The organism is Ramlibacter sp. AN1133, from assembly GCF_037890035.1.
Taxonomy (GTDB): Bacteria; Pseudomonadota; Gammaproteobacteria; order Burkholderiales; family Burkholderiaceae_C; genus Ramlibacter.
In genome coordinates, this window is sequence record NZ_JBBKTQ010000023.1 from 1 (window position 1) to 54,630 (window position 54,630).

Sequence of the window (54,630 nt, forward strand, 5' to 3'; positions counted from 1 at the left end):
GTCGTTGGCGTAACGAGCACGCGGTCAACTTGGCCTCACGCGCTTCGCGCTCACTGGGTTCCCGCCCGTGCGAGAACGACGGGGAGGAGCGGAGGTTCCCTGCACGGCCCAACGTCGCGGCAGGTGGTGCGCGGTGCGGGACCGCGTTGGGGCTGCCCGAAAAATCGGGCCCGCCGCCGCAGGAGGCTACACAGCGAAGCGATGTGAGCCTCCGTACGTATCTAGCTGGCGACTTCTGTTTGAACGGAGCGTTTGCCGCTCGCGGCAAACGCGCAGTGAGTTATGGCGCCGCGGCGGCGGGCCCGATTTTTCGGGGAAGTCCGGCGCGCGAAGCCGCCGGGCCAGCACCTTCGCGGGCACGCACCGCGCACCATCTGCCGCGACGCCCCCGGAACGAATTCAGAGCACGGGCGCCAAGGCCTTCCGAGCAGCCTGCGTACGCCCGCCGTAACCCCAATCCGTCGCAGGCACCTCCTGCACCACCACATAGCTCGCCTCCTCCAGCGGCCCCAGCTGCTGCTGCAACTCCTCCCACGCAGCCGCGACGAAGTCCTCCTTCTCCTCGACGCTGTTGGTGCCCTCGGTCACTCGGATCTCCAGCATCGCCGTCGCCTCGCGCGGGTTGCGGCCGCCGATGAACCACCGCCCCGGCCACAGCTCCTCGATGACCACCGCGGTGACTTCGCGGCGCTTGCCGAGGACTTCGGTGGACAGGTCGGTCAGGCGCCGCGCCAGCAGGCTCAGGCGCTCGGTCGATTGCGGCGGGGTGATCTTCAGTTGCAGCGTGGGCATGGTTCAGGCCTCCGGGAACAGGGTGTCGGTGCGCGGCGCGCGCACCAGCCGGCGCAGCAGCGCGGCCCAGGCGGCGCGGATGCCGGCGCCGAGGGCCTGCCAGAAGGCGGTGATCGCCTCCTGCCGCAGGCCCTGCGCGCGCAGCGCGGCGGCCTCGATGTCGCGGGCGAAGGCTTCGGTGCTGCGGTAGTCCATGCGGTGCTCCTGGGTGGCTGGTACGAGGAAGCCACTCTAGGAAGGCCGCGCCCCGGGCGAAACGGCGCCGGCCGCAAATCGGTTTTGCGCCGGCTGCAAGGCCTGGCGCGGACGGCTAGGATGCGCGCCATGCAGCAACTGCAGTTCGACGAGATGGCGCTCTACGCCCGCGTGGCCGAACTCGGGTCGCTTTCGGCGGTCGCGCGCGAGCGGGACGTGCCCGTCAGCCAGGTGTCGCGCACCCTCGCGCGGCTGGAAAAGGCCTGCGGCGCGCGCCTCATGCACCGCTCCACCCACGGCCTGTCGCTCACCGACGAGGGCCGCACCTTCCTGGCCTACAGCCGCCGCGCGCTCGACACGCTCGAGGAGATGGAAGGCGCCTTCGCCACCCACGCGGGCGAGCCGGGCGGCGTGGTGCGCGTGGCGGCCAGCTCGCTCGTCGCGCAGTACCGGCTCGTCCCCAGCTTCGCGGAGCTGGCCGCGCGGCACCCGCGCCTGCGGCTCGAACTCGAAGTGGGCGACCGGCTGGTCGACATGGTGCGCGAAGGGATCGACATCTCCATCCGCACCGTCAACGCCTTGCCGGACAACGTCGTCGCGCGGCAGATCGGCGCGCTGGGCCGCGCGCTCTATGCCGCGCCCTCGTATGCCCAGGCGCACGGCCTGCCGTCACGCCCGGAGGAACTCGCGGCGCACGCGCTCGTCACCAACAGCGCCGTGACGATGCTCAACGACTGGCCCTTCCGCGTCGACGACGAGGCCTGGAGCTACGCCGCGCGCGGCCAATGGCGCGCCAACGACTCCGGCATGGCGGCCCAGATGGTCCTGCAGGGCCTGGGCATCGGCCGGCTCAATACCTGGGTGGGCGATGCGCTCGTCGCGCAGGGCCTGCTGGTGGAGGTGCTCGCGGCGTTCATCGACCCGCAGCCGGTACCGGTCTATGCCGTGACGGCGCCGACGCGCCACCGCCTGCCGAAGATCAAGGCCTGCCTCGATTACTGGGAAGAGTGGTTCGCGCGCTGAGGCGTCACATCGGCTTGCGGGCGATCATCCCGATCACCGCCGAGCGCCCCTTGTGCCCGGTGCCTTCGGCGAGGTCGAGCTCGTACTCCTTGAGCTCCAGGATCTCGAGCCCGGAGAAGGCCTCGCGCAGCAGTTCCGGCGTGTACATGTGCGATTCGAACGGCGGCCCGCCCGTGCGGTACTCCAGCTGCTTCGGCGTGTACCCCTGCAGCACCACCCTGCCCCCGGGCTTGAGGCAATCCACCATGCCGCGGAAGATGCGCGCGCGCAGTTGCGGATCGGCGAACTGGATGAAGATGGCGATCACGCCGTCGTAGAGGCCGCGGGGCCACTGCAGCGTGGCGATGTCCGCCACCGCGAAGTTGACCTTCACGCCGGTGATGCGGGCGAAGTCGCGCGCCTTGCGCACGCCCACCTCGGAGATGTCGAAGGCATCGACCGTCAGGCCCTGCTGCGCCAGCCACACGCTGTTGCGGCCCTCGCCGTCGGCGACGGAGAGCACGCGCTCACCCGCCTCCCAGAGGAAGGCGTGGTCGTGCAGCCACGCATTGGGCTCGGTGCCGAACAGGTAGCCGGTTTCGGAGAAACGCCGGTTCCACGTGCCGGCGGGGTCCTCGAAGGCGGAGGGCGAGGCCGAATCACTCATGCTTTCATCTTAGGCAAGGCTTGCTGTCGCGGCGCTTGCAGGAAACCCGCGCTCCGCCGGACGGCAGAGCACAAGCAAGGCCGTGTTGCGCTCAGGCTGCGAGGGCCTGCAGGGGCCAGCGCGGCTTGACGTCGAAGGCATAGGAGGCCGTGGCCTCCTGCACGCCGGACTGCAGGCGCATGGCCGCGGCCAGGGCGATCATGGCCCCGTTGTCGGTGCACAGGGACAGCTCGGGATAGTGCACGCGCACCCCGCGCCTGGCGCAGGCAGCGTCGAGCTGTTCGCGCAGCCGCCGGTTCGCGCCGACGCCGCCGGCCACGACGATGCGCTGGCCGCCACTGCGGTCGAGCGCGGTCAGGGATTTTCTTACCAGGACCTCGACGATCGCTGCCTCGGTGGAGGCCGCGAGGTCCGCCTTGCGGGCCTCGAGGGCGTCGCCGAGCTTGTGCACCTGCGTGAGCACGGCCGTCTTCAGGCCGGCAAAGGAGAAGTCGAGGTCGCCGCTGTGCAGCAGCGGGCGCGGCAGCTTGAAGGCCGCCGGGTCCCCCTGCTGCGCGAGCCGCGACAGCGCCGGCCCGCCCGGATAGCCGAGGCCCATCAGCTTGGCCGACTTGTCGAAGGCTTCGCCGGCCGCATCGTCGATGGTTTCGCCGAGCATGGAGTAGCGGCCCACGCCGTCGACCTGCATCAGCTGCGTGTGGCCGCCCGAGACGAGCAGCGCGATGAAAGGGAAGGCGGGCGGGTCCGCACTGAGGAAGGGCGACAGCAGGTGGCCTTCGAGGTGGTGCACGCCGAGCACCGGCCGGCGCAGCGCCGCGCCCAGCGCGCAGGCCACACCCGCTCCCACCAGCAGCGCGCCCGCCAGCCCGGGGCCGCGCGTGTAGGCGACCACGTCGACGTCCGGCAGGCCCCGCTGCGCCCGGGCCAGCACCTCCTGCGCCAGCGGCAGCACGCGCCGGATGTGGTCGCGGCTGGCGAGTTCCGGCACCACGCCGCCATAGGCCTGGTGCATCTCGATCTGGCTGTGCAGCGCGTGCGCGAGCAGGCGCGGCACGCCGGGGCCGTCCGCCTGCACCAGCGCGACGCCGGTTTCGTCGCAGGAAGACTCGATACCCAGCACCAACATCCGCACGAGTCTACCCGCGGCATGGTTGTTGCTGTGATCCTGGGGATGAAATCCGCAACCAGCTTCCTCCTCGCCGCCCGCCAGAGCGAGATCGCCGAACTCGAGGAGCTCGCGCGCACCAGCGAGCTCGTGGGCGTGACCGGCCGCTTCATCCACGCCCTGCAGCGCGAGCGCGGCATCTGCAACATCTTCCTCAGCTCGCATGGCAGCCGCTTCGCTTCGCAGCGCCTGCGCCAGGTGGAGGAATGCAGCCAGGTCGAAAGCGAGGTGCGCGCGCAGCTCGAGGCGCTGGAGACGGATGCCCACCGCGTGCGCAACGGCTCGCGCCTGTTCAGCCGGGTCGCGGTGGTGCTGCACGCGCTGGACGGCCTGCCGGCGCTGCGCGCGCGCATCGCGCGGCAGGCGCTGTCGGCGCGCGATGCGACGGCGGCCTACGTGAAGCTCGTGACCGGCCTGCTCGGGGTGGTCTTCGAGGCCGCCGACAGCGCCAGCGATCCGAAGGTCTCGCGCGCGCTGGTCGCGATGTTCAACTTCATGCAGGGCAAGGAGCTGGCGGGGCAGGAGCGCGCGCTGGGCGCCGGCGTGTTTGCCGCCGGCTACATCGACGCCTCGGGCCAGCAGCAGTGGCGCCACCTGATCGAGTCGCAGCAGGCCTGCTTCCAGGTGTTCACCGACTTCGCGGACACCGAGGTGCTGCGCGCCGACCAGGCGAGCCGCGACCCGGCGGCGCTGGCCGAACTGGAGCGCCTGCGCCGCATCGGCTGCAGCACGCGGCGCGAACTCGATCCGAACCTGAGCCAGGCGTGGTACGAGTGGGCCACGCGGCGCATCGACACCATGCGCGCCGTGGAGGACGTGCTGGCGCGCCACCTGCGCGAGCTGTGCGAGGCGCGCATCGCGCAGGCCCGCTCCGAACTGCGCGACCAGCGCGCCATGCTCGATGCGCTGGCCACCGATCCCTCCGCCGAGAGCAGCGCCAGCTTCGGCCCGCACCTGGAACGCTCGATCTTCGGCATGGTGCAGGAGCAGGCGCGGCGGCTGCAGGAGATGAGCGACGAGCTCGATGCGGTGCGCACCTCCCTGAACGAGCGCAAGGTGGTGGAGCGCGCCAAGGGCTTGCTGATGGCGCACCGGCAGATGACCGAGGACGACGCGTACAAGGCCCTGCGCCAGATGGCCATGAACCAGAACCGCCGCATCGTCGACGTCGCCGAAGCGGTGCTGTCGCTCGCCGAAGTGCTGCCGGGCGGCTCCGGCTGAAGCACTGCTGCGGTGCACAAGAACAGTGCGCCGTGCCCTGTGTCGAGGCACTGGAAAAACCGAAATGCCGGACGCAGAGGACGCGAAGGGTACGCAGAGGACGCAAAGAAGACAAAGAAAGCTTGAAAGGTTTTCTTTTGCGTCCTCTGCGTACCCTTTGCGCCCTCTGCGTCCGGATGTCCTGACTTCCCTCCCACTTCTCACTTGGCACGCTTGCTGCATAGGTGACTCCGAACGGGCGCTAACGACGGCGCGCTGCACAAACCGAACACCTGGACAACGGCGTCCATCCCTGCGTGCGCGCAAGCCCGCAGTGCGATGGGCGCCGTTTCGTTTTTCTCTCGCAACTGGAGCTGACGATGCAAGACAACACCAACACGGTCTCCCGCCGGTCCCTCCTGCAGGGCGCGGCGGCCGCCACCCTCGGGAGCGCCTTCCCGCACATCGTGATGGCGCAAGGCACCGCGCTCGAGACCCGGGCCGCCAAGCTGGGCTTCATCGCCCTCACCGACGCCGCGCCCCTGTTCGTGGCCGTCGAGAAGGGCTTCTTCAAGAAGCACGGCATGACGGAGGTGGAAGTCGCCAAGCAGTCCTCCTGGGGCGCCACGCGCGACAACCTGGTGCTGGGTTCCAAGAGCGGCGGCATCGACGGCGCCCACATCCTCACGCCCATGCCCTACCTGATCACCACCGGCGCGGTGACGGCCAACAACGTGCAGGTGCCGATCCACATCCTGGCGCGGCTGAACCTCGGCGGCCAGGGCATCTCGGTGTCCAGCGAATACAAGGACCTGAAGGTCGGCGTCGACACCAAGGCGTTCAGGAAGGCGCTGCTGGACAAGCGCCTGAAGACCGGCAAGCCGGTGAACGCCGCGATGACCTTCCCCGGCGGCACGCACGACCTGTGGATCCGCTACTGGATGGCCGCGGGCGGCGTGGACCCCAACCGCGACATCAACACGATCGTGGTACCGCCGGCGCAGATGGTCGCCAACATGAAGGTCGGCTCCATGGACACCTTCTGCGTCTGCGAGCCCTGGAACCTGCAGCTCATTCACCAGAAGATCGGCTACACCGCGCTCACCACCAGCGAGATGTGGATGAACCACCCGGAGAAGGCGTTCGCGATGCGCGCCGACTACGTGCAGGCCAACCCGAACGCCACCAAGGCGCTGCTCAAGGCCGTGATGGAAGCGCAGATGTGGTGCGAGGACGCCAAGAACCGCGCCGAGGTGGCCGAGATCTGCTCGCGCCGCCGCTGGATCAGCGCGCCGGTGGAAGACATCGTCGATCGCATCAAGGGCAATTTCGACTACGGCACCGGCCGCGTCGAGGGCAACAGCAAGTTCCAGATGCGCTACTGGAACGACCACGCGAGCTACCCGTTCCAGTCGCACGACCTGTGGTTCCTCACCGAGAACCAGCGCTGGGGCTACCTGCCTCCCAACCTCGACACCAAGGCGCTGATCGCCAGGGTGAACCGCGAGGACCTGTGGCGCGCCGCCGCCAAGGAACTGGGCGTCGCGGCCAAGGACATCCCGGGCTCCACCTCGCGCGGCGTGGAGAAGTTCTTCGACGGCAAGGTGTTCGATCCGGCCAACCCGAAGAAGTACCTCGACTCGCTCGAGATCAAGACCGTCAAGAGCGCCTGAGGAGCCACGCATGCGAACCGCCGACACCGTCGAACCGATCCGCCTGCCGGCGCCCGTGGCGCCCGGGCTCCTGCGCACCTGGGCCGCCGATGCGGCCAGGGGCTTCATGGCCTACGTGCTGCCGCCGCTGGTGATCCTCGCGCTGCTGCTGATCGTCTGGCAGGCGCTGGGCTCGCGCCCGGGCGCCGCCCTGCCCGCCCCGAGCAAGGTGATCCAGGACACCTGGGAGCTGATCGTCCACCCCTGGTACGACCGCGGCGGCAACGACGTCGGCATCGCCTGGCAATTGCTCGCCAGCCTGAAGCGCGTGGCCTACGGCTACTCGCTGGCGGTGCTGGCCGGCGTGAGCCTGGGCGTGCTGGTGGGCCAATCGACCTGGGCGCTGCGCGGGCTCGACCCGCTGTTCCAGGTGCTGCGCACGGTGCCGCCCCTGGCCTGGCTGCCGATCTCGCTGGCGGGCTTCCGCGACGGGCACCCGTCGGCGATCTTCGTCATCTTCATCACGTCGATCTGGCCGATCATCATCAACACCTCGATCGGCATCCGCAACATTCCCGAGGACTACCGCAACGTCGCCAAGGTGATCCGGCTCAATGGCGTGGAGTACTTCGCCAAGATCATGCTGCCGGCGGCCGCGCCCTTCATCTTCTCGGGGCTGCGCATCGGCGTGGGCCTGTCGTGGCTGGCGATCATCGCCGCGGAGATGCTGATCGGCGGCGTGGGCATCGGCTTCTTCATCTGGGACGCGTGGAACTCCTCGCGCATCAGCGACATCATCCTGGCGCTCGTCTACGTCGGCCTGGTGGGCTTCACGCTGGACCGCATCGTCGCCTTCGTCGGCCGCAAGGTCACCCGCGGCACGGCCGCCTCCTGAGGACCCCCGCCATGAGCAATGCCTATCTCTCGCTGTCGCGCGTCGACATGACCTTCGCCGGCCCCAACGGCGGCAACCCGGTGCTCAAGGGCATCGACCTGGCCGTGCAGCGCGGCGAATACATCTCGCTGATCGGCCATTCCGGCTGCGGCAAGTCCACCGTGCTGAACATCGTGGCGGGCCTGCTGAAGGCCACCTCGGGCGGCGTGCTGCTGGACAACCGCGAGGTCAACGCGCCGGGGCCGGACCGCGCCGTGGTGTTCCAGAACCACTCGCTGCTGCCCTGGCTCACGGTCTACCAGAACGTGGAGATCGCGGTCGGCAAGATCTTCCGCGACACGCGCTCGGCGGCCGAACGCAAGGAGTGGATCCTGCACAACCTGGCGATGGTGAACATGTCGCACGCGCTGGACCGGCTGCCTTCGCAGATCTCCGGCGGCATGAAGCAGCGGGTGGGCATCGCCCGCGCGCTGGCGATGGAGCCCAAGGTATTGCTGCTGGACGAACCGTTCGGCGCGCTCGATGCGCTCACCCGGGCGCACCTGCAGGACGAGGTGATCCGCATCCAGTCGGAGCTGGGCAACACGGTCATGATGATCACGCACGACGTCGACGAGGCGGTGCTGATGTCCGATCGCGTGGTGATGATGACCAACGGCCCGTCGGCCACCATCGGCCAGGTCATGGACGTGCCGCTTCAGCGTCCGCGCAACCGCATCGCGCTGGCGGAGGACAAGGTCTACAACCACTGCCGGCAGGAGATCCTGTCCTTCCTGTACGAGAAGCAGCGCAAGGTGGAGCCCATCGCGGCACGCGCGGCGGGCGCCTTCTCGAAAAAGGAAAAGGCCGCCGCTTGATCCCCGCAGCGGGTCGTCAGGGATAGCAAAACCTGACAGCCGGACGCAGAGGACGCGAAGGGTACGCAGAGGACGCAAAAGAAAACCTTTTAAAGTTTTCTTTGTCTTTTTTGCGTCCTCTGCGTACCCTTTGCGTCCTCTGCGTCCGGAAGTCCGTCTTCCCGAACCTCACCCCATCAGCACCTGGATGCTGTGCTGGTACGCCTCCGTCAGCTGGTCGAACAACTCGAACAGTTCCTCGCTCGCCGCCGCCACCTTCATCCGCCCCGCGGGCTTGTCGGCCCCGGGCACGGCGGCGCGCAATTCCTTCCACGCCGTCTCCCCGTGTTCCAGCATCGACCGGATCAGCGGCGTCGACAGCGGGGCCTGTGCCAGCGTGGCCAGCCCCTGCTCGATGTCCGCGGCGGTCTGCGCCATCGCCGGCTCCAGCGCCGCCTTGTCGCTCGCCAGCGCCTGCAGCAGCGCGAGCTTCGCCATCCGCTGCGAGCGCCAGCGCAGGCCGCCCGCCAGGTTGATCACCTGCACCGTCGTGGCCACGCCGGACGACTCCAGCGCCGCCACCAGCGCGTTCGCCTGGGCCAGCACGGTCTCGGCCTGTTCGTCCAGCCGCGGCAGTTCGGCGGCGCGCGGCGTCGCTTCGAGCGATGCGCGCAGGGCGCGCCAGCCTTCCCGCGCGGCGGCGATCAGGTCGCCATAGGTAGCTGCCGACAGGTCGGACTGGAGCGCAGCCAGGTTGTCCTCCACGCGCTGGATGGACTCGCGCATCAGCGCGCCCGCGGCGGCGCCCTCCGTGCGGCTGCAGGCGAGCGCGTACAGCTTCACCAGCCGCTGCGACAGCATGCGCTGCTGCCCCGCCCGGTTGATCGCCTGCGCGACGCGGGACGACTCGATCACCTGGCGCGACACCTGCCCGACCCGCTGGTTGCCCTGCATGGACGCGGTGCGCAGCAACTGGAAGGCCTCTTCCTCGCTCACGTGCTGCGCCCGCATCAGGATGCCCTTGGCCTTGTCGATCCACTTGCGCTCGTCGAGCTTCTCGGACAGCTCCGCGACCTGCGTGCGCAGGCGGCGTTCGTGCGCCTCGCGCGCAAGCGCCAGGTGCACCAGGGCGCGCAGGCGCGCCGGGGCGTAGCCCTGCACCACCCAGGCGTGCACGCCCGCTTCCAGTGCGCGCTGCATCCATTCGACGCCGCCGTCCTGCGTGAAGCACAGCACGGGCGTCGCCTGCTGGGCCTGCAGCGTCGCGACAGCCTGCAGCAGTTCCGAAGTGGGGCGCGTCATCCAGCACACCAGCACGTCGGGCGCGGCGCGCAGCGTTTCGCGCACCAGGTGGGCGCAATCGCCCTCGCCGCGCACCTGGAAACCGGCCGCGGTGAAGTCGGCTGAGAGCGTGGGCGCACCAGGATCGGGCGTGGTCAGGAGGAGGACGGAAGTCACTGCAGGGTCTCGGGAGTCGCTGCAAGCATAGTGCAAGCGCGGCCGGCATCGGCTGGCACGGTCCCTGCAATGAACACGATATCGGGTGCGACGCTGCACCCGGGCCGTGCACCGTACCGCCGGCCGCGCGCACAACGTGGTGTGCTGACCTGTACCCGGAACACAGATCCCAGGAGTCACCACGCATGAAGAAGATGAAGCTCGTGATGATCGGCAACGGCATGGCCGGCGTGCGCACGATCGAGGAACTGCTCAAGATCGCCCCCGAGCTGTACGACATCGCTGTCTTCGGCGCCGAGCCGCACCCCAACTACAACCGCATCCTGCTGTCGCCCGTGCTGGCGGGCGAGCAGACGCTGGACGAGATCGTCCTGAACTCCTGGGAGTGGTACGGGCAGAACCGCATCCGCCTGCACGCCGGCAAGAAGGTGGTGCAGATCGACCGCGTCAAGCGCATCGTGCGCGCCGAGGACGGCACCGAGGAGGAATACGACCGGCTGCTGCTGTGCACCGGCTCCAATCCCTTCATCCTGCCCGTGCCGGGCAAGGACCTCGAAGGCGTGATCGCCTACCGCGACATCGCCGACACCAACGCCATGATCGAGGCGGCGCGCAAGTACAGGAAGGCGGTCGTCATCGGCGGCGGCCTGCTGGGCCTGGAAGCGGCCAACGGCCTGATGAAGCGCGGCATGGACGTGAGCGTGGTCCACGTGATGCCCTGGCTGATGGAGCGCCAGCTCGATGACGTCGCCGGCAAGCTGCTGCAGAAGTCGCTGGAGGGACGCGGCCTGAAGTTCCTGATCGGCGCCCACACCCAGGAACTGGTGGGCGGCGAGGACGGCCGCGTGACCGCCATCAGGTTCAAGGACGGCTCGCAGGCCGACGCCGACCTGGTCGTGATGGCGGTGGGGATCCGCCCCAACACCGAGCTGGCCGAGAAGGCCGGCATCCACTGCAACCGCGGCATCGTCGTGCACGACACGATGCAGACCGTGACGGATGCGCGCGTGTACTCGGTGGGCGAATGCGCGGCGCACCGCGGCATCGCCTACGGCCTGGTGGCGCCCCTGTTCGAGCAGGCCAAGGTCGCGGCCAACCACCTGGCGCAGTTCGGCATCGGCCGCTACACCGGCTCGCTCACCTCCACCAAGCTGAAGGTCACGGGCATCGACCTGTTCTCCGCCGGCGACTTCATGGGCGGCGAGGGCACCGAGGAGATCGTGATGAGCGATCCCACCGGCGGCGTCTACAAGAAGCTGGTGATCCGGGACGACAAGCTGGTGGGCGCCTGCCTCTACGGCGACACGGTGGACGGCAGCTACTACTTCAAGCTGCTGCGCGAGGGCCGCAAGATCGCCGACATCCGCGACAAGCTGATGTTCGGCGAATCGAACCTCGGCGACGCCGGCCACCAGGGCCAGAACAAGGCCGCCTGCATGTCCGACGGCGACGAGGTCTGCGGCTGCAACGGCGTGACCAAGGGCACGATCTGCAAGTCCATCAAGGAAAAGGGCCTGTTCACGCTGGACGAGGTGCGCAAGCACACCAAGGCCAGCGCCTCCTGCGGCTCCTGCACCGGCCTGGTCGAACAGATCATCATGTTCACCGCCGGCGGCGACTACTCCGCGGCGCCCAAGAAGAAGGCGATGTGCGGCTGCACCGACCACAGCCACCAGGAAGTGCGTGACGCCATCCGCAACAACAGGCTGGTGACGATCGCCGACACGATGAAGTTCATGGAGTGGCGCACGCCGAACGGCTGCTCCTCCTGCCGCCCGGCGCTGAACTACTACCTGATCTCCACCTGGCCCAAGGAGGCGAAGGACGATCCGCAGTCGCGCTACATCAACGAGCGCAGCCACGCGAACATCCAGAAGGACGGCACCTACTCGGTGATTCCGCGCATGTGGGGCGGCGAGACCACCGCTTCCGAGCTGCGCCGCATCGCGGACGTGGTGGACAAGTACCAGATCCCGACGGTGAAGGTCACCGGCGGCCAGCGCATCGACCTGCTGGGCGTGAAGAAGGAGGACCTGCGCAATGTCTGGCAAGACCTCGGCATGCCTTCGGGCCATGCGTACGCGAAGGCGCTGCGCACGGTCAAGACCTGCGTCGGCAGCGAGTGGTGCCGCTTCGGCACCCAGGACTCCACCCAGATGGGCAAGGACCTGGAGCGGGCGCTGTGGCGCATGTACGCGCCGCACAAGGTGAAGCTCGCCGTCTCCGGCTGCCCGCGCAACTGCGCCGAATCGGGGATCAAGGACGTGGGCGTGATCGGCGTGGACTCCGGCTGGGAGATCTACGTGGGCGGCAACGGCGGCATCAAGACCGAGGCCGGCCAGTTCTTCTGCAAGGTCAGGACGAAGGAGGAAGTGCTGGAGTACAGCGGGGCCTTCCTGCAACTCTATCGCGAGGAAGGCTGGTACCTGGAACGCACGGTGCACTACATCGCCCGCGTCGGCCTGGAGTACGTGAAGAAGAAGATCCTGGAGGACCACGCGGGCCGCAAGGCGCTGTGGGAGCGGCTGCAGTTCGCCCTGGACGGCGAGCCCGATCCCTGGTTCGAACACGAGAAGGCGGCGGTCGACACCCGCCAATTCGGCAAGCTGCAAACCGAGGAAGAGGGGCAGGCGGCATGAAGAGCAACGACTGGACGGTGATCTGCCGCGTCGACGAGATCCCGGTGCTGGGCGCCCGGCGCGTGGCGCGCGCGCGCGGCATGGACGTGGCCGTGTTCCGCAACGCCGAGGACCAGGTGTTCGCCCTGCTCGATCGCTGCCCGCACAAGGGCGGCCCGCTGTCGCAGGGCATCGTGTTCGGCACCAGCGTGGCCTGCCCGCTGCACAACTGGACGATCGGCCTGGACGACGGCAAGGCCCGCGGTCCGGACGAAGGCTGCACGCAGCGCTTCTCGTGCCGCGTGCAGGAAGGCCAGGTGATGCTGGACCCGGTGGAGCTCGCCACGCTCGCCCTGGACGAACAGCCGCCGGTGGCGGGCCCCTGCGCCAGGCATGGCTGAAACCCGGTCGACGTGCCCGTACTGCGGCGTAGGCTGCGGCGTGATCATCCAGTCCGAGGGGGACCGGATCACCGGCGTGCGCGGCGACCCGGACCATCCGGCCAACTTCGGCCGCCTGTGCACCAAGGGCTCGACGCTGCACCTGACGGCCGCGCCCGAAGTGACGCGCCAGGCCCGCCTGCTGCAGCCGATGCGGCGCGAGAGCCGCGGCGGCCCGGCGCACCCCGTGCCCTGGGGCGAGGCGCTGGACTTCGCCGCCGAGAGCTTCCACCAGATCGTCTTGGAGCACGGGCCCGACGCCGTGGGCTTCTACATCTCGGGCCAGCTCCTCACCGAGGACTACTACGTCTTCAACAAGCTGGCCAAGGGCCTGATCGGCACCAATAACGTCGACACCAACTCGCGCCTTTGCATGAGCAGCGCCGTGGCCGGCTACAAGATGACGCTCGGCGCCGACGCCCCGCCCACCTGCTACGAGGACGTGGACCACGCCGACTGCATCTTCATCGTCGGCAGCAACACGGCCTATGCGCACCCGATCCTGTTCCGGCGCATCGAGGAGGCCAAGGCGAAGCGGCCGCAGATGAAGATCATCTTCTGCGATCCGCGGCGCACGGACACCGCCGAAATCGCGGACCTCTACCTGCCGATCCTGCCCGGCACCGACGTGATGCTGTTCCACGGCCTGCTGCACATCATGCTGTGGGAAGGCTGGACGAGGCCCGACTACATCGCGGCGCACACGAGCGGCTTCGAGGCGCTGAAAGACGTGGTGCGCGAATGCACGCCGGACCTCGTGGCGCAGACCTGCGGCCTCGCGAAGGAGGACCTGTTCACGGCGGCGAAGTGGTTCGCGACTTCTACGGCCACCCTGAGCCTGTATTGCCAGGGCCTGAACCAGTCCACCAGCGGCACGGCGAAGAACGCCGCGCTGATCAACCTGCATCTCGCCACCGCGCAGATCGGCAAGTCCGGCGCGGGTCCCTTCTCGCTGACCGGCCAGCCCAATGCCATGGGCGGGCGCGAGGTCGGCGGCCTGGCGAACCTGCTGTCCGCGCACCGCGACCTGGCGAATCCCGGGCATCGCGCCGAAGTCGCGGCCCTGTGGGGCGTGCCCTCGGTGCCCGAGAAGCCGGGCAAGAGCGCCGTGGAGATGTTCCAGGCCGCGGCCGACGGCGAGATCAAGGCGCTGTGGATCGCCTGCACCAATCCCGCGCAATCGATGCCGGACCAGAAGACGGTGCGCCGTGCGCTCGAACGGGCCGAACTGGTGGTGGTGCAGGAAGCCTTCGCCACCACTTCCACCTGCGATTTCGCCGACCTGCTGCTGCCCGCCACCACCTGGGGCGAGAAGGACGGCACGGTCACCAACAGCGAGCGGCGCATCAGCCGGGTGCGCAGCGCGGTGCCGCCGCCCGGCGAGGCGCGGCACGACTGGGAGATCGTCGTCGACTTCGCGCGCCGGCTGGAAGGCAAGCTGCACGGGCCCTCGCTCTTCCCGTACCGCAGCGCGGAAGCGATCTGGCTCGAGCACCGCGAGACGACCCGCGGGCGCGACCTCGACATCACCGGTCTCTCGTACGCAGCCCTGGAAGAAGCGCCGCAGCAGTGGCCCTTCCCGCAGGCGGCGCGCACCGGGCTCGCGCGCCTGTACGAGGACGGCGTGTTTCCGACGGCGGACGGCAAGGCGCGCTTCGCGGCCGTGCCGTACAGGCCCGTCGCGGAGCCGCGCGAATCGCGCTATCCGTTTTCACTCACGACCGGGCGCTTGCGCGACCAGTGGCACGGCATGAGCCGCAGCGGCACGCTCGGGCGCCTGTTCGGCCACGTGCCCGAGCCTGCGGTGCAGATGCATCCGCAGGACATCGCCCGCCTGCGGCTCGCCGACGACGACCTGGTCCATGTCACCTCCAAGCGCGGCTCGATCGTGCTGCCGGTGCAGGCGAGCGCGGAGCTGCAGCCGGCGCAGGCCTTCGTCGCGATGCACTGGGGCAGCGAGTTCGTGACCGGCCTTTCCAGCACGGGCGAGCCGCTGGCCGGCGTGAACGCGATCACCACGTCGGCGTACTGCCCCACTTCGAAGCAGCCCGAACTGAAGCACGCGGCCGTCAAGATCCTGAAGGCGGAACTGCCCTGGACGCTGCTCGCCGCGGCGTGGCTGCCGCGCGAGGACGTGCTGGCCCGGCGCGAGAAGCTCAAGGCGCTGATGGCGCTGTTCCCCTTCGCTTCCTGCGTGCCCTTCTCGAACAACACGCCGCTGGCGCAGGCCGGCACGGGAGAGCGGCACGGCCTGCTCTTTCGGGCGGCGGCATACGAGGCCGCGCCGGAGGACCTGCTGCGGCAGCTCGAAGCCCTTCTCGGGCTAACGGAGATCGAGACGCTGCGCTACTCCGACCGGCGCCGGGGGCACTGGCGCACGGTGGGCATCCATCGCGACGGCGAGGAACTGCGCGTCGACGCGCTGCTGCTGGCCGGCGACACCAGCGCGCAAGGCTGGCTCAAGGCGCTGCTGCTGCAGGAACTGCCGGCGCAGGCCTATGGCCGCCAGCTGCTCGCGACCGGCGCGCAGCCGCCGCTGGCGCTGGTGACCAAGGGCAGGCAGGTCTGCAGCTGCTTCGGCGTGGAAGCGCAGGCGATCGAGCGGCATGTCGCCCATTGCACGGGGTCGGCGGAGGAGCGGCTCGCGTCGTTGCAATCGAGCTTGCGCTGCGGGACGAACTGCGGCTCGTGCGTGCCGGAGCTCAAGCGCATCGTGCGGTCCGTCGCGCCGCTGCGGCAGGCGGCTTGACGCTTGCGCATCGCTGGGGTTTCGCTGTCGCTCCACCGCCAGCCTACCTCCACCGCCAGCCTACCTCCACCGCCAGCCTACCTCCACCGCCAGCCTACCTCCGCCGCCAGCCTACCTCCGCCGCCGGCCTACGATTCGCTCGCGGCCCTGCCGTAGGCTGGCGGTGACGCGCGTAGCGCAGGAACCCCAGCGTTCGCGCCCCGTCACCCTCCGAGGTACGCGCCACCATTCACGTGGATCACCTGCCCGGTGACATACCGCGCGTGCGTCCCCGTCAACCAGCACACCGCCTCGGCCACTTCCTCCGGCAGGCCCGCGCGCCCGACCAGCGTACGGTGCACGGCGTGGTGGTGCGGGGTGTTGCCGGCCCGGCTGGTGTCGATCAGCCCCGGCGAGACGCAGTTGACGGTGATCCCCTGCGGCGACAGCTCGGTGGCCAGCGCGCGCGTCATGCCGACCAGGCCCGCCTTGGCCGTGACCACGTGGGCGCGCTTGCTCGCGCCGGTGTGTGCCGTCAGGCCGCCGATGTTGACGATGCTGGCCTGGCCGCTCGCCTTGAGCAGCGGCAGCGCCGCCTGCGTGCAGTGGAAGGCGCCGTCCAGGCAGACGGCCAGGGCGTTGCGCCAGGACTCGTATTCCATCTGCTCGAAAGCGGCCTCCTCGCGCACGGCGGCGTTGTTGACCAGCACGTCGAGGCGGCCGTAACGCTGCTGCACGCGATGCATCATCGAATCCACCGCGTCGCGATCGGCCACGTCGGCGCGGATGACCACGCCCTGGCCGCCGGCGGCCTCGATCTCGTGCACGACGGCGCGCCCTTCCTCCTCGTTGGCGCGGACGTTGACCACCACCGTCACGCCTTCGCGCGCCAGCACCAGCGCGATGGCGCGGCCGATGTTGCGCCCGGCGCCGGTCACGACAGCGACGCGGCCGCTCATGCGCACCGCAGCGCGCGCAGGTCGATGCGCGGCGCCTCCAGCAATTGCGTGAGCACGGCCAGCACTTCGCCGGCGCGATCTTCACCCACCCCGCCGTACGCGCAGTTGGCCCCGAACTTCTTCACCAAGTCCTCGAAGGACAGCGGCTCCTCCACCCCGCCGCGGAAATGTCCCTGCCGCAATTCGCGCACCTCGCCGCTGCGCAAGGTGATGCGCAGGTGCCCGGTGAACTGGCGCGGATACGGATTGGCCGGATCGACCACATAGCGGACCTTGCCCGCCAGCGCGCGGACTTTCGGATCGTGCACCACGGCCTCCTCGTAGTCGCCCAGGCCGGCGTCGTCGCGCAGCATGCCGACGGCGATCGCGTACGGGATGCTGAACTTGGCGGCGTAGCCATTGGGCGGGTTCTGCTTGTTCGCGAGCGGCTCCCACAGGCGATGCACGATGCCCTCGGCCGTCTCGCATTCGATGCTTTCCACCTGCGACGGATCCAGACCCTGCGCGACCGCCTTGCGCGCGCAGTCGATGTACGGGTGCGCCATGGTGCCGCAGGCATAAGGCTTGAAGGCGATGTCGGCGGCCAGCCAGCGCTCGCCCAAGCCTTCGAGCATGGCGTCGAAACGGCCTTCGTGCGTGCGGGCGAAGGCCCAGTAGAAGCCGTGCTCGCCCTCGAACAGGGTGCGCGGCCCGGTGAAGCCCGCCTGTGCCATGCGCGCCGCGCGGTAGCCCGCCTGCGCGGCCCAGCCCGGGTGCATGCGCTTGGTCCACGCGCCCTCGGCCAGGTATTCGATGATGCCGGAGGCCATGCTGCCGGCCACGCCCATCGCGTCCACCAGTTGCTTCGCATCGAGCCGCAGCGCCGCCCCCACGCCGGCCGCCGCGCCGATCGCGCCGAACACCGCCGTGGGATGGAAGCCCGCCTTGTGCACCAGTTTCGGGGCGACCAGGCACATGCGGCAGATCACCTCCGCGCCCACCGCGAGGCCGGCCCCGAGCTCCGCCCCGCCGAGGCCGTGGCGTTCCGCCGTGGCCAGCAAGGCCGGCACGACCACCGCGCCGGCATGCGCGGGGCCGCCTTCGTAGGTGTCGTCGTAGTCCTCGCCGTGGGCCGCCGTGCCGTTGCACAGGGCCGCCATCGCCACGTTGCGCGGCTGCGCGTGGCCGATCACGGTGCACTCGCCCGGGTCGTCGCTGGCGCTCGCCGTCGCCCGCATGAAGTCGGTGTGGCGCGCCGCGATGCAGATGCCCGCCACATCCACCAGGAGGGATCGGCAGACGGCTTGCATGGCAGGCGGCGCTCCGGCGGGAAGGCCTTCGATCACCTGCGCGAGCCGTTCTGCCACGGTCAGGTCGGGAGTGGTGTTGCTCACGTGGTCTGCTCCTCCAGGGCGGCACGCTTTCGGCGCGGCCCGCGGATTTCCTGCCAGCTCGAATAGAGCGCGAGCGCCGCGGCCGCCACCAGCAGCGCCAGCGACACGCGGTCGGTGAAGAAGATCGTCGCATCGCCCCCGGACAGCAGCAGGCTGCGCCGGTAGTTCGACTCGATCATGAACCCGAGCACCACGCCCAGCACCATCGGCAGCAGCGGCACGCGGGCGAGGCGCAGCACGTAGCCCAGTGCGCCGATGGCGAGCACCAGGCCCACCTCGAACAGGCTCTGGTGCACCGAGTACACGCCGGAGACGACCAGCGCGAGGATGAAGGCGATCAGCCACGGCTTGGGCCGGTTCACCAGCCAGATGCAGGGCGTGAGGATCACGAGGCCGATCAGCAGCATCGCGATGTTGGCGATCAGCAGGCCGGCGTAGAGGCCGTACACCACCTGGGGCGCCTTCTCGAACAGCATGGGCCCGGGCTGCAGCCCGTGCACCAGGAAGCCGCCCAGCAGGATCGCCGCGGAGTTCGATCCCGGGATGCCGAGACTCAGGAGCGGTACCAGCGCCGTCGCCGTGACGACGTTGTTGGCGGATTCGGGCGCGGCCACGCCTTCGGGCGAGCCCTGGCCGAATTCCTCCGGGTGCTTCGACCAGCGCCGCGCCTCCGAATACGACATGAAGGCGGCGACCGTGCCGCCCGCGCCAGGCGTCACGCCCTCGAAGGTGCCGATCGCGCAGCCGATCGCGGTGGGGCGTGCGAGCCGCTTGGCCATCGCCCAGTCTGGCAGCTTCAATCGCGTGTTGCGGGCCTCGGCGCGCGCCCAGGGCGGCTCGCTCACCTGCACCAGCATCTCGGACACGGCGAACAGGCCCACCATCACCAGCAGCGGCTTGATGCCCTCGAGCAGCTCCGGCTGGTCGAAGGTGAAGCGCGAGACGCCGGAGACGGGGTCCGATCCCACCATGGAAAGCATCAGCCCCAGCAGCGCGGCGAGCAGGCCCTTGAGCAGCGAGCCGCCGGACAGGCTCGCGATCACCGAGATGCCGAGGATGCCCAGCGCGAAGTACGCCATGGGCGTGAAGGACAGCGCCACGCTGGCCAGCGGTCTGGTCGCCGTGACCAGCACGAGCAGGCCGAACAGCCCGCCCACGAGTCCCGCGATCAGCGAGATGCCGAGGGCTTCGCCCGCGCGGCCCTGGCGCGCCATTTCGTAGCCGTCCACCGTGGTTGCCGCCGCCGAATTGGTGCCGGGCGTGCGGATCAGGATGGCGGGGATCGAGCCCCCGTATTCCGCGCCGACGTAGACGCTCGCCAGCAGCACCATCGCCGTGACCGGCTGCATGCCGTAGGTCATGGGCAGCAGGATGGCCATCGCGATCGAGGGCGAGATGCCGGGCAGCGCGCCCCCCAGGATGCCCCACAGCACCCCGAGGAAGGCCGCGGGGATCGCCCAGCTGCCGGTGAGCGCGGAGGCGGCCTGCAGCAGGGCGTCCATTCAGGCGCCTCCCAGCAGCACGCTGCCCGGCATGGGGATGCCGAAGGCATGCACGAACAGCAGCCAGAAGACGAAGGCCGCGACCACCGGCACCAGCACCAGCTCGCGTCCGCGGCGCACGCCGGCGTAGGCGGCGCCGGCGGCCAGCAGCACGCCGGTCGCGACGGCATATCCGAGCCACGGTGCCGCCAGCACGTAGCCGAACAGGATCGCGAGCAGCCCTAGCGCGCGCACGTGCGGGCGCCAGCCTGCGGCCGCGGCCGTGCCCGTACTCGTGCTCGCGTCGCCCCGTGGCGCGCGCATGATGCTGCGCACGCACAGCAGCACGCCCACGAGGCCCAGCGCCCAGCCCACCGCCCTCGGCAGGCCCGCAGCACCGACCGCATCGGACAGCAGGCTCTCCGCGATGCCGCCGGCCAGCCGCAGCCAGGCAGCGGCCAGCACGATCGCCCCCAGGCCCAGCGCGAGGTCGCCGCGCTGCACCCTCATTTGGTGATCCCGAGTTCGCGGAAGGTCTGGCCGATGTCGGCGGCGATCTCGCCGGTGAAGCGCACCGCCTCGTCGTGGCCCAGCATCAGCGGCACGAGGTTGCTCTCGGCATAGCTCTTGCGGTAGGCCGGCGTGGCGAGCGCCTTGCGCAGGCCCGCTTCCAGCGCCTTCACGGCTTCGGGCGAAACGCCCTTCGGCCCGGCGAGCCCGCGGAACTTGCGCACGACCACGTCCACGCCCTGCTCGCGCGCAGTGGGCACCTGCGGCAGCAGCGGCATGCGCTTGTCTGAGAGCACGGCCAGCAGGCGCACCTTGCCGGCCTGCAGCTGCCCCTTGAGTTCCTCCACCTCGCCCACGCCGATGTCGAGCGTGCCATTGAGCACGTTGATCAACAGGTCGCCGCCGCCCTCGTGCGGCACCACCGGCACCTTGACGTTCATCTTGCGCGACATGCGTTCCAGCGCGATGCGCTCCAGCGACGTCGGATTGGCCGCGCCCCAGCGCGCCTTGCCGGGATTGCGGCGGGCGTGCTCGATCACGTCGGGCAGCGACCTGAACGGCGCCTCCGCGCGCGTGAAGATCACTTCCGGGTCCTCGAACACGATGGCCACCGGCTCCAGCGCGGTATAGCCGACCTCCGGTTTCGACAGCAGCGTCGTCTGGATGTAGGTCGGCGTGGTGGCGTAGAACACCGTGCCATCGGGCTTGCCGCGCGCCACCATCGCCATGGCCTTGGCGCCGCTGCCGCCCGTGACGTTCTCCACCGCGAAGTTCACGCCCAGCGCGGGGCCGAGGTGGCGCGCGAGTTCGCGCAGGAACACGTCGCTGCCGCCGCCGGGACTGGAATGCGTCACGAGGGTCACGCGCTTTTGGGGGTACGCCGCCTGCCCGAGCGCCGCGGGCGCGAAGCACGCGGCCAGCAGCGCGAGTGCGGCGGCTCGAAGCGGGTGCAGCGTCATGCGGGGCTCCCTTTGCCGCGGCAGTGTGCCAGCGGCTCCCGCGTGCGGCATCAGGGTTGACCCCTCGCGATGGCAGGCCGGAATCAGCATATAGCCCCCAGTCATCAGCGCTCTGCAACAATTGCGCGTGGGCATCTCGCAGTACCTCAAGGAAATCGGCCGCGGCAAGCAGGGCGCGCGTTCGCTCACGCGCGAGCAGGCGGCCGACCTGTTCGGGCAGATCCTCGATGGCAGCGTGACCGACCTCGAGGTCGGCGCCTTCTGCATCGCCATGCGCGTCAAGGGCGAGACACCCGAGGAGATGTGCGGCTTCCTCGACGCCACGCATGCACGGCTGCGGCGCGCCAGCTCCGCGAGCGGCAAGCCCATCGTCGTCCTGCCCAGCTACAACGGCGCGCGCCGGCTGCCGGTGCTCACGCCCCTGCTGGCCGGCCTGGTGGCCCGGCGCGGGCTGCCGGTCCTGATCCACGGCACCGCCACCGAATCGAGCCGCGTGTTCGTGCGCGACGTGCTGCAGGCCATGGACCTGCAGGCGAGCGACGCCGCCCCCGTGATCCGCGACGGCCAGGTGGCGTTCGTGCCGACCGAAGTGCTCAGCCCGGGGCTGAAGCGCCTGCTCGATGCCCGGCGCGTGATCGGCCTGCGCAACAGCGCCCACAGCCTGGTCAAGCTGATGAATCCCTGCGACGGCCCGGCCGTCATCGTCAGCAGCTACACCCATCCCGAATACGCGGTGTCCATGGGAGCCGTCTTCGAGCTCACCGGGGCCACGGCGCTGCTGCTGCGCGGCACCGAGGGCGAAGTCGTGGCCGATGCGCGGCGGCTGCCCCAGATGGATGGCTTTCGCGACGGCCGGCGCGTGACGCTGCAGGAAGGCCGCAAGGGCACCCTGACGGACCTGCCCGAGCTGCCCAGGGAAGTGGACCCCGAGACGACCGCGGCCTACATCCGCGACGTGCTGGCCGGCCGCAAGTCCGTGCCCGATTCCATGGCCCTGCAGGTGGAACACATCTTGCACCTCGCGTCCGCATGAATACAGGCAAAGTCACCCTCGTGGGCGCCGGCCCCGGCGACCCGGAACTGCTGACCCTCAAGGCCCTGAAGGCGATCCAGGCCGCGACCGTGCTGCTGGTCGACGATCTCGTCAACCCCGAGATCGTGGCGCATGCGGGCAAGCAAGCCCGCGTGATCCACGTCGGCAAGCGCGGCGGCTGCAAGAGCACGCCCCAGGCCTTCATCGAGAGGCTCATGGTGATGGCCGCGCGCGAAGGCGAGAACGTGGTGCGCCTGAAGGGCGGCGACCCGTTCATCTTCGGCCGCGGCGGCGAGGAGGTGGAGCACCTGCGCGCCGCCGGCGTCCACGTGGAGGTGGTCAACGGCATCACCTCCGGGCTGGCCGCGGTGACGTCGCTGGGCGTGCCGCTCACGCACCGGGAGCATGCACAGGGCGTGATCTTCCTGACCGGGCATGCCCAAAGAGGTGCACGCCTGCCGGACTGGAAGAGCCTGGCGGCCACCGCGCGCGATGCCCACCTGACGCTCGTGATCTACATGGGCGTGAGCAGCGCGGGCCGCATCCAGGACGAGTTGCTGGCCGGCCTGCCGGCGCAGACGCCGGTGGCCATCGTGCAGCGCGCCTCCCTGCCCGGGCAGCGCCATGCGGTCACCACGCTCGGCGAACTCAGCGCCACCATCGCGCGGGAAGGCCTGGCCAGTCCCTCGGTGATCGTCGTGGGCGACGTGATCCGCGGCGTCGCCGTGGCGGCCGAAGCCGTGCCGAAGGCCCGCACGGCCTGAGAGGCCGGGAGCCTTTCGGCATCCGCGCGACACCGCGCGCTAGGTCGTTTCCCTAGGCTGCGCAGGGCCATCGGCCCGATCCCGGGAGGTGCCCCGGAATCCGCCCCTTGTTCAGCGTTTTGGCGCCGCGCCAGCTCAGCCAGAATGTCCTCATCGATTCATACAGAGAGGACGGAGCAATGCAGTTCAAGCAGATTTCCCTGGTGGCCGCGGTGCTGGCGGCGGTGGTGGGCACGGGCGTGGCCCGGGCTTCGGAAGACGCCGCGACGGCCAAGGAAGCCGAGGCGATGGTCAAGAAGGGCGTGGCCTTCATCAAGGCCAACGGCAAGGACAAGGGGTTCGCCGAGATCACCCGCCGCGACAACAAGGATTTCCATGACCGCGACCTGTACCTCGCGGTGCACAAGATCGATGGCACCTGCGTGGCGCACGGCACCAACGAGAAGATGGTGGGCAAGAACTTCATCGACATGAAGGACATCGACGGCAAGGAATACATCAAGGAGCGCGTCGACTTCGCCAAGGCCAAGGCCACCTTCTACACCGACTACAAGTTCGTCAATCCCGTGAGCAAGAAGATCGAGCCGAAGACCGCGTACTGCGAGCGGCTGGACGACTACATCGTCTGCGGCGGCATCTACAAGAAGTGAGGACCGCGCGCGGCGGGCCGGCCGCGCCCGCCGCCACGGCCATGAGGGAGGGAGCGACAACATGAAGCTTTGGCAAAAGGTGTCCGTGGCCCCGTTCGTGGCCATGGTGTTCCTGCTGACGGTGGCGGTGGTCTCCTGGGGGGTGCTCGGCATGCAGTCGCGCACCCTCGAGCAGTTGTACAAGGAGCGCTTCAGCGCCTACAAGAGCGCCGCCCAGGCGGCGCAGGCGATCAGCGAGGTGCATTCCAACGTGTACCGGCTGTTCACCTGGATCCAGAACCTCAAGCCGGAACAGATCGAACGCACGACCGCCCAGCAGAAGAAGAAGGTCGACGAGATCGCCGCCCGCCTCGAGGCGCTGCGGGCGATGCAGGTCGAGGAGGAGGACCGCAAGAGGATCCAGGACCTCGCGCCCCGGCTGGCGAAGTACCGCGAGAGCATGCTCAAGGCGATCGACCTGAGCACGGTGGACGTGAGCATCGGCGCGATGCAGATGCAGAACGCCGACGCGGCCTTCCAGGACATGGTGCATGGCTTCGACGAGCTGGTCGCGCGCCAGGAAGCGCACGCGCAAAGCGCCTACGAGCGCGCCAACGGCGCCTTCCGGCAGGCGGTGCTGGCGCTGGTGCTCCTGAGCGTGCTGGCGCTGGTGGTCTCCGCCCTCGTCTCGGTCTTCATGAGCCGCAGCATCGTGCGCCCGCTGAAGAAGGCGATCGGCCATGCCGGGCGCATCGCCGGCGGCGACCTGACGGCGGAAATCCGCTCCAGCGCCTCCGACGAGACCGGCGACCTGCTGCGGGCGCTGGCGGAAATGAACCACGGCCTGGTCGACATCGTCGACCAGGTGCGTGCGGGCACGGAGACGATCTCCGCCGCCTCGACGCAGATCTCCTCCGGCAGCCAGGACCTGTCGCAGCGCACCGAGGAGCAGGCCAGCTCGCTGGAGGAAACGGCCGCCTCGATGGAGGAGCTGACCAGCACCGTCAAGCAGAACGCCGACAGCGCGCGCGAGGCGCACCACCTCGCCGCCCAGGCCTCGCAGACCGCCGTGCAAGGCGGCAAGGTGATGGGCAACGTGGTCGACACGATGGGCCGCATCGAAGGGTCGGCCCGGCGCATCACGGACATCATCAGCGTGATCGACGGCATCGCCTTCCAGACCAACATCCTGGCGCTCAACGCCGCGGTGGAGGCGGCGCGGGCGGGCGACCAGGGCCGCGGCTTCGCGGTGGTGGCGGCGGAGGTGCGCAACCTGGCGCAGCGCTCCGCGGCGGCCGCCAAGGAGATCAAGTCCCTGATCGAGGAGTCGACCGGCAACGTCGCCGCCGGCAGCACGCTGGTGGCGCAGGCCGGCAAGACGATGCAGGACGTGGTCGCCAGCATCCAGCGCGTGAGCACGATCGTCGGCGAGATCTCCAACGCCACGGCGGAGCAGACCCGTGGCATCGAGCAGGTGAACCAGGCGATCACCGACATGGAGCGCGTGACGCAGCAGAACGCCGGCCTGGTGGAGGAAGCCTCCGCGGCGGCCCATGCCATGCGGCAGCAGGCGGGCGAGTTGCTGAAAGCGGTGAGCGTGTTCCGCCTGGCCGACCAGGGCGAAGCGGCCACCGCCGCGGCCGAACCTGCGCTGCTGCAGCCGCGCTCGCACGGCGCCGGTTTCGAAACCCTGGCCCTCGGGTCGGCGGCGGCCTGACATGACCGGCAAGGACGTCCTCGCGTTCTACACCCAGCTGGCCGCCACCGTCGCCAGGATGGTGGAACTGGCGCGCCAGCTGCAGTGGGCGCAGCTGCCCGTGCTCGACGCGCGCTGCACGGACCTGTTCGTGCATCTGCGCGAGGCCGACGTGCCCGTCGGTGCCTTCACGGCGCCGGAACGCGAGCGGCTCGCCGCCCTCACGCTGCGCATCCGCGAGGACCAGCAGGCGCTGGCAGCGCTGCTGCGGCCGCAGTTCCAGCACCTCGTGCGCATGGTCGAAAGCCACGCCGCGCGCTGACCGGCACGCCGGGCGCGCCGGGCGGCGGCAGGACAGCGGCCGCGGCGGCGAGAATACGGGCGCTCCGACAGTCGAGGTTCAGGCGGATGGCCCAGAAAAGTGTGTTGCAGGAAGCCCGCGAGGTCCAGCTCGCGGTGACGCTGATCGAGCTGGGCGCGCGGCTGCAGTTCCTGGAGGCGGAGGTCGGCCTCAGCCGCGACCGGCTCGCCCGCCTGTACAAGGAGATCAAGGGCGCCTCGCCGCCCAAGGGGCTGCTGCCCTTCTCCACCGACTGGTACATGACGTGGATGGCGAACATCCACGCCTCGATGTTCTACAACATCTACCTGCACATGCTGCCCCACGCCGAGGGGCGGCTCGAGGCGCTGATCAAGGCCTTCCGCATGTACCAGCAGCAGGTCCAGGCGCACGGCGACGAGCAGGTGCTCGATTTCACCCGTGCCTGCACCCTGGTGCGCTTCTTCGACAGCCGCATGCTGGACCTGGCCACCTGCACGCGCTGCACCGGCCGCTTCGTGGCGCATGCGCACGAGGACCAGCGCGATTTCGTCTGCGTGCTGTGCCGGCCGCCCTCGCGCGCCGGCAAGAAGGCGCAGCCCGTCGCCTCCTGAGGCGGGCCTCGCGACTTGTCCACGGCCCGCGCCACCCATCCCCGGTCCAGCGCCACTCATCCGTAACAGACGCAACGTACAAGTAACACGCTGTCACACTCTCGTCCCAAGAAGGGCCGCACCGGCCCCTGGAGACAAGCATGCAAGCAGCGGAAGCGTCCAAGGAAATCGCCGACCTGAACCTCACCTACATGCTGCTCGCCCAGAAGCTGCTGCGGGACGACCGCGCCACGGCCATGCTGCGCCTGGGGATCAGCGCGGAGATGGCGGACCTGCTGGTGGGGATGTCGCTCGGGGAAGTGGTGAAGCTGGCGACGAGCAATTTCGTGCTGTGCGCGTTCCGCCTCGACGAGCTGGCGATCGCGCGCACCGTGATGCAGGACCCGCGGGAGCGCACGCTGCAGCAGGCCCACCTGTCCATCGTGCTCGCCGGCCAGGCCGCCGCGGCGGCCTGAAGAACCAGGCGCCCCGTTGCAGGGCGCCTTCTCCCCTCGTTCAGGGTTCCTGGCGGATCACGTCACGCACGGTGAAGCCCACCTGGCGCAGCACCGCGCTGCTGCCGGCGGCCGTGCCGTAGCCCGTGAGCTGCGCCACCGGCGCCCAGCGCAGCGTCTCGCCGTCGGCCAGCTGCTTTTCGATCGCCGCGCGCACCGTGTAGACGAAGCGGCCGCCCTTGCCTTCCGGCGCGCAGTGCAGCTCCGCACGCACCGCCATGTCCTTGGGCAGGTCCAGGCCCGCGGCCGCGCCCGCCTTGCGCACTTCCTGCGCCAGCGCTTCCGCGCTGATGCCGGGGCAGTCCGAATCCGGCTGCACCGCATAGGTTCCGGCCTGGGCCGCACCGGCTGCGGCACTCACCAGGGCCAGCAGCAACATCGAGGCTTTCTTCATGTGTGTTCCTTCTCCATCTTCCCGACAGTGAAGGCATCCTAGGGCGGGCCCCTAAGAAGCAATTGGTCGAACAAGAGGCGGATTCCGTTGCAGCTCCCGTCTGTCGCCGCCGCCGCCCCGATAATCCGCCGCGATGACGGCACCGCCTCCTCCTCCCTCCTTCGATGCCGTGGTGATCGGCGCCGGTGCCGCCGGCCTCTTCTGCGCCGGGGTGGCCGGCCAGCTGGGGGTGAAGGTGCTGCTGGTGGACCACGCCCAGAAGGTGGCGGAAAAGATCCGCATCTCCGGCGGCGGCCGCTGCAACTTCACCAACCGCGAGCTCGATCCGCGCGCGCCGCACAAGCACTTCCTGGGGGCCAACCCGCATTTCTGCCGCTCCGCGCTGGCGCGCTACACGCCGGCGGACTTCATCGCCCTGGTGCACAAGCACGGCATCCCCTTCCACGAGAAGCACAAGGGCCAGCTGTTCGGCGACCGCTCCTCGGAGGATTTCATCCGCATGCTGCTGGCCGAATGCGCGGCCGGCGGCGTCACGCACTGGCAGCCCTGCGCGGCGCGCGAGATCGCAGCGGGCGGCGAGGGCTACGTGCTGCAGACCGACCGCGGGCCGGTGCACGCCCGCGCGGTCGTGATCGCCACCGGCGGCCTTTCCATCCCCAAGATCGCCGCCACCGACTTCGGCCACCGCATCGCGCGCCAGTTCGGCCTGCGCCTGGTGCCGCCGCGGCCGGCCCTGGTGCCCCTGACCTTCGACGGCGGCGACTGGGCGCCGTTCGCCCAGCTGGCGGGCCTGTCCCTGCCGGTGCGCATCGAAACCGGCGAGAAGAAGGAGCGCATGGCCTTCGACGAGGACCTGCTGTTCACCCACCGGGGACTGAGCGGCCCGGCGGTGCTGCAGATCTCCAGCTACTGGCGCGAAGGCCAGCCGATCCGGATCGACCTCGCGCCCGGCGTGGACCTCGCGGCCGAACTGGCGCAGGCCAAGCTGCGCTCGCGCAAGCTGCTGGCCAACGAGCTGGCGCAATGGGTGCCGGCCCGGCTGGCCGAGGCCTGGGTGCAGCAGGATCCCGCCTGGCAGCGCCCGGTGAACGAAGCCGGCGACAAGGCATTGCAGCAGCTCGCGCAGCGCCTGGCCCGCTGGGAACTGGTGCCCACCGGCACCGAGGGCTGGCGCAAGGCCGAAGTGACGGCGGGCGGGGTGGACACGCACGAGCTGTCCTCCCAGACGATGGAATCCCGCCAGCCGGGGCTGTACTTCATCGGCGAGGTGGTGGACGTGACCGGCTGGCTCGGCGGCTACAACTTCCAGTGGGCCTGGGCCAGCGCGTATGCCTGCGCGCACGCGCTGGCCGAGGCCAATCCGGGTCGCCCTTGATGTTGCGCCGCACCACGCTATAATCTCGGGCTTTGCTGGCAAACCCCCACCGGCCTGATCGAACCTAAAGGTGGGGACCCCAGGTGGATGTCCTCGATCTTCATCCGCCACACTGAATATTCGGGAAGTCAATGACGACCATTCGAGTCAAGGAAAACGAGCCGTTCGATGTGGCGCTGCGCCGCTTCAAGCGCACCATCGAGAAGCTGGGCCTGCTCACCGAGCTGCGCGCCCGCGAGTTCTACGAAAAGCCCACGGCCGAGCGCAAGCGCAAGAAGGCCGCCGCGGTGAAGCGCCACTTCAAGCGCGTGCGCAGCATGCAGCTGCCGAAGAAGCTCTACTGAGCGGGGCGCAGCCCCTGTTCGAGAAAGCCCGACGGGGACGCCCGGCGGGCTTTTTCACTTTCCAGCCAGGAGAATGACGACATGACGACGCTCAAGGAACGCATCACCGAGGACATGAAGGCCGCCATGCGCGCCAAGGACGCCGAGCGCCTGGGCGCCATCCGCATGCTCACGGCGGCGATCAAGCAGAAGGAAGTCGACGAGCGCATCGCGCTGGACGACGCCGGCGTGGTCGGCATCGTGGACAAGCTGCTCAAGCAGCGCAAGGACAGCATCGAGGCCTTCGAGAAGGCCAGCCGCCAGGACCTGGCGGACAAGGAAAAGGCCGAAGTGGCCGTCCTGCAGGCCTACCTGCCCGCGCGCCTGTCGCCCGACGAGATCGCCGCCGAAGTCCGCGCCATCGTGGCCGAAACCGGCGCCAAGGGCCCCGCCGACATGGGCAAGGTCATGGCCGCCGCCAAGTCGCGCCTGGCCGGCAAGGCGGAGATGGGGCAGGTCAGCGCCGCGGTGAAGGCGGCGCTGGCGGGGTGAGGCTTCAAACCCAACAGCCGGACGCAGAGGACGCGAAGGGTACGCAGAGGACGCAAAAGAAAACCTTCTAGAGTTTTCTTTGTCTTTTTTGCGTCCTCTGCGTACCCTTTGCGCCCTCTGCGTCCGGCAGTCCGTCTTCAGCGGCCCGCCACTTTCATCCGGTTCACCAGGATCGAGCCGACCGTCTTCGCGCCGTAGTTGTAGGTGTCCGCGCCGATCGCTTCGATGCCTTGCAGCATGTCGCGCAGGTTGCCGGCGATGGTGATTTCCTGGACCGGGTAGGCGATTTCGCCGTTCTCGACCCAGAAGCCGCTCGCGCCGCGCGAATAGTCGCCCGTCACATAGTTCACGCCCTGCCCCATCAGCTCGATGACGAACAGGCCCGTGCCCAGCTTCCTGAGCATCTGCACCAGGTCGTCGCCCGGCTGCGTCAGACGCGAGGTCATGGTCAGGTTGTGCGAGCCGCCCGCGTTGCCGGTGGTCTTCATTCCCAGCTTGCGCGCCGAGTAGCTGCTGAGGAAGTAGCCTTCCACCCGGCCGGCTTCCACCACCTTGCGCGCCCGGGTGCGCACGCCCTCCTCGTCGAACGGGGCGCTGCCCTTGCCGCGGCGCACGAACGGGTCTTCCACGATGTCCACGTGCTCCGGCAGGACCTGCTTGCCCAGCGAATCCAGCAGGAAGGTGCTCTTGCGGTACAGCGAGCCGCCGCTGGTGGCCTGCACGTAGGTGCCCATCAGCCCCGCGGCCAGCGGCGACTCGAACAGCACCGGGCATTGCGTGGTCTCGATCTTGCGCCCGTGCAGGCGCGCCAGCGCGCGCTCGGCGGCGTAGCGGCCCACCGCCTCGGGCGAGGCGAGTTCGGCGGCCGAGCGCATCGAGCTGTACCAGGCGTCGCGCTGCATGTGCTCGGCGCGGCCGGCAATCGGCGCGACCGAGATCGAATGGCGCGAGCTCGCATAGCCACCGCGAAAACCATGCGTGTGCGCACTGAAGAAATGGCTCTGCTGCGCCGACACGCCCGCGCCTTCGCTATTGGTGATGCGCTCGTCCGTATCGAGGGCCGCGCGTTCGCAGCGCAGCGCCAGTTCCGCGGCTCCTTCGCTGGTGATGTCCCAGGGATGGAACAGGTCGAGGTCGGGCTGTTCCGCCAGCGGCGCCACTTCGTCGAGGTCCGGCAGGCCGGCCACCGGGTCCTGCGCGGTGAAGCGGGCGATGTCGTAGGCGGCCTGCACCGTGCGCTCGATGGCCGGGCGGGAGAAATCGGACGTGCTCGCGTTGCCGCGCTGGTTGCCGACGTACACCGTGATGCCGAGCGACTTGTCGCGGTTGCGCTCGACGGTCTCGAGCTCGCCCTTGCGCACCGACACGCTCAGGCCGCAGCCTTCGGACGCTTCCGCTCCCGCGTCGGTGGCGCCGAGCCGGCGCGCGTGCGCGAGGGCGAAGTCGACCAGTTCCTCGAAATCGGCGCGGCGATAGCTGAATCCGGATCCTTTGCTCGCGGGTGTCTTGTTCATGGCGGGCTATGATACTTGGCGCTTGTCGGGCACCGACTGCCGCGTTACCCACTCCCGTCGCATGTCCCGCAAACCGAAAAAAGGCTATTTCGTCAAAGGTCACTTCGTCGCCGAAGGCAGCGAGCTCGATCTCGAGCTGCGCGCCGAGCAGACGGGGGGCGAGCCGAGCAAGACGGAACTGAAGAAGGAAAGCACCGAGCTGCAGAAGCTCGGCGAAGCGCTGCTGGCGCTGCGCGCCGACCTGTACGAGCGGCTCGAACTGCCCGAGGGCCTGGCCACCGCGCTGGAAAACCTGAGGCGCATCACCAACTTCGAAGGCCGCCGGCGCCAGATGCAGTACGTCGGCAAGCTGATGCGCGCGCTCGACCCCGAGGCCCTGCAGTCCATCCGCGACGCGCTGGAGGAACAACGCAGCGGCTCGGCGCAGCAGGCGCTGGCGCTGCACGCGGCCGAGAAGTGGCGCGACGACCTGATCGCGCGCGACGAGGCCCTGGACAACTGGCTGCAGGTGCATCCCGGCACCGACGTGCAGCAGCTGCGCGCGCTGATCCGCCAGGCCCGCAAGGATGCCGCGCCCACGCAGGACGACGTGTCCAAGGGACAGGCGCCGCGGCGCGGGCGCGCCTACCGCGAGATCTTCCAGATCGTGCGCGACCAGATGGAGCAGGAAGACCATGAGTGAGCACGACCCGGCCACGATCGGCATCGTTTCCATCAGCGACCGCGCCTCCAGCGGCGTCTACGAGGACAAGGGCCTGCCCGCGCTGAAGGACTGGCTCGCGCGCGCGCTGCGCAACCCGCTCACCTTCCAGGAGCGGCTGATCCCCGACGAAAAGGAGCGCATCAGCGCCACGCTGATCGAGCTGGTGGATGCGGGCTGCGCGCTGGTGCTCACCACCGGCGGCACCGGCCCGGCGCCGCGCGACGTCACGCCGGAAGCGACGCTGGCGGTGGCGGACAAGGAAATGCCGGGCTTCGGCGAGCAGATGCGGCAGGTCAGCCTGCGCTTCGTGCCGACGGCCATCCTGTCGCGGCAGGTGGCCGTGATCCGCGGCAAGAGCCTGATCATCAACCTGCCGGGCCAGCCCAAGGCCATCCAGGAGACGCTGGAAGGCCTGAAGGAAGACGGCAAGCAGGTGGTGCCGGGCATCTTCGCCGCGGTCCCGTACTGCATCGACCTGATCGGCGGCCCGTACCTCGAAACCGACGACGCGGTCTGCAAGGCGTTCCGTCCGAAGACGGCGATTCGGGCTGCGCGGGCCTGAGAACCCCAAAAGCGGACAGCCGGACGCAGAGGACGCAAAGGGTACGCAGAGGACGCAAAAGAAAACCTTTAAAGGTTTCTTTGTCTTTTTTGCGTCCTCTGCGTATCTTTCGCGTCCTCTGCGTCCGGCTGTCCGGCTTCAAAAGGCCCGTTCACGCGCCGGCGCTACTTACCCACCAGCTGCGTCAGCTTCTCCGCCTCGAAGCTCTCCTTCGTCTGCGCGTCCGCCGGAACGCATTCGTCGCCGCGGCGCTGGCTGGAGAGGTGTTCGATCGCTTGCCAGAGCAGCGCGATCTGGTGCTCGTGCGAGGAGGCGTTGTCGATCAGGCCCTTCATCGCCTGCGACAGCGGGTCGTCCGAGTTGGTGATGCCGTAGGCCGAGAAACCCATCTTCGCGGCCGCTTCCTCGCGCCGCGACTGGTCTTCGGCCTGGATGATGCGCGCCGGGATGCCCACCGCCGTCGCGCCGTCCGGCACCGGCTTGGTGACCACCGCGTTGGAGCCGATCGCCGCGTTGTCGCCCACCGTGAAGCCGCCCAGCACCTTGGCGCCGGCGCCCACGACGACGTTCCTGCCCAGCGTCGGATGCCGCTTGGCGCCCTTGGTCAGCGAGGTGCCGCCCAGCGTCACGCCCTGGTAGATGGTGCAGCCGTCACCCACTTCCGCCGTCTCGCCGATCACGATGCCCATGCCGTGGTCGATGAAGACGTTCTCGCCGATCCTGGCGCCCGGGTGGATCTCGATGCCGGTGAGCCAGCGCGAGAACTGGGAGATCCAGCGCGCCAGCCAGCGCATGTCGCGCAGCCACAGCCCGTGCGACATCCGGTGCAGCAGGATCGCGTGCAGCCCCGGATAACACGTGAGCACCTCCCACTTGCTGCGCGCGGCAGGGTCGCGGTCGAGGATGCACTGGATGTCGGAATGCAGTCGGCTGAACATGGTGTTCCAGGCTGATGGCAGCGCTAGTCTAAGCTTTTGCCCTTTTCGCGGTCTCCGACATGGACTTGGCGATGCCGCGCAGGATGTGGATCTCCTCCGGCGTGGGCTGCGCCCGGTTGAACAGCTGCTGCAGCCGGGGCATCAGCTTCTTGGGCGCGGCCGGGTCCAGGAAGCCGATCTCCACCAGGGACTGCTCCCAGTGGCGCAGCATGCCCGCCACGGCGGCGGCATCGGCCACCGCCGGCGGCTCGGCCGGCTGGGCCGCCTCGAAACCACCCAGCGCCAGCCGCCACTCGTAGGCGATCACCTGGATCGCCGCGGCCAGGTTCAAGGATCCGTAGTCCGGCGACACCGGGATGCGCAGCGCCGCGTGGCAGCGGTACACGTCCTCGTTGCGCATGCCGTAGCGCTCCGACCCGAACAGGAAGGCGACGCGCTCGCGGCGCCCGGCGAGCGGCCCCAGGTGCTCACGCGGGGTGCTGGTGGGCGGTCCGAAGTCGCGCGCCGTCATGACCGTGGCGCACACGTGGGTCATGCCTTCCAGGGCTTCGTCGAGCGAATCCACGGCGCGCGCCTGCTGCAGCACGTCGACCGCGCCGCTGGCCCGCTCGATCGTCTCGTCGCGCGTGAGCACGTCCTCCCACCGAGGCTTGACCAGCACCAGGTCGTCGAAGCCCATCACCTTCAGGGCGCGGGCGGCGGCACCGACGTTGCCGGCGTGGCTGGGCTGGATCAGGACGAAGCGGGTGGACATGCCGCCATTGTCCCAGCGGGCGCCGGCGGGTATTGGACGAACCGAGAAATTGCCGGTTTTCGATTTCCCTCGGAGCTACACCTCTTCCGGCCGCATCTCGATCGCCCCGCAGGGGCACTCGGAAACGCAGACCCCGCAGCCCTTGCAGTAGTCGTAGTTGAACTCGAAGCGCTTGCCCGGCCCGAGCTTGATCACCGCGTTGTCGGGACACACGCCGTAGCAGTTGTCGCACTCGAAGCAGTTGCCGCACGACAGGCAGCGGCGCGCCTCGTACAGCGCGTTGGCCTCGATCAGGCCGCCCTGCACCTCGTCGAAGCTGCTGGTTCGGCGGGCCGCATCGAGCTGCGGGCGCATGGTCTTGGGCGCGTCGCTGTAGTACCAGGGGTTGAGGTTCTCGAAGGTGGCCAGCGGCGGCTTCACCGCGGGCTCCAGCTTCGCGTCGCGCAGCCAGGCGTCGATGTGGCGTGCTGCCTTCTTGCCGTGGCCCACGGCCACCGTCACGTTGCGGTCGGCCGGCACCATGTCGCCGCCGGCGAACAGGCCCGGATGGCCCGTCATCATGGTCTGCGGGTCGACCTGCACCACGCCGTTCTTCAGCTCCAGGCCCGGCACGCCCTCCAGCAGCGACAGGTCCACATCCTGGCCCAGCGCGAGGATCAGCGAGTCCGCCTGCAGCGTCTCGTATTCGCCCGTGGGCTGCGGCATGCCCTTCTCGTCCAGGCGCATCTTCTCGATCGTGAGTGCGCCCGCGTCGGCCTGCTTGATGGTGGACAGCCACTTGACCATCACGCCCTCTTCCAGCGCCTCCTCCACCTCGAAATCGTGCGCCGGCATCTTGTCGCGGGTGCGGCGGTAGACGATCACGGCCTCCGTCGCGCCGAGGCGCTTCGCCGTGCGGGCGACGTCGATCGCGGTGTTGCCGCCGCCGTAGACGGCCACGCGGCGCCCCAGCAGCGGCTGGTCGCCCGCGTCCATCGAGCGCAGGACCTGTACGGCATCCAGGATGCGCGAGGAGTCCTTGGCCGGGATGAAGGTGCGCTTGGCGATGTGCGCGCCCACCGCGAGGAAGGCCGCGTCGAAGCCGCCTTCGCGCATCGTTTCGTCGATGCGGTCCACGCGCGTGTTCAGTTCCACCTTCACGCCCATGTCGACGATGCGCTGCATCTCGGACTCGAGCACGTCGCGCGGCAGCCGGTACTTGGGGATGCCGAAGCGCATCATGCCGCCCAGCACGGGTCCGGCCTCCTTGACCGTCACGCGATGGCCCAGGCGGCGCAGGTGGTAGGCCGCGGACATGCCCGAGGGGCCCGCGCCCACGATCAGGATGTGCTTGCCGCTCTCGGCGGCGGGCGCCTCGAACTTCCAGCCGCGCTTGATCGCCTCGTCGCCGAGGAAGCGCTCCACCGAGTTGATGCCCACCGAGTCATCGAGCTTGCCGCGGTTGCACACGCCTTCGCAGGTGTGGTAGCACACGCGCCCCATGGTGGCGGGGAAGGGGTTGTCGCGCGTGAGGTGGCGCCAGGCCGCTTCGTACTCGCCGCTTTCCGCGTGGTACAGCCAGCCCTGGATGTCCTCGCCGGCGGGGCACTGCGCATTGCAGGGCGGCAGGCGGTTGATGTAGACCGGGCGCGAGGTGCGCCAGGAGCCGGTGCGGTTCGCCAGCGAGGAACCGGGGTCGAGGGTGATGGCAAAGGGTTTCTGCATGGTCAGACCTCCACCTCGTCGAGCAGGCCGAAGCGGCGGATGTTGCGGTCGGCCTCCGCCTGGAGGCGCGCGACGACTTCCGGGCGTCCCGGCTTGCCGAACAGGTGCACGAAGCGCTTCTGCGGCTTGAGGTATTCCTCCACCGGCATGCGGCGGCGGATCTTGGTGACGGCAGTGACTTCGCCGCGTTCGGCTTCGAACACCGGGAAGATGCCGGTCTCGCGGGCCAGCCGCGCGAGGCGGATCGTGTCCTCGCTGGCGGCGCCCCAGCCGAGCGGGCAAGGCACCAGCACGTGCAGGTAGCGCGCGCCGCGCACGCTCATGGCTTTTTCGACCTTGGCTTCCAGGTCGCGCAGGTCGGCCACCGTGGCCGTGGCCACGTAGGGGATCTCGTGCGCCATCGCGATCCGCGGCAGGTTCTTGCCCTGCCCGAAGGTGGCGCCCGGCTCCTCGCCGACGGCCATCGTGGTGGCGGTGCGCGCGGCGTGCGGCGTGGCGGAGGAGCGCTGCACGCCGGTGTTCATGTACGCCTCGTTGTCGTAGCAGATGTACAGCACGTCGTCGTTGCGCTCGAACATGCCGGAGAGGCAGCCGAAGCCGATGTCGGTGGTGCCGCCGTCACCGCCCTGGGCGATCACGCGCACGTTGTTCTTGCCCTTGACCTTCAGCGCCGCGGCGATGCCGGTGCCCACGGCGGCCGTGTTGCCGAACAGCGAGTGGATCCAGGGCAGCTGCCACGAGGTTTCCGGATACGGCGTGGAGAACACCTCCAGGCAGCCGGTCGCATTGGCCGCGATCAGCTGGCCGTCGGTGGCGCGCATCGCGGCGTCCACCGCGTAGCGGGCGCCCAGGGCCTCGCCGCAGCCCTGGCAGGCGCGGTGGCCGGAGTTGAGCGAGTTGCTGCGGTCGGTGCGGGACTGCACGGAGCGCTGTTCGGGCGCCAGCAGGCGGTTGCCCACCGTGAAGGTGCCGGTCTGGTAGAACTTGACGGGTTGGGTAGACATATCAATGCACCTTCGCGGCAACGGTGCCGACGTCGCGCAGCAGGTTCTCGGCGATGGGGCCGCTGCGGCGCGTCTGGCGTTCGCGTTCGAGCTGGCGGTTGACGATGCGCCAGTCGAGGTCGAGGAAGGTCAGGGGCTGCAAGGTGCCGGCGATCGCCTCGGCGAAGGTGCGGGCCAGCGAGGCCTTGGTGATGGCGCGGCCGCCGAGGCCGGCGATCACGGTGTAGCCCTGCAACTGGACGCCGGAGAGCGCCAGGCGCACGTCGGTGGAGACGATGCCCCCCAGGCCGACGGAGAAGCTCTTTTCCAGCACCACCACGCGCCTGGCTTCCTGCAGCGCGGCGCGCACGGCGGCCAGCGGGAAGGGCCGGTAGGACTGGATGCCCAGCACGCCGATCCTGATGCCGGCGGCACGCATCTCGTCGACCGTGTCCTTGATCGTGCCCAGCACGGAACCGAGGGCGACGACGATCGTCTCCGCGTCCTCGCAGCGATAGGGCCGCACCAGTCCACCCGAGGCGCGGCCGAAGCGCTCCTCGAACTCCTGCGCGATCACGGGGATGCGCTCCAGCGCCATGGTCTGCTTGGCGTGCGCGAGGTAGCGCACTTCCATGAAGGCCTCCGGCCCCACCATGGCGCCGATCGACACCGGATCGTTGGGGTCCAGCACCTGGCGCGGCTCGTAGGGCGGCAGGAAGGCGTCGACCTCGGCCTGCGCCGGGATGTCCACGCGCTCCACGGCGTGGGTGAGGATGAAGCCGTCCATGCACACCATGACCGGCATCGACAGTTCCTCGCCCAGGCGGAAGGCCTGGATGTGCAGGTCCGCCGCTTCCTGGTTGGTCTCGGCGAACAGCTGCAGCCAGCCGCAATCGCGCTGGCTCATGGAGTCGCTGTGGTCGTTCCAGATGTTGATCGGCGCGCCGATCGCGCGGTTGGCCACCGTCATCACGATCGGCAGGCCCAGGCCCGAGGCGTTGTAGACCGCTTCGGCCATGAACAGCAGGCCCTGGCTGGCCGTGGCGGTGTAGCTGCGCGCGCCGGCGGCGCTGGCGCCGATCGCCACGCTCATGGCGGCGAATTCGCTTTCGACGTTGATGAACTCGCAGGGCGTGAGCTCGCCGCTCTTCACCAGTTCACCGAGGCCCTCGACGATATGCGTCTGGGGCGAGATGGGATACGCGCAGATCACCTCGGGGCGGCTCAGCGCCACCGCCTCGGCAACGGCCCGCGAGCCTTCGATCTGTTTCAGCATGCCTTGAGCTCCTGCATTTCACGGGTGACGTACTCGAACGCCTCGGCGGCGGCGGCCTCGTTGGCCGCCGCGACCTTGCCGCTGAAGGTATGGCGGATGGCGTGCTGCACGGCCTCGAGCGTGACCAGGCTGGACAGCGCGGCAAAGCCTCCCAGCAGCACCGCGTTGGGCAGCGGGCGACCCAGGTGGCGCATCGCGATCTCGGTGGCCGGCACCGTCGCCAGCCGCTCCGCCCGGAACCTGCGCGCCATGTCGCCCACGCCCAGCTCCTCGAAGCTGCGCTTGCTGTTGATCAGGACGTAGCCGTCCTCCTTCAGGCCCTGGAACACGTCGACCTGGTGCAGCAGCGTCGGGTCCTGCACGATCAGCACGTCGGGCTGCAGCACGGGCTCGCGCAGGCGGATCTCCTTGTCGGCTATGCGGCAGAACGCGACCACCGGCGCACCGGTGCGCTCCGAGCCGAAGCTGGGGAAGGCCTGGGCATGGCGGCCCTGTTCGAAGGCGGCGAGCGACAGCATTTCAGCGGCTGTCACAACGCCCTGGCCGCCGCGGCCGTGGAGCCGGATCTGCAACATGATGGAGCTCAGAGTTCGTATGCTGGAAATTGTTCGCGGGATGCGAAATGCCGCCTTTGACCTGCGTCAAGCGTGGAAGGGCCCCTGGCCGGGCGCTGCGCGAACCCTGAGCGCGCTCAAGGTTTGCGGGGTCCGGGTTTGTGCGTAAGGAGGGTCTTGGCGGGCGCGTCGGCCGTCACCGACAGGCCGGGCCGTAAAATGGGGCTATCGTGGCACTCCGCATCGCCGGCGTGCGTCCCGCCCTTGCCGGCGAACCGCTCTTGAACAACTCATGTCGTCCAACCAGCACCCCATGCTCAACATGGCCGTCAAGGCCGCCCGCGCCGCCGGCGCGATCATCAACCGGGCCGCCCTCGACGTCGAGGCCGTCCGGATCTCGCAGAAGCAGACCAACGACTTCGTCACCGAGGTCGACCACGCGGCCGAACGCATCATCATCGACACGCTGCTGGGGGCCTACCCCGACCACGGCATCTGGGCCGAGGAGTCCGGGCGCGAGCATGGCAGGGCGGCGTCCGATCACGTGTGGCTGATCGACCCGCTGGACGGCACCACCAACTTCATCCACGGCTTTCCCGTCTACTGCGTCAGCATCGCGCTGCTCGTGAAGGGACGCGTCGAGCAGGCCGTGATCTACGACCCCACCCGCAACGACCTTTTCACCTCCACGCGCGGGCGCGGCGCCTACCTGAACGACCGCCGCATCCGCGTGAGCAAGCGCACGCAGATGAAGGAATCGCTGATCTCCACCGGCTTCCCGTTCCGCCCGGGCGACAACTTCAACGTGTACCTGCGCATGATGGCGGACGTCATGAAGCGCACCGCGGGCCTGCGCCGCCCGGGCGCGGCCGCGCTGGACCTCGCCTACGTGGCCGCCGGCTTCACCGAAGGCTTCTTCGAGACGGGGCTGTCGCCCTGGGACGTCGCCGCCGGCTCGCTGCTGGTGACGGAAGCCGGCGGGCTGGTGGGCAACTTCACCGGCGAGGCGGACTTCCTGGAGCAGCGCGAGGTGGTCGCGGGCAACCCGAAGATCTACGGCCAGATGGTCAAGCTGCTGTCCAAGTACAGCAAGTTCGCCAGCGCTGGAGAGAAGGCCGACGTGCGCCAGAACACGCCGGAGCTGGTCGATCCCGGCACGCGTCCGTCCGCCGAACTGCAGGCGGACCCGGCTTCCGCGGAGTCTCCGGACGAGTGATCCCGCTGCGCACGCTGCAGGAGCTGCAGGACAACCCGGCCTGGGCTCCGATCCTGATGATCGCGCTGCTGGCCGCCCTGGGCGCGCTGGTGGCGAATTTCACCGCGCGGGCCGTGCTGCGCCGCGCCGCCCATCGCACCGTGGTGCCGCGCGCCATGCTGGAGCGCACGCGCACGGCCTCGGCCTTCACCGCGCCGCTGCTGGCGATGCAGATCGCCTGGCAGGCGGCACCCGACACGCTGGGGCATATCGGCACGGTGCGGCACGTCAACGGCCTGCTGCTGATCGCCGCCGTCACGGCGCTGGTCATGGCCGCGATCTCGGGCATCGCGCAGGGCGTGATCGAGCGCAACCCGGTCAGCGTGGACGACAACCTGCAGGCACGCCGCATCGAGACGCAGACGCGCGTGCTCTCGCGCACGGCGATGGTGCTGGTGCTGATCGGCGGCGCCGCCATGGCGCTCATGACCTTCCCCGGCGCGCGCCAGCTCGGGGCCAGCCTGCTCGCTTCCGCCGGCGTGCTGGGCATCGTGGGCGGCCTGGCGGCCAAGCCGGTCTTCAGCAACCTCATCGCGGGCCTGCAGATCGCGCTGTCGCAGCCGCTGCGCATCGACGACGTGCTGATCGTCAAGGGCGAGTTCGGCCGCGTCGAGGACATCACCGGCAGCTACGTGGTGCTCAAGCTGTGGGACGAGCGCCGCATGATCGTGCCGCTGCAGTGGTTCATCGAGAACCCGTTCGAGAACTGGACCCACACGGGCTCGGAGATCCTCGGCTCGGTGTTCCTGTTCGTCGACTACGCCACGCCGATCGAGCCGATCCGCGCCGAGGCCAGGCGCATCGTCGAAGCCGCGCCGGAGTGGGACCAGCGGGTGTTCGCCGTGCAGGTGACCGACGCCACGGACCGGTGCATCCAGGTGCGCGTGCTGGTGTCGGCGGCGAATGCGGGCAAGAACTTCGATCTGCGCTGCCGGGTGCGCGAGGAGCTGGTGGCGTTCGTGGCGCGGGAGTATCCGCAGGCGCTGCCGGTGGCGCGTTACCTGAACGACAACCGCGAAGCGGCGTCCGCGCCGGCCTGAGGCGGTATTCCTCCCCCTCCCTCCGGGAGGGGGTTGGGGCGAGGGCACGCGGCGTCAATTAGCGCACGGAGCGCCCCTCACCCCCCGCCCTCTCCCCGGAGGGGAGAGGGAGAAATGCCGGAAAATCGCCGGTTCATGTCCGCCGTCCCCGATCTGAGCGCCCACACTCCCATGATGCAGCAGTACCTCGCCATCAAGGCGGGGTACCCCGGCACGCTCGTCTTCTACCGCATGGGCGACTTCTACGAGCTGTTCTTCGACGACGCCGAGAAGGCCGCGCGGCTGCTCGATATCACCCTCACCCGCCGCGGCATGTCCGCCGGCGAGCCGGTGGTGATGGCCGGCGTGCCCTTCCACTCGGTGGAAGGCTACCTCGCGCGCCTGATCCGCTGCGGCGAATCGGTGGCCATCTGCGAGCAGGTGGGCGAGGTCGGCGCCACCAAGGGCCCGGTCGAACGCAAGGTGATCCGCGTCGTCACGCCCGGCACGCTCACCGACAGCGAACTCCTCCACGAAAAGTCCGAGGCGGTGCTGCTGGCCGTGCACCAGGGCCCGCGCCACAAGGTGGGACTCGCATGGCTCAGCGTCACGCAGGGCGCGCTGCAGCTCGCCGAATGCGACGGCGACGAACTGGGCGACTGGATCGCCCGCGTGGCGCCCAGCGAACTGCTGCACAGCGCCGACGCCACCCCGGCCTTCCGCGACCGCCTGCAGCTGCTGCGCGGCTCCGCCCCGCTGACGCAGCGGCCCGAGTTCCAGTTCGACGCCGGGCTCGGTGCCCGCAAGCTGCTGGAACAGATGCGCTCGGCGAGCCTGGCCGCCTGGGGCGCCGACGAACTGCCCTGCGCGCACGCCGCGGCCTCCGCCCTGCTCGCCTACGCCGAACACACGCAGGGCCGCGCGCTGTCGCACGTGCAGCAGCTGCAGGTCGTGCGCGACGGCGAGCGCATCGAGCTGCCGCCCGCCACCCGCCGCAACCTCGAACTGGTGCAGACCCTGCGCGGCGAGGACAGCCCCACGCTCTTCTCGCTGCTGGACACCTGCATGACGGGCATGGGCAGCCGGATGCTCAAGTCGTGGCTGCTGGAGCCGCTGCGGGACCGCTCGGTCGCGACGCAGCGGCTCGACGCCATCGGCGGCCTGCGCGAAGGCCTGTTCGGCAAGCTGCGCCACGAGCTCAAGGGCGTGAGCGACGTGGAGCGCATCACGGCCCGCATCGCGCTGCGCCAGGCGCGCCCGCGCGAGCTGGTGGGCCTGCGCTGGGCGCTCGCCAAGGCGCAGCAGCTCTCGGCACTGGTCGAAGGCCTGCCGGGCCTGCTCGCGAGCACCGCGCGCGACCTGCAGCCGCCCGCCGGCTGCGCCGAGCGCCTGGCGCACACGCTGCGCGAGGACCCCGCCGCCCTCATCCGCGACGGCGGGGTGATCGCCGCCGGCTGCGACGCCGAACTCGACGAGCTGCGCGCCATCCAGGACAACTGCGACGGCTTCCTGCTGGAGCTGGAGGCGCGCGAGCGCGCCCGCAGCGGCATCGCCAACCTGCGCGTGCAGTACAACAAGGTGCACGGCTTCTACATCGAGGTCACGCAGGGCCAGCTGGAAAAGGTGCCCGACGACTACAAGCGCCGCCAGACGCTGAAGAACGCCGAGCGCTTCATCACGCCGGAGCTCAAGGCCTTCGAGGACAAGGCGCTGTCGGCGCAGGAGCGGGCGCTGGCGCGCGAGAAGTGGCTGTACGAGCAGTTGCTCGATGGCCTGCAGGAGCACGTGCCCGCGCTCACGCGGCTGGCGCGCGCGCTGGCCGGCCTCGATGCGCTGTGCGCGCTGGCGGAACGCTCGCTCACGCTGGACTGGTGCCGGCCGCAGTTCATGAAGGAACCCGGCATCGAGATCACGCAGGGCCGCCACCCCGTGGTCCAGGCGCGCCTGGCCGAAACGAGCGCCGGCGCCTTCATCCCCAACGACACGCGCCTGGGGCCGAAGCAGCGCATGCAGATCATCACCGGCCCCAACATGGGCGGCAAGTCCACCTACATGCGGCAGGTCGCGCTGATCTGCCTGCTGGCCGCGATGGGCTCGTACGTGCCGGCGCAGGCCTGCCGGCTGGGGCCGCTGGACGCGATCCACACCCGCATCGGCGCGGCCGACGACCTGGCCAACGCGCAATCGACCTTCATGCTGGAGATGACGGAGGCCGCGCAGATCCTGCACGGCGCCACCGCGCAGTCGCTGGTGCTGATGGACGAGATCGGCCGCGGCACCTCCACCTTCGACGGCCTGGCACTGGCCTCCGGCATCGCCGCGCACCTGCACGACCGCACGCAGGCCTTCACGCTGTTCGCCACCCACTACTTCGAGCTGACGGAGTTTCCGGCCAGGCACCACCGCGCCGTGAACGTGCACGTGGGCGCGACGGAGTCCGGCGCCGACATCGTGTTCCTGCACGAGATCCAGCCCGGGCCGGCCAGCCGCAGCTACGGCATCCAGGTGGCGCGGCTGGCGGGCATGCCCACCGGCGTGGTGAACCATGCGCGCCATGCGCTCGCCGCGCTGGAGCAGCACCAGGAGCAAAGCCGCGAGCAGGTAGACTTGTTCGCGCCGCCCCCCGCGACCCACGCGCCGGCGCCCAGCAAGGCCGAGGCAGCCCTCGCGGCGCTGGACCCCGACGCGCTGACTCCAAGGGACGCACTCGACGCGCTGTACACACTCAAGAAACTACTCCAACCATGACCTATTGCGTCGGCATCAAGCTCAACGCGGGACTGGTGTTCCTGTCCGACTCGCGCACCAACGCGGGCGTGGACAACATCAGCGTGTTCCGCAAGATGATCGTCTACGAGAAGCCCGGCGACCGCTTCATGGTGCTGCTGTCCGCGGGCAACCTGAGCATCTCGCAGTCCGTGCGCGAGATCCTGCAGGTCGAGCAGCTCAAGGAACCGAACCACCCCGAGCCGATCACCATCTGGAACGCCACCAGCATGTTCGACGCCTGCCGCGTGCTGGGCCAGGCCGTGCGGCACGTGTACGACCGCGACGCCGAGTCGCTGAAGAACTCGGGGGTGGAGTTCAACGTCAACCTGGTCTTCGGCGGCCAGATCGCCGGCGAGGGCATGCGGCTGTTCCAGGTCTATTCGGCCGGCAACTTCATCGAGGCGACGGCGGAGACGCCCTACTTCCAGATCGGCGAATACAAGTACGGCAAGCCGGTGCTCGATCGCGTGATCACGCCCGACACGGACCTCGACGAGGCCGCCAAGTGCGCGCTGGTGTCGATGGATTCCACGATGAAGTCCAACCTCTCGGTGGGCCCGCCGCTGGACCTGGTGGTGTACGAGGCCAACAGCTTCCAGACCGACAAGATCGTCTGCATCGACATGCAGAACCCGTACTTCCGCATGCTGCACCAGAGCTGGGGGCAGAAGCTGCGCGAGGTGTTCGACAGCCTCGACGATCCCGTCTGGGACGAGAGCCACACCGACACGCCCCTGCGCACGCAGGCCGGCGGCCGCGGCAAGCCGCTCAAGAAGATCTCGCGGCCGGACGAGAAGCTGATCTGATCCGCGGCGCCGCGGCGCGCTGCCGCTGCGGTCGAGCTCTTCATGGTATTCACGGGGACGCCTGCAGGTCGCTGTCCGGCAACATCGGTGCCAAACATTCCATCCAGGAGACAAGCACCATGCGCCCCCTCCCCCTGTTGCGCGCCCTCGCCGGGCTCCTCGCGGTCGCCTTCGCGGCGACGCCCTCGCTGGCCGACACGCTGACGCTCAAGGCCTCGCACCAGTTCCCCGGCGGCAAGGGGGACGTGCGCGACGAGATGATCCAGATGATCGCGCGCGACGTCGCCAAGGCGAACGTCGGGATCGACATCAAGGTTTTCCCGGGCTCCAGCCTGGTGAAGGCGACCGAGCAGTGGAAGGCGATGCTCAGCGGCCAGATCGACATGACGTCGTTCCCGCTCGACTACGCCTCGGGCTTCCACCCGCAGTTCGGCGCGACGCTGATGCCCGGCCTGGTGAAGAACCACGCCCACGCCGACCGCATCAACAACTCGCCCTTCATGAAGGACATCAAGGACGTGATCGAGAAGGGCGGCGTGCACGTCCTGGCCGATGCCTGGCTCGCCGGCGCCTTCGGCGCCAAGGACAAGTGCATCCGCAGGCCGCAGGATGCCGCCGGCGTGAAGGTCCGTTCGGCCGGGGCCACCTTCGCCCAGATGTGGGCGGGCGCGGGCGCCTCCATCGTCTCGGTGCCGTCCAACGAGGTGTACAACGCCCTGCAGCAGGGCGTGGCCCAGGCGACCGACACCTCCACCAGCAGCTTCGTCTCGTTCCGCCTGTACGAGCAGCTCAAGTGCGTCACCGCGCCCGGCGACAACGCGCTGTGGTTCATGTACGAGCCGGTGCTGATCTCCAAGCGCACCTGGGACAAGCTCAACCCGGCGCAGAAGCAGGCGCTGACCACGGCCTCGAAGAAGGCCGAGGACTACTTCAAGGGCGAGTCGAAGAAGATGGACGACGAGATGACCGACGTGTTCCGCAAGAACAAGGTCGAAGTGATCACGCTCACGCCTGCCGAGGCGGATGCCTGGCGCACCGTGGCGCAGAAGACCTCGTACAAGGAGTTCGCGGAGAAGGTGCCCGGCGGCAAGGACCTGATCGACAAGGCCCTGAGCGTCAAGTAAGTGCGGCACCATCCCGCCTGGATCCGGGGGGTGCATGCCATCTCCCGGGCCTTCGGAGTGTTCTCCGCCGGCCTGATCCTGCTGTCGGTCGGCGTGATCTGCCAGATGGTGTTCGTGCGGGCGGTGCTGGGCCAGTCCTCCATCTGGCAGACCGAGTTCGTGACCTTCGCGCTGATCGCCGCCACCTTCCTGGGCGCGCCCTACATCCTGCTCACCGGCGGGCACGTCAACGTGGACGTGCTGCCGCTGATGGCGGGCCATGAAACCCGCAGGCGCCTGCACTTCGCGGGCAGCATCCTCGCCCTGGCGTTCTGCCTGCTGTTCCTGTGGGGCGCCGTGCCCTGGTGGTACGAGACCTGGGCCTCCGGCCAGACCACCTCCACCATCTGGCGCGCGCGGCTGTGGATCGCCTACCTGTCGGTGCCGGTCGGCCTGGCGCTGCTGGCGCTGCAGTACGTCGCCGAGATCTACGCGGTGGCCACCGGCAGCGCGCTGCCCTTCGGCCTCGCCCCCGACGACCGGATCTGACCATGAGCCCCCTTGCCACCGGAGCGCTGATCTTCGTCGTGACCTGCGCCGTGCTCGCCACCGGCATGCCGATCGCCTTCGCCCTGGGCAGCGTGGCCCTGGGCTTCATGATCGCCGTGGACGGCTGGAACAGCGTGCACTTCGTGGCCGAGACCTTCTTCTCGGGCCTGAACGACTTCACGCTCGTGTCCCTGCCGATGTTCATCATCATGGGCGCGGCCGTGGCGTCCTCGCGCGCCGGCAGCGACCTCTACGAGGCCCTGGCGCGCTGGCTGCACCGCGTGCCGGGCTCGCTGGTGATCTCCAACATCGGCGCCTGCGCGCTGTTCGCGGCGCTGACGGGCTCGTCGCCCGCGACCTGCGCCGCCATCGGCAAGATGGGGATTCCCGAGATGCGCCGCCGCGGCTACGACGCGGACCTCGCCACCGGCGCCATCGCCGCGGGCGGCACCCTGGGCATCCTGATCCCGCCCAGCATCACGATGATCCTGTACGGCATCGCGTCCGAGACCTCGATCGGGCGCCTGTTCATCGCCGGCATCATTCCCGGCCTGCTGCTCACCGCGCTGTTCATGGCCTGGGCCCTGTTCCTGAGCTGGAAGCGCGGCACGAAGCTGGTGGACCAGGACCGCGTCTACTCGTGGAAGGAGAAGCTGGAACTGCTGCCCAAGCTGCTGCCCTTCCTGGCCGTGATCGTGGGCGTGGTCTACGCGCTGTACGGCGGCATCGCCACGCCCTCCGAGGCCGCCGGCGTGGGCGCGATGCTGTGCCTGGTGATGGTGGTCGCGATCTACCGCCTGTGGAACGTGAAGGACCTGTGGCGCATCCTGCGCGACGGCCTGCGCGAATCCGGGATGCTGATGCTGATCATCGGCGCCTCGATCCTGTTCGGGTACATGATGTCCTCGCTGCAGGTCACGCAGGCGGTGGCCGCCAGCATCGGCGAGCTGCAGGTGAACCGCTGGTGGATCATGCTGGCCATCAACGTGATGCTGCTGGTGGCCGGCTGCTTCCTGCCGCCGGCGGCGATCATCCTCATGACCACGCCGATCCTGATGCCGATCCTGAATGCGGCGCACTTCGACCCGATCTGGTTCGGCGTGATCCTCACCATCAACATGGAGCTGGGGCTGATCACGCCGCCCGTGGGGCTGAACCTGTTCGTGATCAACGGCATCACGCCGGACGTGCGGCTGGGGACCATCCTCAAGGGCTCCTTCCCCTTCATGCTGTGCATGGTGCTGGCGATCCTGATCCTGTGCGTGTTCCCCGAGCTCGCCACCTGGCTGCCCTCGAAGGTGATGGGGAAATAATCGGGGCCGATGCCCCTGATCCTCTTCTCCCACGCCAACAGCTTCCCCGCCGGCACCTACGGCGTGCTCTTTCGCGAACTGCGCTCGCGCGGCTTCACCGTCAAGGCAGTGGAGAAGTTCGGGCACGACCCGGGCTATCCCGTGACCGACAACTGGCCCCACGTGGTGCAGCAGCTGCACGACTTCGCCGCGCGCGAGGTGGAGCGCTCCGGCGAGCCCGCCTTCCTCGTCGGGCATTCGCTCGGCGGCTTCCTGAGCATCCTGTGCGCCGCGCGCCATCCGCGCCTGGCGCGCGGGGTGCTGCTGCTCGATTCGCCGCTGGTGGGCGGCTGGAAGTCGCATGCGCTGCGCGCGGTCAAGAGCACCCCGCTGGTGGGTTCGCTCACGCCCGGCGCCGTCAGCCGCAAGCGGCGCAACCGCTGGGCCACGCGCGAGGAGGCGCTGGAGCATTTCCGGCACAAGAAGGCCTTCGCCCGCTGGGACGAACAGGTGCTCGCCGACTACATCGCGCACGGCACGCAGGACGAGGCGGGCGAGCGGGTGCTGAGCTTCGACCGCGACGTCGAAACGGCGTTCTACAACACGCTGCCGGACAACCTCGAGCGCGTGCTGCGCCGGCATCCGCTGCGCTGCCCCGTCGCGTTCATCGGCGGCCTGCAGTCGGCGGAGATCGGGCAGGTCGGCCTGGCGATGACGCGCCGCGTGACCGCGGGCCGCATGACCATGCTGGACGGCAGCCACCTGTTCCCGATGGAAAAGCCGGTCGCGTGCGCGGCCGCCATCGAGGCCGCGCTGCGGGCCCTCCCCCCGGCTGGCTGAGCGGGCGCCTTCCATTCGTCGACGGCACGCTCGTGCCCGGCTCCTACACGGCCGGCACGCTCGCTCCCACGGCGCGGCTGGGCCGCGGGTCCAACACTCGCGGCATGCCTTCCTCCTCCCTGAGCTTTCGCGCGCCGTCGCTGGCCTTGCTGGCCACCGAGCCGTTGCGCGCCCTGCTGGAGTTCTGCGCGGTCGGCCTGGCCCAGCCCGCCACCGTGCAGGGCGACGGCCATCCCGTCATTGTCTATCCCGGCCTCGGTGCCGGCTCCGTGAACACCGCGCAGCTGCGCTCCCACCTCGAGGACTGCGGCTACGACGTCTACGACTGGGAACTCGGTGTCAACACCGGCCCGGAAGGCCACTTCGACGACTGGCTCGCGGCGCTGGTCGCACGCGTGCGCGAAGTGCACGCGCGCCATGGCCGCAAGGTGAGCCTCGTCGGCTGGAGCCTCGGCGGCGTCTATGCGCGCGAGATCGCCAAGCTGTGCCCCGAGTGCGTGCGGCAGGTGGTGACCCTCGCCACCCCGCACAACGCGATGGGCGATGCCAACCACGCCGGCACCATCTTCCGCCTGCTGGGCGGCAACATGTCGCAGCTCACCGCGGAACTGCTGGAACGCGTCGGCCGCCGCCCGCCGGTGCCGGTGACCTCCATCTACAGCGAAACCGACGGCGTGGTCTGCTGGCAGGGTTGCCTGGAAGAGCCGGCTCGCGACGCCGAGAACGTGGCGGTCGATGCCAGCCATCTCGGCATGCCCTCGCACCCGGACGTGCTGCGCATCGTGGCCGACCGGCTGGCGCAGCGGGAAGGCCGCTGGCGCCCCTACGCCCGCAACGCGACGGCGCTCAGGTCTCGGCCCACTGGATCCAGCCGGTCCAGGAAGTGAGCAGCACGATCACGCCGAAGGCGATGCGGTACCAGGCGAAGGGCGTGAAACTGTGGGTGGAGATGTAGCGCAGCAGCCAGCGCACGCACAGCCAGGCGCTCACGAACGAGAACAGCAGGCCCACCAGGAACATCGGCAGGTCGTCCGCCCCGAGCGACGCGCGCTCCTTGTAGAGGCTGTAGACGCCGGCGCCGATCAGCGTCGGGATCGCGAGGTAGAAGGAGAAATCCGTGGCGGCCTTGCGCGACAGGCCCAGCAGCATGCCGCCGATGATGGTCGCGCCGCTGCGACTGGTGCCGGGGATCAGAGCCAGGCATTGCACGAAGCCGACCTTCAGGGCATCCGTCCAGCGCATGTCCTCCACTTCCTGGATGCGCACCGGCGGATGCCGGCGCCCCTCGGCCCACAGGATCACGAAGGCACCGAGGATGAAGGTGGTGGCCACCACGCCCGGCGTGAACAGGTGGGCCTTGATGATCTTGCCCAGCGCCAGGCCGAGCACGACCGCGGGCAGGAAGGCGATGAGCACGTTGAGCGCGAACTGCTGCGCCGCCCGCTCGCTCGGCAGCCGCACGATCGTGTCGCGGATCTTCTGCCAGTACACCAGGATGACGGCGAGAATCGCGCCGGTCTGGATCGCGATCTCGAACACCTTGTCGCGCTCGCCGCTCAGGCCCAGCAGGTGTCCGGCCAGGATCAGGTGGCCGGTGCTGGAAATGGGAAGGAATTCGGTCAGCCCTTCCACGATGCCCATGATCGCGGCCTTCACCAGCAACACAGCGTCCACGCAACTCTCCGCAAAAGGCGCGATTATGAGGCTGGGGACCCGGCGGCGCCCCCGATACGCCGGAAGGGAAGCGAGTGGCCGCTGCGTCTTCCGTCCGACAGGCGCTGTCGGAAAGCGCCAAAGCCGCTTGCGCACGCAACCTACAGGGCCTTTTCGAGGCCGGTGCCACATTGGCCCCTATGAAAATCCTGCACCTGCTCCACGTGGTCGTCGCCGAGGCCTTCTACCGCTGGGCCATGAAAGAGATCAGCCCGATGCACCCCGACGTGCCCAAGATCATGCTGCGCCAGCAGCAACTGGCGGAAAAGCACCGCCGCATCTGGGCCTGACGGGGGCGACACAGCTTTGAGGGGCACCGGCACCCGCTCTTCGTAGAGCGCAGCCTGGAGCGGCAGCCGCCGCGCCGAAGCCGTAGGACACACCGACGAGGGCAGAGAAACCACCGGCCAGCAGGATGGACGCGGTGGTCACGCTCACCCGGCCCGGTGCGTCCATTGGGGGGGAAGAGCCCTCCATCGAGGGCTCCAGCGTCAACTTTCGCGCCCGTGCACATGCATTTCGCGGCGCGTCTGGCGCGTTTCGTCGCAGCCCGCTCGCGGCGAAGGGCGTGGGCGACGACAGTCCGCTCCACCCAAGAGGAGCCCCCACATGGAACCGAACCCCGTCATTGCCCTGCACCTGGGCGCCGCCCTGGGCGCCCTCGCCACCGGCCCGGTGGCGCTCTGGGCGCGCCTGGGCGCGCGCCAGCGCCCCCGCCTGCACCGCGCCTTCGGCGTGGCCTGGGTGACGCTGATGCTCGTCACCGCGCTCTCGGCGCTGTTCATCCGCGACCGCAGCCTGCCCAACCTCGCCGGCTTCACGCCGATCCACCTGCTGGTGCCGGCGACGCTCGGGGCATTGGTGCTGGCCTTCCGCCACCTCGCGCGCGGCAACATCGCCGGTCATGCGAAGACGATGCGCAGCCTCTACCTCTACGCCTGCGTGCTGGCCGGCGCATTCACGCTGCTGCCGCAGCGCCTGCTGGGCAAGCTGCTGTGGCCCACGCTCGCGCCCCTCGCCCCGATCTTCGAGCGCACGCCGGCCTGGGTGTGGGCCCTGCTCGCCGCGCTGGTGATCCTGGGCTGGCTGCAGTCGCGTGACCGCACCGCCAGCCTGGCCGCGGTGTCCAGCCTGCCGGTGGGCATGACGCTGTTCGGCCTGTGGGGCACCGCCGGCGCCTTCGGCCGCTCGCCCCTGCTCGCCGAAGCGCTGGTGCTGTGGCTGCTTGCCGCCGGCCTCGTCGCTGGTCTGGTCGCCCGGCGCCCCGCCGCCGCCTGGTACGACCGCGCCACGCGCAGCTTCGAGCTGGCCGGCAGCTGGCTGCCGCTGGCGCTGTTCCTGGCGATCTTCGCCGTGCGCTACGCGGTGGCCGTGCAGCTCGCGCTGCATCCGGCGCTGGCGCAGGAACGGGCCTTCGCACTGGCCGTGGCGGCGCTCTACGGCGCCTGCAGCGGCATCTTCCTCGGGCGCGCCATGCAACTGTGGCGGCTGGCGCTGCGTCCGCAACTGGCCGTTGCCGGCTGAACCGGGAGAAAGCGTCATGAACCTGCCCCAGCTCCTGCTCGCCGCCGCCCTCGCGGCCTCCACCCTCGGCGCCCACGCGGGCCTCGGCCTGGCCACCGTGCCGGGCGTGCAGGGCGACAGCCCCGTCACGGTCTTCTATCCCACCGAGCAGGCCGACCGCGCCGTGCAGCGCGGGCCCTTCACCCTGGCAGCGGCCGAAGACGCGGTGCCCGCCCGCGGCAACGGCCGGCTGGTCGTGGTCTCGCATGGCTCCGGCGGCAACGCGTGGGTGCATTCGGACCTCGCACGCACGCTGGTCGCCGCCGGCTTCGTCGTCGCCATGCCGCTGCACCGCGGCGACAACGCCCTCGACCACGGCAACCCGGGTCCGGAGAGCTGGAAGCTGCGTCCCGCGGAAGTCTCCCGCGCCATCGACGCGGTGGCGCAGTCGCCGCGCTTCGCCAGCCTGGTGAAGTTCGACCGCGTGGGCATGTACGGCATGTCGGCCGGCGGGCACACCGCGCTGGCCATGGCGGGCGGGCGCTGGTCGCCCTCGCAGTTCGCGCGCCACTGCGAAGCGCACATCGCCGACGACTTCCCGTTCTGCGTCGGCCTGATCACCGCGCTGAAGGGCAACGCGTTCGATGCGGTGAAGAAGAAGGCCGCGGTGATGGTGATCCGCCATCGCTTCGACGACGCCGCCTGGTACACGCACCAGGACCCGCGGGTGCAGGCCGTGGTGGCCGGCGTGCCCGCGGCGGCCGATTTCGACCCTGCCTCGCTCGCCACGCCGCGCGTGCCGCTCGCGCTGGTCACCGCCGGCCACGACAAGTGGCTCGCTCCCGCCCTGCATTCCGACGTCATCCTGAAGGCGTGCGCGCCGCGCTGCACGCTGCTGGCCGACCTGCCCGCCGCCGGCCACGGGGCGCTGCTGTCGCCGCTGCCGCCGCTCGACCGTCTGGGCCCGGTCGCGGCCGACCTGCTGGGCGATCCGCCCGGGTTTGACCGTGCGCAAGTTCCGGCCGTGGACGCCTCCATCGCCTCCTTCTTCACACGTCACCTGGTCCCCTAAAATGAACGCGACCATGGCCTACCTCACCCCGGACGACCTCGAGCGGCTCGCGCACAAGCGCGCGGGAGCCAAGCTGGGGTGGTACATCCACGCGACGGTGTACGTGGTGGTGAACCTGCTGATCTTCGCCCTGTCCACCTATGCCTTCGGGCACCGGCCCTGGTCGGTGTTCCCGCTGCTCGGATGGGGCGTGGGCGTCGCGCTGCACGGCGTGGCCGTGTTCATGCTGGGCGACGGCAGCAGCTTCCGCCGCCGCCTGCTGGAGCGCGAGCGCGAGCGCCTGCGCCGCGAGCAGGAACAGCTGCCCCGGTCATGACCGTCGACTGGTTCGCCAAGCTGCGCAACCTGCTGCAGACGCTGGCGTTCTGCCTGGCGGTGGCCACCATCCAGTATTCCTTCGCGCCCGAGCGCAGCTATGCGCCGCCGCTGGTCTACTCGCTCCTGATCGGCAGCGTGATCTGGGCCGTGATCGACCTCGGCCGCGTGCTCATGCCCTCGGCCCGCGCCACGGGCTGGCCGCCGGGCTGGCGCGGCTTCGCGCTGGTGGCCGCCGGCATCGTCGCGGGCCGCGTGCTCGGTGGCACGCTCGGCGACCTGGTGTGCCGCAGCTTCGCCCTCTACGGGCCCAACGACCCGGTGCACGGACCGGCCGAAGTGCGGGCCGACCTGCTGATCACCTTCCTGGCCGGCACCGTCGGCAGCTACTGGTTCTACGCCCGCAACAAGAGCGAATACCTCGCGCGCCGCATGCGCGAGGCGGAGCGCCATGCCAACGACGCGCGCCTGAAGCTGCTGGAGACGCAGCTCGAGCCGCACATGATGTTCAACACGCTGGCCAACCTGCGCGCGCTGATCGCGGTGGACCCCGCACGCGCGCAGGAGATGCTGGACCACATGATCGCGTACCTGCGCGCCACGCTCGATGCGTCGCGCGCGGCCACGCATCCGCTGCGCACCGAGTTCGACCGCCTGCACGACTACCTGGAGCTGATGGCGATCCGCATGGGCCCGCGCCTGACCTACGCGCTCGACCTGCCGGAGGACCTGGCGGAGCTGCCCGTGCCGGCGCTGCTGCTGCAGCCGCTGGTGGAAAACAGCATCAAGCACGGCCTGGAGCCCAAGGTGGAAGGCGGCCGCATCGAGGTGTGCGCGCGGCGCGAGGGCGACCGCGTCGTCATCGAGGTGCGCGACAGCGGCGTCGGCGCCGGCGGGCCGGACAGCAGCGGCAAGGGCTTCGGGCTGGTGCAGATCCGCGAGCGGCTCGCGGCGCTGCACGGCGCGCGCGCCTCGCTCGATTTCTCGACCGACCCGCAGGGCGCGCACGCCCGCATCGCGCTGCCGCTGGCTGCATGAGGCCCACCGCCGTCATCGCCGAGGACGAGCCGCTGCTGGCCCAGGCGCTGCGCGCCGAGCTCGCGCTGGCCTGGCCCGAGCTGGACGTGGTGCAGACCGTGGGCGACGGCGCGGCGGCCGTGCGCAGCGCGCTTGCGCACCGGCCGCAGGTACTGTTCTTCGACATCCGCATGCCGGGCCTCGGCGGCCTCGAAGCGGCGGCGGAACTGGCCGACGCGTGGCCGCAGGAAGCGCCCTTTCCGGCGCTGGTGTTCGTCACGGCGTACGACCAGTACGCGCTGCAGGCCTTCGAGGCGCAGGCCGTGGACTACGTGCTCAAGCCCGTGCAGGGCGCGCGCCTGCGCAAGACCGTGGAGAAGCTGCGCAACGTGCTGGCGCAGCGGCAGCCGCAGGGCGACGCGGCGCTCGAAGCCACGCTGGGCCAGCTGCGCAACCTGCTGCAGGCGAGCGGCCCGGCCCCCGCGGCCCAGCCGTTGCTCAAGGTGATCCAGGCCGGCGTGGGCACGAGCATCCGGATGGTGCCGGTGGAACAGGTGGTGTATTTCGAAGCCGCCGACAAGTACGTGCGCGTGCTCACCGACGACGGCGAGTTCCTCGTGCGCACGCCGCTGAAGGAGCTGCTGCCCCGGCTCGATGCGCAGCTGTTCTGGCAGGTGCACCGGGGCACGGTGGTGCGCTCCACCGCGATCGAGAGCGTGCAGCGCGACGAGGCCGGCAAGCTGCACCTGGCCCTGCGCGGCCGCCGCGATCGGCTGCCGGTGAGCCGGCTCTACGCGCACCTCTTCAAGGCGATGTAGAGCGGCACAAAAGTGCCGGGAGCTAGCGTAGTCGTCTGGCAGAGGCTGTGGGCGTCGTCCTACAGTCCATGGCGCGCCCCGCCTTTCTACTACAAGGCATCGAATTGCACGGAAGACGCGCCAAGACCCACAAACCCAGCGGCTTTCGTCCCGGTCACCCCGACTCCTCTGAGTCCCCTCCTCCTCCGGGGTGAGCTGGTCCGGCCCTCCGTCCCGCGACTGGCATTGTTACCCCCAGGCAAACACCTGGGGGTTCTTTTTTTTCCGACACGACTTTCGTTGCGGCCTACGGCTCGGTCGACGCAGTCCCACGCTTACCGCCGGGCACAACCGGCATGTAAACCTTCACACGGCGCTTACTCTGTAAACGACTCAGAGGAACAACGTGATGAAAGACGGAAAACCCACCAGCGCGAGCGACCCGGACGGCCGGCGCCCGCAGGGCGGG

General features: G+C 69.6%; 55 protein-coding genes (1 of these 55 only partly in view). 36 read left to right on the top strand and 19 right to left on the bottom strand.

What is annotated here, in order from left to right; all coding sequences use genetic code 11:
• Window positions 1-399 precede the first annotated feature (399 nt).
• Window positions 400-792 carry a tautomerase family protein gene (locus tag WG923_RS23995; protein WP_340353534.1) on the bottom strand — a complete coding sequence of 131 codons (393 nt, stop codon included), beginning with the start codon at window positions 790-792 and terminating at the stop codon, window positions 400-402.
• A gap of 3 nt (window positions 793-795) precedes the next feature.
• Window positions 796-987 carry a hypothetical protein gene (locus WG923_RS24000; protein WP_340353535.1) on the bottom strand — a complete coding sequence of 64 codons (192 nt, stop codon included), beginning with the start codon at window positions 985-987 and terminating at the stop codon, window positions 796-798.
• A 129-nt stretch (window positions 988-1,116) separates the two neighbouring features.
• On the opposite strand from WG923_RS24000, the gene WG923_RS24005 reads away from it, so the two are divergent.
• Window positions 1,117-2,010: a LysR family transcriptional regulator gene (locus WG923_RS24005; RefSeq protein ID WP_340353536.1), complete on the top strand. Its 894-nt coding sequence runs from the start codon at window positions 1,117-1,119 to the stop codon at window positions 2,008-2,010.
• A gap of 4 nt (window positions 2,011-2,014) precedes the next feature.
• Here the strand turns inward: WG923_RS24005 and WG923_RS24010 are convergent, their stop codons facing one another.
• Window positions 2,015-2,656, bottom strand: coding sequence for a class I SAM-dependent methyltransferase (locus WG923_RS24010; RefSeq protein WP_340353537.1), 642 nt, complete (start codon window positions 2,654-2,656; stop codon window positions 2,015-2,017).
• A gap of 91 nt (window positions 2,657-2,747) precedes the next feature.
• A complete protein-coding gene (gene tsaD, locus WG923_RS24015) occupies window positions 2,748-3,788 on the bottom strand; it encodes a tRNA (adenosine(37)-N6)-threonylcarbamoyltransferase complex transferase subunit TsaD (protein ID WP_340353538.1) in 1,041 nt (346 codons plus the stop codon).
• A gap of 39 nt (window positions 3,789-3,827) precedes the next feature.
• Here tsaD and WG923_RS24020 point away from each other — a divergent pair, with 39 nt between their 5' ends.
• The 4 genes from WG923_RS24020 (at window position 3,828) to WG923_RS24035 (ending at window position 8,425) form a co-directional block, all read left to right on the top strand.
• Window positions 3,828-5,042, top strand: coding sequence for a nitrate- and nitrite sensing domain-containing protein (locus tag WG923_RS24020; protein WP_340353539.1), 1,215 nt, complete (start codon window positions 3,828-3,830; stop codon window positions 5,040-5,042).
• Between the two features lie 359 nt (window positions 5,043-5,401).
• Window positions 5,402-6,694 (top strand): CmpA/NrtA family ABC transporter substrate-binding protein, encoded by a 1,293-nt coding sequence (locus WG923_RS24025; protein WP_340353540.1) that lies wholly within the window; start codon window positions 5,402-5,404, stop codon window positions 6,692-6,694.
• Window positions 6,695-6,704: 10 nt separating this feature from the next.
• Window positions 6,705-7,568 (top strand): nitrate ABC transporter permease, encoded by an 864-nt coding sequence (gene ntrB / locus WG923_RS24030; protein ID WP_340353541.1) that lies wholly within the window; start codon window positions 6,705-6,707, stop codon window positions 7,566-7,568.
• A gap of 11 nt (window positions 7,569-7,579) precedes the next feature.
• Window positions 7,580-8,425 (top strand): ABC transporter ATP-binding protein, encoded by an 846-nt coding sequence (locus WG923_RS24035; protein ID WP_445322971.1) that lies wholly within the window; start codon window positions 7,580-7,582, stop codon window positions 8,423-8,425.
• 168 nt (window positions 8,426-8,593) lie between these two features.
• On the opposite strand, the gene WG923_RS24040 is transcribed toward WG923_RS24035, so the two are convergent.
• Window positions 8,594-9,862 carry an ANTAR domain-containing protein gene (locus tag WG923_RS24040; protein WP_340353542.1) on the bottom strand — a complete coding sequence of 423 codons (1,269 nt, stop codon included), beginning with the start codon at window positions 9,860-9,862 and terminating at the stop codon, window positions 8,594-8,596.
• Between the two features lie 185 nt (window positions 9,863-10,047).
• Between WG923_RS24040 and nirB the strand changes: the two genes are divergently transcribed.
• From nirB to WG923_RS24055, 3 genes are read left to right on the top strand one after another with little or no spacing between them, the layout of a single operon-like run.
• Window positions 10,048-12,501, top strand: coding sequence for a nitrite reductase large subunit NirB (nirB, locus tag WG923_RS24045; protein ID WP_340353543.1), 2,454 nt, complete (start codon window positions 10,048-10,050; stop codon window positions 12,499-12,501).
• Window positions 12,498-12,881, top strand: a complete 384-nt coding sequence (gene nirD, locus WG923_RS24050) for a nitrite reductase small subunit NirD (RefSeq protein WP_340353544.1) — start codon at window positions 12,498-12,500, stop codon at window positions 12,879-12,881. The genes nirB and nirD overlap by 4 nt, the downstream gene beginning before the upstream one ends.
• A complete protein-coding gene (locus WG923_RS24055; RefSeq protein WP_340353545.1) occupies window positions 12,874-15,669 on the top strand; it encodes a nitrate reductase in 2,796 nt (931 codons plus the stop codon). The genes nirD and WG923_RS24055 overlap by 8 nt, the downstream gene beginning before the upstream one ends.
• A 203-nt stretch (window positions 15,670-15,872) precedes the next feature.
• Here the strand turns inward: WG923_RS24055 and WG923_RS24060 are convergent, their stop codons facing one another.
• Genes WG923_RS24060 through WG923_RS24080 form a run of 5 tightly spaced genes read right to left on the bottom strand, consistent with a single transcriptional unit; the run spans window position 15,873 to window position 20,930 of the window.
• Entirely contained in the window at window positions 15,873-16,607 is a 735-nt protein-coding gene (locus WG923_RS24060; protein ID WP_340353546.1) for an SDR family NAD(P)-dependent oxidoreductase, read from the bottom strand.
• A complete protein-coding gene (locus tag WG923_RS24065; protein WP_340353547.1) occupies window positions 16,604-17,980 on the bottom strand; it encodes an MmgE/PrpD family protein in 1,377 nt (458 codons plus the stop codon). The genes WG923_RS24060 and WG923_RS24065 overlap by 4 nt, the downstream gene beginning before the upstream one ends.
• Entirely contained in the window at window positions 17,977-19,482 is a 1,506-nt protein-coding gene (locus tag WG923_RS24070) for a tripartite tricarboxylate transporter permease (protein WP_340353548.1), read from the bottom strand. Before WG923_RS24070 ends, WG923_RS24065 begins: the two co-directional genes overlap by 4 nt.
• Complete coding sequence (locus tag WG923_RS24075) at window positions 19,483-19,971, bottom strand: tripartite tricarboxylate transporter TctB family protein (RefSeq protein WP_340353549.1); 489 nt, start codon at window positions 19,969-19,971, stop codon at window positions 19,483-19,485.
• A complete protein-coding gene (locus WG923_RS24080; protein WP_340353550.1) occupies window positions 19,968-20,930 on the bottom strand; it encodes a Bug family tripartite tricarboxylate transporter substrate binding protein in 963 nt (320 codons plus the stop codon). Before WG923_RS24080 ends, WG923_RS24075 begins: the two co-directional genes overlap by 4 nt.
• Window positions 20,931-21,057: 127 nt before the next feature.
• Between WG923_RS24080 and ybiB the strand changes: the two genes are divergently transcribed.
• The 7 genes from ybiB to flhD all read left to right on the top strand — a co-directional run bounded on the left by ybiB (window position 21,058) and on the right by flhD (window position 26,440).
• The gene (ybiB, locus tag WG923_RS24085; RefSeq protein WP_340353551.1) at window positions 21,058-21,963 is read left to right on the top strand and encodes a DNA-binding protein YbiB; all 906 of its coding nucleotides are present in this window, start codon (window positions 21,058-21,060) and stop codon (window positions 21,961-21,963) included.
• Window positions 21,960-22,727: a uroporphyrinogen-III C-methyltransferase gene (cobA, locus tag WG923_RS24090; protein WP_340353552.1), complete on the top strand. Its 768-nt coding sequence runs from the start codon at window positions 21,960-21,962 to the stop codon at window positions 22,725-22,727. Before ybiB ends, cobA begins: the two co-directional genes overlap by 4 nt.
• Before the next feature lie 179 nt (window positions 22,728-22,906).
• Complete coding sequence (locus WG923_RS24095; RefSeq protein ID WP_340353553.1) at window positions 22,907-23,377, top strand: cache domain-containing protein; 471 nt, start codon at window positions 22,907-22,909, stop codon at window positions 23,375-23,377.
• A gap of 61 nt (window positions 23,378-23,438) precedes the next feature.
• Entirely contained in the window at window positions 23,439-25,073 is a 1,635-nt protein-coding gene (locus WG923_RS24100) for a methyl-accepting chemotaxis protein (RefSeq protein WP_340353554.1), read from the top strand.
• Window position 25,074: 1 nt separating this feature from the next.
• Window positions 25,075-25,374 (top strand): flagellar protein FliT, encoded by a 300-nt coding sequence (locus WG923_RS24105; RefSeq protein WP_340353555.1) that lies wholly within the window; start codon window positions 25,075-25,077, stop codon window positions 25,372-25,374.
• Window positions 25,375-25,460: 86 nt separating this feature from the next.
• Window positions 25,461-25,985, top strand: a complete 525-nt coding sequence (gene flhC / locus WG923_RS24110; RefSeq protein ID WP_340353556.1) for a flagellar transcriptional regulator FlhC — start codon at window positions 25,461-25,463, stop codon at window positions 25,983-25,985.
• Window positions 25,986-26,125: 140 nt separating this feature from the next.
• Window positions 26,126-26,440 (top strand): flagellar transcriptional regulator FlhD, encoded by a 315-nt coding sequence (flhD, locus tag WG923_RS24115; RefSeq protein ID WP_340353557.1) that lies wholly within the window; start codon window positions 26,126-26,128, stop codon window positions 26,438-26,440.
• Between the two features lie 40 nt (window positions 26,441-26,480).
• Here flhD and WG923_RS24120 read toward each other — a convergent pair whose 3' ends face one another.
• A complete protein-coding gene (locus WG923_RS24120) occupies window positions 26,481-26,873 on the bottom strand; it encodes a hypothetical protein (RefSeq protein ID WP_340353558.1) in 393 nt (130 codons plus the stop codon).
• Between the two features lie 133 nt (window positions 26,874-27,006).
• On the opposite strand from WG923_RS24120, the gene WG923_RS24125 reads away from it, so the two are divergent.
• The 3 genes from WG923_RS24125 (at window position 27,007) to WG923_RS24135 (ending at window position 29,123) form a co-directional block, all read left to right on the top strand.
• Complete coding sequence (locus WG923_RS24125) at window positions 27,007-28,248, top strand: BaiN/RdsA family NAD(P)/FAD-dependent oxidoreductase (protein ID WP_340353559.1); 1,242 nt, start codon at window positions 27,007-27,009, stop codon at window positions 28,246-28,248.
• 131 nt (window positions 28,249-28,379) lie between these two features.
• Window positions 28,380-28,592: a 30S ribosomal protein S21 gene (gene rpsU, locus WG923_RS24130; RefSeq protein WP_104301834.1), complete on the top strand. Its 213-nt coding sequence runs from the start codon at window positions 28,380-28,382 to the stop codon at window positions 28,590-28,592.
• An 81-nt stretch (window positions 28,593-28,673) separates the two neighbouring features.
• Window positions 28,674-29,123, top strand: a complete 450-nt coding sequence (locus tag WG923_RS24135) for a GatB/YqeY domain-containing protein (RefSeq protein ID WP_340353560.1) — start codon at window positions 28,674-28,676, stop codon at window positions 29,121-29,123.
• A gap of 137 nt (window positions 29,124-29,260) precedes the next feature.
• Here WG923_RS24135 and pmbA read toward each other — a convergent pair whose 3' ends face one another.
• The gene (gene pmbA, locus WG923_RS24140; protein ID WP_340353561.1) at window positions 29,261-30,637 is read right to left on the bottom strand and encodes a metalloprotease PmbA; all 1,377 of its coding nucleotides are present in this window, start codon (window positions 30,635-30,637) and stop codon (window positions 29,261-29,263) included.
• 61 nt (window positions 30,638-30,698) lie between these two features.
• On the opposite strand from pmbA, the gene yjgA reads away from it, so the two are divergent.
• Both yjgA and mog read left to right on the top strand, forming a co-directional pair.
• Complete coding sequence (gene yjgA / locus WG923_RS24145) at window positions 30,699-31,319, top strand: ribosome biogenesis factor YjgA (RefSeq protein WP_340353562.1); 621 nt, start codon at window positions 30,699-30,701, stop codon at window positions 31,317-31,319.
• Window positions 31,312-31,902 carry a molybdopterin adenylyltransferase gene (mog, locus tag WG923_RS24150; RefSeq protein ID WP_340353563.1) on the top strand — a complete coding sequence of 197 codons (591 nt, stop codon included), beginning with the start codon at window positions 31,312-31,314 and terminating at the stop codon, window positions 31,900-31,902. Before yjgA ends, mog begins: the two co-directional genes overlap by 8 nt.
• 164 nt (window positions 31,903-32,066) lie before the next feature.
• Here mog and cysE read toward each other — a convergent pair whose 3' ends face one another.
• The 6 genes from cysE to WG923_RS24180 all read right to left on the bottom strand — a co-directional run bounded on the left by cysE (window position 32,067) and on the right by WG923_RS24180 (window position 38,132).
• Complete coding sequence (gene cysE / locus WG923_RS24155; protein ID WP_340353564.1) at window positions 32,067-32,840, bottom strand: serine O-acetyltransferase; 774 nt, start codon at window positions 32,838-32,840, stop codon at window positions 32,067-32,069.
• A gap of 28 nt (window positions 32,841-32,868) precedes the next feature.
• Window positions 32,869-33,594 (bottom strand): RNA methyltransferase, encoded by a 726-nt coding sequence (locus WG923_RS24160; RefSeq protein WP_340353565.1) that lies wholly within the window; start codon window positions 33,592-33,594, stop codon window positions 32,869-32,871.
• A gap of 75 nt (window positions 33,595-33,669) precedes the next feature.
• The gene (locus tag WG923_RS24165; protein ID WP_340353566.1) at window positions 33,670-35,298 is read right to left on the bottom strand and encodes an NAD(P)-binding protein; all 1,629 of its coding nucleotides are present in this window, start codon (window positions 35,296-35,298) and stop codon (window positions 33,670-33,672) included.
• A 2-nt stretch (window positions 35,299-35,300) separates the two neighbouring features.
• On the bottom strand, window positions 35,301-36,302 hold the full coding sequence (locus tag WG923_RS24170; RefSeq protein ID WP_340353567.1) for a thiamine pyrophosphate-dependent enzyme: 1,002 nt from the start codon (window positions 36,300-36,302) through the stop codon (window positions 35,301-35,303).
• Window position 36,303: 1 nt separating this feature from the next.
• Entirely contained in the window at window positions 36,304-37,557 is a 1,254-nt protein-coding gene (locus WG923_RS24175; RefSeq protein ID WP_340353568.1) for a transketolase C-terminal domain-containing protein, read from the bottom strand.
• Entirely contained in the window at window positions 37,551-38,132 is a 582-nt protein-coding gene (locus WG923_RS24180; RefSeq protein WP_340353569.1) for a 2-oxoacid:acceptor oxidoreductase family protein, read from the bottom strand. Before WG923_RS24180 ends, WG923_RS24175 begins: the two co-directional genes overlap by 7 nt.
• Before the next feature lie 271 nt (window positions 38,133-38,403).
• Here WG923_RS24180 and WG923_RS24185 point away from each other — a divergent pair, with 271 nt between their 5' ends.
• The 9 genes from WG923_RS24185 (at window position 38,404) to WG923_RS24225 (ending at window position 48,631) form a co-directional block, all read left to right on the top strand.
• A complete protein-coding gene (locus WG923_RS24185; RefSeq protein WP_340353570.1) occupies window positions 38,404-39,327 on the top strand; it encodes an inositol monophosphatase family protein in 924 nt (307 codons plus the stop codon).
• Window positions 39,324-40,406 (top strand): mechanosensitive ion channel family protein, encoded by a 1,083-nt coding sequence (locus WG923_RS24190; protein ID WP_340353571.1) that lies wholly within the window; start codon window positions 39,324-39,326, stop codon window positions 40,404-40,406. The genes WG923_RS24185 and WG923_RS24190 overlap by 4 nt, the downstream gene beginning before the upstream one ends.
• A gap of 135 nt (window positions 40,407-40,541) precedes the next feature.
• Window positions 40,542-43,133, top strand: a complete 2,592-nt coding sequence (gene mutS, locus WG923_RS24195) for a DNA mismatch repair protein MutS (RefSeq protein WP_340353572.1) — start codon at window positions 40,542-40,544, stop codon at window positions 43,131-43,133.
• Window positions 43,130-43,960, top strand: a complete 831-nt coding sequence (locus WG923_RS24200) for a proteasome-type protease (protein WP_340353573.1) — start codon at window positions 43,130-43,132, stop codon at window positions 43,958-43,960. Before mutS ends, WG923_RS24200 begins: the two co-directional genes overlap by 4 nt.
• A 119-nt stretch (window positions 43,961-44,079) precedes the next feature.
• The gene (gene dctP, locus WG923_RS24205; protein WP_340353574.1) at window positions 44,080-45,084 is read left to right on the top strand and encodes a TRAP transporter substrate-binding protein DctP; all 1,005 of its coding nucleotides are present in this window, start codon (window positions 44,080-44,082) and stop codon (window positions 45,082-45,084) included.
• A 30-nt stretch (window positions 45,085-45,114) separates the two neighbouring features.
• Window positions 45,115-45,612, top strand: coding sequence for a TRAP transporter small permease subunit (locus tag WG923_RS24210; protein ID WP_340353575.1), 498 nt, complete (start codon window positions 45,115-45,117; stop codon window positions 45,610-45,612).
• A gap of 2 nt (window positions 45,613-45,614) precedes the next feature.
• The gene (locus WG923_RS24215; protein WP_340353576.1) at window positions 45,615-46,925 is read left to right on the top strand and encodes a TRAP transporter large permease; all 1,311 of its coding nucleotides are present in this window, start codon (window positions 45,615-45,617) and stop codon (window positions 46,923-46,925) included.
• Between the two features lie 9 nt (window positions 46,926-46,934).
• The gene (locus tag WG923_RS24220; protein ID WP_340353577.1) at window positions 46,935-47,744 is read left to right on the top strand and encodes an alpha/beta hydrolase; all 810 of its coding nucleotides are present in this window, start codon (window positions 46,935-46,937) and stop codon (window positions 47,742-47,744) included.
• Window positions 47,745-47,848: 104 nt separating this feature from the next.
• A complete protein-coding gene (locus WG923_RS24225) occupies window positions 47,849-48,631 on the top strand; it encodes an esterase/lipase family protein (RefSeq protein ID WP_340353578.1) in 783 nt (260 codons plus the stop codon).
• Here WG923_RS24225 and WG923_RS24230 read toward each other — a convergent pair.
• The gene (locus WG923_RS24230; protein WP_340353579.1) at window positions 48,591-49,418 is read right to left on the bottom strand and encodes an undecaprenyl-diphosphate phosphatase; all 828 of its coding nucleotides are present in this window, start codon (window positions 49,416-49,418) and stop codon (window positions 48,591-48,593) included. The genes WG923_RS24225 and WG923_RS24230 overlap by 41 nt on opposite strands.
• Before the next feature lie 179 nt (window positions 49,419-49,597).
• Here WG923_RS24230 and WG923_RS24235 point away from each other — a divergent pair, with 179 nt between their 5' ends.
• The 7 genes from WG923_RS24235 to WG923_RS24270 all read left to right on the top strand — a co-directional run.
• Window positions 49,598-49,747, top strand: a complete 150-nt coding sequence (locus WG923_RS24235; protein WP_340353580.1) for a hypothetical protein — start codon at window positions 49,598-49,600, stop codon at window positions 49,745-49,747.
• A 319-nt stretch (window positions 49,748-50,066) separates the two neighbouring features.
• Window positions 50,067-50,981 carry a DUF6622 family protein gene (locus tag WG923_RS30450; RefSeq protein ID WP_445322972.1) on the top strand — a complete coding sequence of 305 codons (915 nt, stop codon included), beginning with the start codon at window positions 50,067-50,069 and terminating at the stop codon, window positions 50,979-50,981.
• Between the two features lie 16 nt (window positions 50,982-50,997).
• Window positions 50,998-52,032, top strand: a complete 1,035-nt coding sequence (locus WG923_RS24250) for an alpha/beta hydrolase family protein (RefSeq protein ID WP_340353581.1) — start codon at window positions 50,998-51,000, stop codon at window positions 52,030-52,032.
• A gap of 13 nt (window positions 52,033-52,045) precedes the next feature.
• On the top strand, window positions 52,046-52,348 hold the full coding sequence (locus WG923_RS24255; RefSeq protein ID WP_340353582.1) for a 2TM domain-containing protein: 303 nt from the start codon (window positions 52,046-52,048) through the stop codon (window positions 52,346-52,348).
• Window positions 52,345-53,385 (top strand): sensor histidine kinase, encoded by a 1,041-nt coding sequence (locus WG923_RS24260; RefSeq protein WP_340353583.1) that lies wholly within the window; start codon window positions 52,345-52,347, stop codon window positions 53,383-53,385. The genes WG923_RS24255 and WG923_RS24260 overlap by 4 nt, the downstream gene beginning before the upstream one ends.
• Window positions 53,382-54,182, top strand: coding sequence for a LytR/AlgR family response regulator transcription factor (locus tag WG923_RS24265; protein ID WP_340353584.1), 801 nt, complete (start codon window positions 53,382-53,384; stop codon window positions 54,180-54,182). The genes WG923_RS24260 and WG923_RS24265 overlap by 4 nt, the downstream gene beginning before the upstream one ends.
• A 388-nt stretch (window positions 54,183-54,570) precedes the next feature.
• Window positions 54,571-54,630: the 5' portion of a hypothetical protein gene (locus WG923_RS24270; RefSeq protein ID WP_340353585.1), read on the top strand. 186 nt of this gene lie beyond the right edge of the window; only the first 60 of its 246 coding nucleotides appear in the window; its start codon is at window positions 54,571-54,573; the stop codon falls past the right edge of the window.

What these genes read in the sequence shown, in the direction of transcription:
- WG923_RS24265 (WP_340353584.1), top strand. Translation starts at nt 53,382, where the DNA reads ATGAGGCCCACCGCCGTCATCGCCGAGGACGAGCCGCTGCTGGCCCAG.
- yjgA (WP_340353562.1), top strand. Translation starts at nt 30,699, where the DNA reads ATGTCCCGCAAACCGAAAAAAGGCTATTTCGTCAAAGGTCACTTCGTC.
- WG923_RS24185 (WP_340353570.1), top strand. Translation starts at nt 38,404, where the DNA reads ATGTCGTCCAACCAGCACCCCATGCTCAACATGGCCGTCAAGGCCGCC.
- WG923_RS24220 (WP_340353577.1), top strand. Translation starts at nt 46,935, where the DNA reads ATGCCCCTGATCCTCTTCTCCCACGCCAACAGCTTCCCCGCCGGCACC.
- WG923_RS24080 (WP_340353550.1), bottom strand. Translation starts at nt 20,930, where the DNA reads ATGACGCTGCACCCGCTTCGAGCCGCCGCACTCGCGCTGCTGGCCGCG.
- WG923_RS24010 (WP_340353537.1), bottom strand. Translation starts at nt 2,656, where the DNA reads ATGAGTGATTCGGCCTCGCCCTCCGCCTTCGAGGACCCCGCCGGCACG.
- rpsU (WP_104301834.1), top strand. Translation starts at nt 28,380, where the DNA reads ATGACGACCATTCGAGTCAAGGAAAACGAGCCGTTCGATGTGGCGCTG.
- WG923_RS24095 (WP_340353553.1), top strand. Translation starts at nt 22,907, where the DNA reads ATGCAGTTCAAGCAGATTTCCCTGGTGGCCGCGGTGCTGGCGGCGGTG.
- nirB (WP_340353543.1), top strand. Translation starts at nt 10,048, where the DNA reads ATGAAGAAGATGAAGCTCGTGATGATCGGCAACGGCATGGCCGGCGTG.
- WG923_RS24035 (WP_445322971.1), top strand. Translation starts at nt 7,580, where the DNA reads ATGAGCAATGCCTATCTCTCGCTGTCGCGCGTCGACATGACCTTCGCC.
- WG923_RS24005 (WP_340353536.1), top strand. Translation starts at nt 1,117, where the DNA reads ATGCAGCAACTGCAGTTCGACGAGATGGCGCTCTACGCCCGCGTGGCC.
- WG923_RS23995 (WP_340353534.1), bottom strand. Translation starts at nt 792, where the DNA reads ATGCCCACGCTGCAACTGAAGATCACCCCGCCGCAATCGACCGAGCGC.
- WG923_RS24105 (WP_340353555.1), top strand. Translation starts at nt 25,075, where the DNA reads ATGACCGGCAAGGACGTCCTCGCGTTCTACACCCAGCTGGCCGCCACC.
- mutS (WP_340353572.1), top strand. Translation starts at nt 40,542, where the DNA reads ATGTCCGCCGTCCCCGATCTGAGCGCCCACACTCCCATGATGCAGCAG.
- nirD (WP_340353544.1), top strand. Translation starts at nt 12,498, where the DNA reads ATGAAGAGCAACGACTGGACGGTGATCTGCCGCGTCGACGAGATCCCG.
- flhD (WP_340353557.1), top strand. Translation starts at nt 26,126, where the DNA reads ATGCAAGCAGCGGAAGCGTCCAAGGAAATCGCCGACCTGAACCTCACC.
- WG923_RS24055 (WP_340353545.1), top strand. Translation starts at nt 12,874, where the DNA reads ATGGCTGAAACCCGGTCGACGTGCCCGTACTGCGGCGTAGGCTGCGGC.
- WG923_RS24260 (WP_340353583.1), top strand. Translation starts at nt 52,345, where the DNA reads ATGACCGTCGACTGGTTCGCCAAGCTGCGCAACCTGCTGCAGACGCTG.
- WG923_RS24200 (WP_340353573.1), top strand. Translation starts at nt 43,130, where the DNA reads ATGACCTATTGCGTCGGCATCAAGCTCAACGCGGGACTGGTGTTCCTG.
- WG923_RS24225 (WP_340353578.1), top strand. Translation starts at nt 47,849, where the DNA reads ATGCCTTCCTCCTCCCTGAGCTTTCGCGCGCCGTCGCTGGCCTTGCTG.
- WG923_RS24255 (WP_340353582.1), top strand. Translation starts at nt 52,046, where the DNA reads ATGGCCTACCTCACCCCGGACGACCTCGAGCGGCTCGCGCACAAGCGC.
- WG923_RS24135 (WP_340353560.1), top strand. Translation starts at nt 28,674, where the DNA reads ATGACGACGCTCAAGGAACGCATCACCGAGGACATGAAGGCCGCCATG.
- WG923_RS24175 (WP_340353568.1), bottom strand. Translation starts at nt 37,557, where the DNA reads ATGCTGAAACAGATCGAAGGCTCGCGGGCCGTTGCCGAGGCGGTGGCG.
- WG923_RS24165 (WP_340353566.1), bottom strand. Translation starts at nt 35,298, where the DNA reads ATGCAGAAACCCTTTGCCATCACCCTCGACCCCGGTTCCTCGCTGGCG.
- ntrB (WP_340353541.1), top strand. Translation starts at nt 6,705, where the DNA reads ATGCGAACCGCCGACACCGTCGAACCGATCCGCCTGCCGGCGCCCGTG.
- WG923_RS24025 (WP_340353540.1), top strand. Translation starts at nt 5,402, where the DNA reads ATGCAAGACAACACCAACACGGTCTCCCGCCGGTCCCTCCTGCAGGGC.
- WG923_RS24125 (WP_340353559.1), top strand. Translation starts at nt 27,007, where the DNA reads ATGACGGCACCGCCTCCTCCTCCCTCCTTCGATGCCGTGGTGATCGGC.
- pmbA (WP_340353561.1), bottom strand. Translation starts at nt 30,637, where the DNA reads ATGAACAAGACACCCGCGAGCAAAGGATCCGGATTCAGCTATCGCCGC.
- WG923_RS24070 (WP_340353548.1), bottom strand. Translation starts at nt 19,482, where the DNA reads ATGGACGCCCTGCTGCAGGCCGCCTCCGCGCTCACCGGCAGCTGGGCG.
- WG923_RS24075 (WP_340353549.1), bottom strand. Translation starts at nt 19,971, where the DNA reads ATGAGGGTGCAGCGCGGCGACCTCGCGCTGGGCCTGGGGGCGATCGTG.
- WG923_RS24170 (WP_340353567.1), bottom strand. Translation starts at nt 36,302, where the DNA reads ATGTCTACCCAACCCGTCAAGTTCTACCAGACCGGCACCTTCACGGTG.
- WG923_RS24215 (WP_340353576.1), top strand. Translation starts at nt 45,615, where the DNA reads ATGAGCCCCCTTGCCACCGGAGCGCTGATCTTCGTCGTGACCTGCGCC.
- WG923_RS24000 (WP_340353535.1), bottom strand. Translation starts at nt 987, where the DNA reads ATGGACTACCGCAGCACCGAAGCCTTCGCCCGCGACATCGAGGCCGCC.
- WG923_RS24020 (WP_340353539.1), top strand. Translation starts at nt 3,828, where the DNA reads ATGAAATCCGCAACCAGCTTCCTCCTCGCCGCCCGCCAGAGCGAGATC.
- WG923_RS24250 (WP_340353581.1), top strand. Translation starts at nt 50,998, where the DNA reads ATGAACCTGCCCCAGCTCCTGCTCGCCGCCGCCCTCGCGGCCTCCACC.
- cysE (WP_340353564.1), bottom strand. Translation starts at nt 32,840, where the DNA reads ATGTTCAGCCGACTGCATTCCGACATCCAGTGCATCCTCGACCGCGAC.
- WG923_RS24100 (WP_340353554.1), top strand. Translation starts at nt 23,439, where the DNA reads ATGAAGCTTTGGCAAAAGGTGTCCGTGGCCCCGTTCGTGGCCATGGTG.
- WG923_RS24120 (WP_340353558.1), bottom strand. Translation starts at nt 26,873, where the DNA reads ATGAAGAAAGCCTCGATGTTGCTGCTGGCCCTGGTGAGTGCCGCAGCC.
- mog (WP_340353563.1), top strand. Translation starts at nt 31,312, where the DNA reads ATGAGTGAGCACGACCCGGCCACGATCGGCATCGTTTCCATCAGCGAC.
- WG923_RS24180 (WP_340353569.1), bottom strand. Translation starts at nt 38,132, where the DNA reads ATGTTGCAGATCCGGCTCCACGGCCGCGGCGGCCAGGGCGTTGTGACA.
- WG923_RS24060 (WP_340353546.1), bottom strand. Translation starts at nt 16,607, where the DNA reads ATGAGCGGCCGCGTCGCTGTCGTGACCGGCGCCGGGCGCAACATCGGC.
- dctP (WP_340353574.1), top strand. Translation starts at nt 44,080, where the DNA reads ATGCGCCCCCTCCCCCTGTTGCGCGCCCTCGCCGGGCTCCTCGCGGTC.
- WG923_RS24160 (WP_340353565.1), bottom strand. Translation starts at nt 33,594, where the DNA reads ATGTCCACCCGCTTCGTCCTGATCCAGCCCAGCCACGCCGGCAACGTC.
- WG923_RS30450 (WP_445322972.1), top strand. Translation starts at nt 50,067, where the DNA reads ATGGAACCGAACCCCGTCATTGCCCTGCACCTGGGCGCCGCCCTGGGC.
- cobA (WP_340353552.1), top strand. Translation starts at nt 21,960, where the DNA reads ATGAATACAGGCAAAGTCACCCTCGTGGGCGCCGGCCCCGGCGACCCG.
- WG923_RS24235 (WP_340353580.1), top strand. Translation starts at nt 49,598, where the DNA reads ATGAAAATCCTGCACCTGCTCCACGTGGTCGTCGCCGAGGCCTTCTAC.
- flhC (WP_340353556.1), top strand. Translation starts at nt 25,461, where the DNA reads ATGGCCCAGAAAAGTGTGTTGCAGGAAGCCCGCGAGGTCCAGCTCGCG.